Below are 57671 nucleotides of genomic sequence, written 5' to 3' on the forward strand. Positions count from 1 at the left end.
ATATAGATTATTATAATACGAAACGGATTAAGGCAAAATTAAAAATGAGCCCGGTACAATACCGGACTCACTTTTATCAAGCTGCCTAATGAAATAACCGTGTCTAACTTTTAGGGGTCACTTCAAAGCTGCTCTTTTTTATTTTTGTTACATAAACCTAGAATTTTGGCCCATACTATACTCAACCATGTAATTTTGTACTCCTAAATTCATGGGTGTAATTTCTCATTGCAGTTAGCTTTTGCTAACTGCTCTTTTGTATTAAGTTAAAAATAAGTTTTAGGTCTTATTTCTTTTCTACGCCATATAATTTTAACCTAAACATCCAGCTCAAAGTGTTACCTCCTATCTTAAAGAGCACTTATGCATGGTGCTCTTTTTTATTTTATTTTCTTTCATTTCTGAATAACATTTTTAACTCTGTTCATTCTATTTTTGTAACTTAAAGTTACAAACTATTTCTGTAAGCGCAGCGTTTCTTTTGTACAACAAGCAGTTAGTTTTGTTAACTAGCTGCTTTGTTGTGTAAAACAAAGATTTTATTTTAAAACTGAACCTATCTAAAAAACATACATATAATATCTTGGGTATCCTTTTTCAATATTAGTTTTAGTCAGAGAGCACTATCAAAAGTGCTCTTTTAATGTATTGCAATGTATCACGTTTTACTTACAATAAACATAGATTGCAATCACAAGGAATTCTACAGGTTTCCCTAGGCCAGTTACCTTGTATTCCTTGCACACCTTAAGGGAAGAATCCGTTTATAACAAACGGGTTCTTTTATTTTGGGTTATAAAATAACTATTTTGATCATATTCTTTTGGGACATACATATACTAAGGTATACGATATGCGAAAATATTCGCGTGGCCCTCTTGCAGGGCTCTTTTATTTTTATTTGGTACAAAATAACGCTTTTGTTTAATAAAAATTAATTAACTATAATTTGAAAAATCGGAAACATTTACTCCATGTTTTTTCTGAATACTCATGCTATTATTTATGTGCTGATGTTCACCATCCCAAGAACTCAGTAATTTCATCCACAATCTCCACTCTCATCCTTTTGAGAGTGGAGCCTTTATTTATAAGGGTTATCCTCAATATTTATTAATAGGGGTACCGTCACATGCCCATCAAGCTAACCAAGTAAATTACTAGGTGCGAAATGATCCTTGTTTCAAAACTAGCAAGCGATAGAAAAGCAAGCATGCCAAAGAAGCCCATTAAAACGTGGTTTTTTCGCTAGGCAGCTTGTCTATGTTTCACTGTCGTTTCATACACAATCCCTAGAATATCAAAGACGGTCATCTTCTTATATCTATGACATTTACGACCGTTCTTTTTGAGCAGTTGATAAAGGCGATGCAAAATTTTTAAAAGTTCTTCTGTTCCAACAGCCATCGCTTGAAAGAGTAATGGAAAGTAATCTTTAATCATATAAATTGCTTTGTATTCACTCAGCTCCTGCTTTTTCTTTTCAAGCAGAAACTGACGCATTTGAAACATCGTAGAAGAACAGAGGAGGATGCCGATGAGTTGACCATATAAATGGCACTCTAGGCGTTCTCTTTTTATATTTTTACATTCATCAATTTCAAAGAATGACTTCCACGTTTTAAACAAAATTTCAATCTGCCAACGAAGTGAATATAATGAATGTACGTAGCTCGTCGGTACACCTTCTAGCGATGTGTTCGTGATATATACATTCATGCCCATTAATCGTTTACTTTTATCCTTCATGACAATGCCTTTCTTCTTTTCGCGTATTGCTTGGTTTTTCAAACGTGTTTGCGTTTGATCATCGGTTAAACGATGAATAATGACACGTGCTGAAAGCTTTTGGTTTTGGCCAATGTATGCCTTGGGGATTTGTATCGTTTCGCCAGGGATTAGATCAGACATTATTTGTGTCATGTCAAGCTGGATGTATTCTGTTTGTTTTTTTAACGTACCATTGTTGAAGTATTCTGGTTCAGGGTTCTTGATATAAATTCGTGTATTCAACTTCAACCGCGAGATATAGTAAGCCTCTTTATCATGAATGGTTTGTAAGTCTCCTAAATCGAAGTAACCAAGATCACGTAAACACAAATCGCCCGCCTCTACGGTTTCAAGGCAGATGGTACCGTATGTTTTATCATTATTCTTTCCTGCTCCAAGCTGCACGTTAAGAAATTGACCACTAAGTAAATCATATTCCAATTGGATTTTCACGCCTGCCTTATTACTACTCCCACCTGAACCTTGATAATCAGTGGCAAAATGGTCAGGCAGTTGAAACACTGTTGCATCTAAAATTCTGATATGATTGAAAGTAGAGATTAAGTGTGCAGAAAGTGAGTGATTTGAACAGAGTTTTTTTGTGAGAAGAGAAGTAAAGACTTTTCGAAGAAATGCGACAGTTGCTGGATTAAAGCGTTGATTCAGTCCTTCTGGACTCATGAGTGTAGCTGTATTTGCATAAAGCTGACTACATAATCGAGTGAGAGAATCACTTGCTATATGTTGACTGATCCAAATACATAAAGCAGCTAAATCTCGTGCGCCATACTTACTTTTACGTTTTACAAATCCTGTCTCCTGTGCGAGTTGTTGAAGAACATGTGGAGATAGGTGTTGCTGTAGTTCTTCAGCGAATAAATAAAACTCATTTTGAATCGATAGATTCATACAAAACGCCATCCTTTCTGTATATTTCTACAAAAAGAATAGCGTTTTTTTCGTTTTATGGATACAATTTTTTAGCTTGATGGCCATGGGATATTACTGCCCTTTAATGTGGCATAAAGTTAACGTACGCCTTGTAGAACAAATAGAATACAATTGAATAGCTTAAGATATAAAAGAGACTTCTTTTCCCCCTTAATATCCATTTTAATTTTCTATCCTGTAGCGACAGCTTTATTTTACTTCCTTTTGGCACGTTACATACCACTTCAAACAATTCACGATACTCCTCATCGATCCCTAAAAGTACGTACTCTTTATCGTTTGTATATTTTATATATAAAAATTCACTGCCGCTTTTACGATCTAATACTGTTTTCATAGAGACAATTTCATCTAACTGATATATTTTCAAATCAACGTCGTTATAATATTGATCTACAAAGAACACATACAGTTTTTTATTTGTAACAACGAGGACGTTATTAATACCAAAATTCATAGAAAGAAAACCGATTCCTAATGTTATAGCCGTCCCTGTTTGCCAACCCTTTACACGCGGATTGGACGCAGCCATGCTATATAAAATCTCTTCACCCTGCTGTAAATTACCTTGCACCTGATGATAACAACGCCGCATCAAAATACTTTTTGTTACTACCATTTTTGCACGTCCTATTTTCTTTTCATCTACTTTTGTTTCAACATTATATTCTGCTACATCTTCATCACTATATTGTAAATTATTTAAACCCTGCAACAGTTCCTCTTTGCGCATCAGTTTCCCCTCCTATTATCTTTTTTATTTTTTTCGTCCTCTTGAAAGCCTGCTATACACAGTATCTGTTGCCAGCCCTAATTCAGAAGCAATCTCTTGCACACTATATTCATCCAGATACCTTTTTATAAAAATTTTTTTATCTTCATTGTTTAGCGACCTAATTAAAAGATAAAAGTTTTCTTCCTCCTCTTCTTTTGTTTGATTTGTGCCTGTTCTCTCTTCATATATATCCTGCTGAAATTCTTGTAATCTATATACTTGATTACTCTTTCTCTTAAAATCGATCGCTTTAAACTTCGCGATAGATATAAGCCAATTTCTAAATTTTCCGCGTTTCTCATCATAACTATCAATGTTGTACCAAATGATTAACAAAATATCATCAACACACTCATCCACTAACACTTTACTATGGGATGTATCTAATACACCGTGAACAACTTTATAAATTAAATCTCCATACTGATCAATTGCTGCATGTAATGCTTTCATATCTTTCTTTCGCAACCCTTCTACTATTTCTACTTCTCGCATTCCTATCACCACTCTTTGCTCCATTCTCTATTCACTTAATATACGAATTATAATGATGGTTTTCTGACATTATGATAAAAAGATCTCAATTTTATGCTTCTATATTGTAGCACTAGTAAAAGTAGGGGTAGCACCACATCGCCATCAAATTAAGAAAACAAGTCACCCCAAAACGAAATTTTGTGCTAACTTGTGACAAAAAAGCTCATTTTTTCGTTTTGGGTTTATTTTAAAATCTTAGCTTGACGGGCATGGGGTACCGTCAGCATTTCGGAAAAAAGCCACGCTAAGCAAAAAATAAAATAAGCTGCCCATATGGACAGCTTATTTACATAATTATCGTTAACAGTAGTCAATGTATCTATAAGTCTACAGTTATTCGTTTCTGAAATCGTATGTATCCTCAGGAACATTTAACGTATGTCCGTTAATGATTACTATATCATTGTCTTTCCATACAATCTTTGCCGTATCTTCTCGGTAATTCCAATACACATTCTTTGTCTTGAAATATTCACGATGATTAAATACTAACTCTCCCCTAACAGCAAAACTTGTTGTTGCTCCGCCATTTGTTACATAAGCTTTAAATGTATATGTTCCGTCAGGAGATTGTTTTTCAGCAATCTTTTCACCTGTAGGTAGTCGATCCATACTGAAGAATGCCCAATACACTCCGTATACGAACAAACCAGTTATACAAAATAATATAATTAACACTTTTTGTTTGGTTTTCTTAATTTCTTTCTCTGCAAAATTCATGTTTTAGCTCCTATTAATGATTTTTATAGCAAACCATTCTTGTTTGGAGGGAAGATCAATCTTTGTTTTGTTTTTCTAACAGTTGAATAACTTTATCTAACTTTTGCTCAATTGGATCTTGTTTTTTGTGATTATTGTTACGCAGAATTATACGTATAATCCCTCCAAATAGTGCACCAATAATTATTGCAATAATGATGCAAGAAATAGTGGTTTCTAAAGGCATTATTTAGCCCTCCCTTTTTTTCCTTATTGTACCATTTAGAAGAACTAATATGTTTTGTGATTTGATTTGTATATTGTATACAAGTTAAGTTAACATAACGTCCTATTATTGATAGCAAAGAAAAAGGAGGAACCCTACTCTCATAAAAGAAACTCCTTCTGTGTTCTATCTACCTATACAATTTTTTATACATCCCTATTTTAGTGCGATTTTAGGTTTCTTGTTTGTTACTGAATTAGTCAAAAAACTGTATAAAATCGTGCATAATTTTAACGGGGAGGATTTTCAAAATACTGGTGGTATTCTTTGGATCATAAAACAAAATTATCAATTAAAATATATATCTTAATATATGTAAAGTTACATATATTAAGATTAAAATCAGTGTTATACTAAGATTAACCAAGAAGCATCCAAGATTCTTTGATTAATCACTACATTTTCCTTAAAGCAATATCAACAAGAAAAGACACTGTATAGTGTCTCTTTTTTATGTTTTGTGCCTTTACCAGTAATAAGAGGATATATATCTATGCCCTCTTATTACTGATTGGTGTTAGAATTTCTACCCCCACAAGCAGAATATCTGAAAGACACTCATATAAGAGTGTCTTTTCTTTATGCAAAAATTATTTTTAAACAAAAACTCTTTATAAAAGAACGCAAGTTCGTATATAATAAGAACAAATGTTCTTTTGATTTAGGGAGGAATAACAGTGTATGACTATTCTATCTTACCGAATAGAATCATCTTATGTGTTGATTTACGTAGCTTTTACGCTTCAGTAAGTTGCATCAAAATGGGGTTAGATCCTATGTATACAAAATTGGCAGTAGTCGGTGATGTAAATAGAAACGGTTCAATCGTTCTAGCTGCCACTCCACCATTACAAGCATTGGGTGTAAAGAAGATGGCCAGATTATACGAGATTCCTTGCAGAAAAGACATTCTTGTTGTAAATCCGATTATGGGAACATACATTAAATGCTCTAATTACATAACAAAATTAGCTTTACAGTACGTTCCTATTGAGGATTTTCACCAATATTCCATCGATGAGTTCTTCATGGATATTACCGATAGTATTCATTTATTTGCTAACGATCCCTATGAATTTGCGTTGAAATTTAAACGTGAAATCTATACGAAAACACGGATTGAATGCACAATAGGAATTGGCCCTAACCCTTTAATGAGCAAAGTGGCTTTAGATGTGGAAGCGAAGAAAACTAAAGATTGTATAGCATACTGGAAGTACGAAGATGTACCCATAAAATTATGGCCAATACGACCACTTAGTAAGTTTTGGGGGATTTCAGGTAAGACAGAAGCGAAGTTAAACCGAAAGAGAATTCATTCAATTGGAGATTTAGCACAATATCCACTTAAATACTTAAAACAAAGCTTTGGCGTTATTGGCGAAGAATTACACTTACATAGCAACGGCATTGATTTTAGCCGTATATCAGAAAAATACGTTCCAACAACAACTTCTATTGGTAAAAGCCAAATACTTATGCGTGATTACACTATAGAAGAGTTTCCAATTATTCTACTGGAGCATGTAGAAGAAGTTTGTTATCGAATGCGAAGGCAAAACAAACTAGCTCAAACTGTCCATTTTTCCATTGGTTATAGCAAAAATTACGCTGGCGGCTTCAGAAAAACTCACACTATGAACCGACCGACCAATTTAACAATGGATATATATAAGATTTGTACATATTTTTTACACGAGTTTTACACTGGAGAACCCATTAGATCCATAAATGTTTCTTTAACTAACTTAATCAATGCAGGCGAAGAACAAATCTCACTATTCGATAATGTAATACAACGAGAAAAAGAAATGAAACTAACTAAAGTAATGGACGAAATACGTACTAAATTTGGTAAGAACAGCATATTAAGAGGAATTTCGTATACAAATAGCGCCACAGCTAGATACAGAAATACACTAATAGGAGGACACAAATCTTGAACAACGCTAATATGCCAAAAGGGCGCGGAATGGTGAAATGGGCTCCATTCGCAGCATTAACACCCCAATTTGATGGGATACGTGAAATCATTAGGGAACACACAAAGTCATTCGTCCGATTTTAACAACTGACGAAAAAGAACGAATTGAAAATATGCTATTATGTTCCTTATTATCTGAAGAAGAAATATTAATTTCATATTATGAAGACGATTATTTACTATCAGGCTATATGACTGTTGTTGATATTGATCCGCTAAATAGCGCTGTTATATGTACTGATGCTTTTGATAACAAGATGAAACTAAAATTTTCTAATATAATAGATGGGGTACCACCAACAAAACGCGAATTTCGCACGTTAAGAAAAATTTGAATGTACTAAAAACTTCCCGTAAGATGCATCCCTACAACTTCATTTAGAAACTTGAAAAATAATGGGATTTTATATACGAATAGGATGAAAAGAGTTTGTATACAAAATTGTGTTTTTGCCAAAGGGATAAGTTCCTAGTAAATTAAGGATACTATAATAAAGAGAAAGCTTTGCATATTATGCAAAGCTTTCTCTTTATTTACTCACAAAATATCCAATTGTATAGATAATCCATAAATGAACTGGATAGAAAATATAAAACATATATTTTGTGAATGCATTATTTAAACCACGCTCCCTGTTATATAAGAAGAAGAATGGTAACGAAAATATCATCATCCATTGGTTATTAAAACCAAATAAACCCATTTCTGTAAAAATTTCTCCAGACATAAATGATGTTGGTACCTCTATTAATGAAAGTAATACATATGTGATAATTAACCACATTTTCTTCTCTCTAAAGAAATAGAAGATTAATGTCATGATGACGCCAATATCATTTGCTTCTGTAAACATTCCTAATATAGCCGCAATAATGGTAGCTGGAATTCCTAGTAAATAGTTTTTTGTACGTTTCGTATAATCAATCGTGCAAAGTAAAACAATACTCATTCCAATTGACAAGAAAATATTATTGTGAAGTCCGCCTTCCCTTGGGAACAAGTACTGAATTAGCGCTGAACCTGCAAACATAATAGCTGCCCACATAAATAAACGTGTAGCATACTTTGTACGATTTCGTGTATAGAAGAATCCTTCCACTACAAAATAGAAGAAAATTGGCGCTACAATACGTCCTGGATGATGCATCCACATTGGCATACCCGGAATGTAAGTATACACGTGGTCAATGACCATAAGAATCATTGCAAAAATTTTTAATTGAAAAGCATTTAACCTCATAAAATATAAAACCTCCACTTTACATGTTACTCAGATACTATTAATCTTTTGAAAACAAAGTTTTGTTTTCTTACATACACAATATACTTTCATAAAAAAGTATTATTTTTTTGTCCAAGAGGTTCTTTTATAAAAAATAGAACCTCTCGAATAGTAAAACTTTAGGAAAACTTGCTATATTATTTTTAGATGAAGTATCTAAAACATTAAATACATGTATTGTTAATTCATTAGTTTTTTCAAATAGTTTCGTCGTATGATGAAAAAGCTTATAATAAATAGCAATAAAAAGATTCCTACACCTATTGCTGTGACTCCATAAATTCCTGATGGAAACTGGTTACGCAGTCCAAACATAGTTCCACATAGAAGGATAGATGCAAGGACAAACGGTGTAAAAATTAAAGTTGCTAACTCTTTGGTCACAACAGAAGTTAATTCTTTTACAGAAAATCCAATTTTTCGGATTCCAGCATATTTTTCTTTTTCTCCTTCAAATTCCATTTGCAGGTAAAAATAAAGTATGCTCATTGCTGCGCTCAAAAAGATAAGGCTCATCATAAAACCGATAAAGAATAAAAGGTTCACCGTGAACTTCTCTGTATTGTATAAAGCAATTTTTGAATGAATTTGGCGTTCATACTGTTTTGGGGTAATTTTAGAGAAAATGGTTTCAGCCAATTCGAGTTTTTCAGTCCAATTCTCAACCTCATAAGAAAATACTTTAAATATAGGATAATCAATGGTTTCATAAACTGCGTCCGGGACGATATAGTATACCTTTTGAATGCCTGACATTAAAATATTTCGTTTCTCAATGCCTGCGTATTTAAGTTCTCCAAACGGATAGTCATGAATTAATTCCGTACTTGGAAGAATATTTTGATATCCTGCCGCAGCATAGTACTCATCATCCTTTAATGAAATCGTTTTATGAAAGCCAAGTGCATTATAATTCGAAACTGACATAAAGCCGATATTATGATTTTTATCTGTTTTAAATGCAGAATAATATGCATCGTATTTACCTTGGCTTGCTAATGCATCTTCAATAAATGCAACATCTTCCTTCTCAACTTCCGGTCTATCTCCCGGAAGTGAGAGATATTGAAAGCTGTACGGTTCTATTGATTCTACTCTCTTATCTATATTGTAATAAGAACTGAACAGTACGTTTGTACATACAAATACTCCTAACAACAAAACTGTTAATAAGTAGATAAGGTGCGCATGTGAGCGTCCTTTGGCTTTTAGGTTCGAGACGTAAAGCATATTTGTCTTTTGGTAGTACGACGGTCTATTTTGTAATACACGAATCGAAAACAACATTCCCTGTGTGATAATAAAATAGATGGCTAATAGGGAACTGACAAATAGTAAAATGTAATAGACCATTCCAAGTGATTCAACCCAATTCATTTCTAATATAAGTGATAGTGCTAAAAATCCACTCGTTATTACAGATAGTAACAACTTCCATGGTGCAGGTGCTATTAACTTTTCCTGTGTTACATCTGCTTTTAACAGACGAACAGCTTCTTCTTTGTTAATAAAACGTGTTATAAATTTAGAAACGATACAGAATAAAATTGTAAATAGAACAGTTGTTAATACGATAGCTTGTACTGGTATATACATACCAAAGCTACTCGCTTGTAACACCCTTTTAGTAATCATTAAAAACAAAGGGGCAATTACAAGCCCAAGCACAATCGCTGTTAGAATTGCTACACAAGCAATAAGCATATTTTCTCTGAACAACATCTTACGAACTTGCTGCATAGATGCTCCAGTAATCATAAAAATTCCAAGATTTTTCGTTTTCTTTTTCAAAAACGAAAACATCGAATAAATGATGAACACGAATGAAAAAATATACACAATAAAGCTCGTAAGCATCATTACAAGGCTAAGTGTACTTCCTATTTGAATGGTCATCACCATTGGATGAAATGCTATAATCGAAAATAAGAAAAATATTAAAATGGAAAATACACTGCTGAAAAAATAGGAAATATAAGTCCATTTATCGCGCAAAATGTTTTGAAGGACTATATGATTAAAGCTCACGCTGACCACCACCTAAAAATGTAAGTGTATCCATGATTTCCTGATAAAACTCCTTTTTATTATTACCTTGATACACTTCGTTATAAAGGATGCCGTCTTTTATAAAGATTACACGATGTGCAAAGCTTGCAACATAGGCATCATGAGTCACCATTAAAATAGCTGTATTAAAGGTTTTATTAATTGATTCAAATAACGACATAACATCATTTACTGCTTTAGAATCTAGATTTCCAGTCGGTTCATCGGCTAATAATAATCCAGGTTCATGAATAACAGCTCGCGCAATTGCCACACGTTGTTTTTGTCCTCCTGAAATTTCAAATGTACGCTTCTTTAAAATTCCTTTAATCCCTAGGAAAGTTGTAACTTTCTCTAAACGTTTACTCATTTCAGTAGCCGGTATAGAGTCGAGTGTCAACGGTAATAAAATATTTTCCTCTACTGTTAAAGTATGAACAAGGTTAAAATCTTGAAAGACAAACCCTAATTCTGTACGACGAAACTTTGCTAATTCAGTATCATTTAATTCATAAGGATTTTTTGAATTAATTGTAACTAATCCCTTAGTTGGAGGATCGATTGTGGAAATACAGTTAAGGAATGTTGTTTTACCACTACCGGAAGGACCCATTACGGCAACAAACTCATTCTTTTCTAAATGAAAATCAATCCCTTTTAATGCTTTATAAATAATTTCCCCTGTATAGTCCTTTTGAAGATTCTTTACATTTAATATTGTGTTTGACATTAGTATTTCACTCCTTCGTATCTTTCAGTATTTTAGTATAAATATGCTTGTTACTTCTTAACATCTCTCAATGTGACAGCAAGATGACAAAATTGTCACATTCAAAACGGCTACCTTATTTGGTAGCCGTTTCTATACTTCTTGAGAAGTCTATTGTAAATGTTGTTTCATTATCTTTAGAATGTAGGTGGTATGGATGATTTAATGTAGTAAGGATCCTATTTACTAAATAAAGACCGATACCAGTTGCTTCCCCTTTTGTACGTCCTTTCGTTCCTGTGTAAAATAATTCAAAAACACGTTTTATTTCACTTTCAGGTATCGTTTCTCCTTTATTTTGAATGAATAAATTTCCATTTTCATAATGAATCATAATAGAAGAGTGTTTTTCGCCATATTTAACAGCGTTACTTAATAACTGGTAAACCACAACTTTTAGCCATTTACGATCTGAATAAAGCAATATATGCTCCGGTATGGTGCTTTTAGGAAATATTTCTTCCTCAATAAAATAATCTCTTAAATCGTTAATAACTTCCTGTACGACATGCTTTAACAGAATTGGTTCTATTTTTAAATCTGCTAATAATTTAGTAGAGCGACTATACGTTAGTAACTGATTTAAAGAGAAGTTCAGTTTATCACATTCAACTTTTACTTTTTGCCATTCTGCAAGGGAATTTGGTTCCTTAAACTGATTGGATTGTATAAGCAGTTGAATGACAGAAAGTGGCGTTTTCATTTGATGAACTGCATAAGAAATCATTAATTGCTGATTATGTAAAGAACTCTTATACTCCTCTTCTTTTGATAAAAATAAGGATTGAAAATATTGCAATTGAGTTGCGTATGCTTTCTCGTATGGAGCAATTGGCTGATAAATCATGAAACTGTCCGTATGGATGTTCTTGTTCCCAATATGTGCATACATTTTTTTACGACGTAAATAACGACCAAAAAGTAATACGATTAATAGAGAACAGGCTAGAAATATAAAATAGGTATAATGATTTTCAAAACCATCTAATCGATTAATAACGATTGGTAAGCTAATAAATGTAATAATATAAAGAATAATAAAGCTCAAATGGTCTTTTAAAAATAACTTCATGTGAGTTTCTCCGTTAATTGATAGCCAATTCCTCGAATAGTTCTAATTTCTAAAGTAGAATGGATGGCTTCTAATTTCTTTCGTAATCTCGCAATATTTACTGTTAATGTATTTTCCTCTACAAATTCTTCCTCATCCCAAATGGCTGTAAGGAGTTGCTGTCTTGTTACAACATTAGGATATGCTTCAAAGAACATTGTACATAGCTGGAATTCTTTTATCGTTAATAGCTCCTCCTGTTTAGGTGTGCATAATCGTACAGTATCTAAGTTTAAAATTGTATTTCCTATTTTGAAAATTTTTTCCTGTACATTTCTGGCATATTCACCATATATACGACGAATTTGTCCATTAATTTTTGCAAGAACTACTCCTAATAAAAAAGGTTTGGTAATGAAATCATCAGCTCCATTTTCAATGCCATACACTTGATCCGTCTCACTCATACGAGCAGAGAGAATCACAATGGGACAATTCGATATTTGTCTTATTTTACGGGACCAATAATAACCATCAAAGGCAGGAAGGGTAACATCCATTATGACGAGATGGGGTTGGAAATCTTGAAAAATTTCTAATACCTTTTGAAAATCTTCTACAATGAGGCAATGATATCCATATTTTTCGAGGTGTTCTTTTAGTGTATCCGCTATATGTATTTCATCTTCAACAATCAATAATTTATACATTTCATCCTCCGATTTATTTATTAACTTTATCTCATACCTTAATTTTAAATCATTATTACTTATGGTCAAAATGAGACACATTCTTATACTATATAAGAATAATCTTTATCTCAAAGTTATATGATCTTTGCATCAGAACTAAAGAGGGGTATCTTCTCTAAAAGAATCGTTTTCATCTCGTTCAGAGTAAATATACTTTTTTTGAATATTCATAAAAAACTAATGCTAAGTAATTTTTAACAATTGAGAGATAAAATCGAAAAATCAAGATATTTTTCAATTTGAAAGGGAATGCCAATAACATTAAATAAATTTTCAACACCCTTAAGAAAGACTTTCTTTGATTATAGCTGCCATTTTGGCAGCTATTTTTATCTCACAAAAAGGGGCTGATTAGTAGAAGGGGAAATTTTCTATATTTCTTTTTTTATTGGGAACATCTCATATATTTTTTCAGTTAAAGATTGAGGAGACTCTCTTGACGATCTTTTGATCCAATCAATGAAGACATTAAAGAATCCACCAATAAAAAATAATGCTTGAGCTTTGCTCATGTTATTACTGATCGGATTGTCTGTTTCAAATATAGATTTTATTGCGGAATTAACATAATCAAGAAGAAGACCAGACATATTGGAATCTATTATGTTTTTCATTAGGATACGCTCATTGGCCATAAAACTTATTAAACCTTCTATAAAAAGTTGAAGACTATCATGAGAATCTAAATAAGTAATTTCTTCTAAAAATTTGTCGATACCTTTTTGCATAGAGGCATTAAGCACATCGTAAATGGTACGATAGTATTTGTAAAATGTAACTCTTGCAACTCCAGCTTTTTTGCAAAGTTCCGTAACTGTTATATCCTCCAAATTTTTTTCTTGCAGCAGCAGACCCAAAGCTTCTGTAATGTATTCTTTGGAATATACACCATCCTGACGTGAGTTTCTCAGCGCTAACACATCCTTTCATTTTGTTAGTTTTAGCTTCTATTTATCTAAAAGTGCTTGAAAAACCACCCCTCTCTTTTATACTTACATGTGTAAGTGCTAATGTTAATACAAATGTTTCAATGATGACTATGCTTATTCTATAAAAGGAATTTGATTACTGTCAATGTATACAAAAAGGTCATTTGAAACCTTGTACTTACTATTGTAAATAACGAAGTTGGAGGAGATTAAAATAGCAAAGTATCTTTACAAATTAGGTGGTTGGGCAGCAAAACATGGAAAGAGTATTGTTTTTAGTACCTTAGGAATTTTATTCATCTTGGGGGTACTAGCTGGAAGTTTAGGTCCCTCTTTCAATGATGAGTTAACGATTCCAGGCACACCAGCTGAGAAGGCAAGCAAGTTGTTAGAAAAAGAATTCCCCGAATCTCAAAGTGCTGGTGCCCAAATTAAAATAGTTTTTAAAGCTCCAAAAGATCAGACATTAGATTCGGAACAGGTAAACAAAGTGATTACGGATACTTTGTCTGATATTAAAAAAGATGATTCAAATGTTGAATCAATTGCAACCCCTATGCAACTTAAAAATTTAACCAAAGATAATACCATGGGGTATGCTGTTGTCAATTATAAAAATGATGCTGAAGATATAAAGGAATCGTCTAAGAAGAATGTATTAAACAAAATTGAACAAACTCGTGAGGAGGGAATCCAAACGGAGTTAACCGGTGATGTGAAATTTACTGTAGTCGAATCAAATGGTGAATCGGAGGCTATTGGAATAGTTATTGCCTTTATAATTTTGGCGATTACATTCACATCTTTCCTAGCAGCTGGGATGCCTATTATCACTGCTATTATAGGATTAGGAACTGGAATGCTCGTAGTTATGATAGGCTCTAATTTTATTGAATTGCAGGATCTTTCGCTTTCAGTGGCTATCATGTTGGGAATAGCCGTTGGAATTGATTATGCTTTATTTATTATGACCCGATTTAGACAACAACTTGGCGAAGGACATTCCGTTAAGGAATCTATTGCTATAGCAACTGGTACTGCAGGGAGTGCCGTTGTTTTTGCTGGAATCACTGTAATAATTGGACTTCTTGGATTATCTGTCATGAAGATTCCTTTTTTAACCAAGATGGGAGTAGTATCATCTATTAGTATATTATGTGCTGTATTGGTTTCCATCATCGTACTTCCAGCTTTACTAGGAATAGTAGGGCATAGATTTCATCCCTCTATAGGAAATAAATTCTTTAAAAAAATTACAGGTGCAAAAGAAGGCAAAGTACCTTCGAATAAATGGGGAAAGCTTGTCACAAAACATCCGTTAGTTATGTCTTTCCTGGCTATTGCATTACTTGCTGTCATTAGTATTCCCTTTTTCCATATGAACCTAGGACTGCCCGATGATGGGGATACAATGTCAAAAGATACAACGGAAAGAAAAGCATATGATCTCATGACAGAAGCGTACGGAGAAGGTGTTCACTCTTCTCTAGTTATGGCAGCAAAAATAGATAGTAAAAAACAAGACCCACAAAAGACACAAAAAGCAATGGCGGAGATTACAGAAGAAATTGGTGAACTAAAGAATGTTAAGAGTGTAACGCCAGCTTTCCCTAATTCTTCTGGTGACGTTTTTATTATCACTGTGACCCCAAAAACGGGACCAAATGATATAGAAACAAAGAATCTTGTGAAGCATATTCGCGAAAAATCGAATACAACAAAAAAAGAAAATGACATTGAGTTATTAGTTACTGGTACAACGGCGGTCAATATAGATATAACAGAAAAGCTAAATACAGCATTACCTATATTCGCAGTGCTTGTAGTAGGACTGGCATACGTTCTTTTAGTGTTAGTATTTAGATCCCTATTACTTCCTTTAAAAGCAGTAGTAGGCTTCCTCCTTTCATTGGCTGCAACACTAGGATTTGCTGTGTTTGTTATTCAAGATGGAAATCTTCTTGATTTATTTGGTTTCCCTTCTTCTAGCGCAATTCTTGCCTTCTTGCCAATCCTTACAATTGGTATCCTTTTTGGATTAGCAATGGACTATGAAGTGTTTCTTGCAAGTCGTATGCGGGAAGTTTACACGCATACAGGCAATCCAAAGGAAGCTATACTTGCAGGGATGAGAGACAGCGGAAAAGTTGTAGCTGCAGCAGGATTAATCATGATAGCTGTATTTTTTGGCTTTATGCTTATGCCAGATCCAATGGTAAAGGCTATAGGGATGAGTTTAGCATTTGGAGTTCTATTTGATGCTTTTGTGGTTAGGCTGACGATTGTTCCTGCCGCTATGACATTGATGGGAAAAGCAGCTTGGTATATGCCGAAATGGCTAGATAAGATTCTTCCAAATATAGATGTTGAAGGTGAATCTATCTTGCATAAATCAGAAAGTAAAGATAAAAAGTGGGATAAGTGTAGCTATGAGTTAAAGTTTGATAGAAAAGATCGTTTGAACCAACATGGGGTTCAGCCGAGATACCCAGAGCAAAAGAACCAGCAGAAGTTCGAGTAATTTTCTTTGGAAAACATGGTGAATTACGAGAACGAGCGCTACAAGATTAGCTTCAAAGAAGTAGCGCACTAAACTTTTTAATTAATACGATTAGTGTATGGAATACGGTTTATTTAAGTGAAGCAATAAAAGTTTTGAAGAAAAAATTTGATGAAGAGCTATTAAAACATATTTCTCCATTAGGGTGGGAACATATTAATTTCCTAGGAGAATACCGATTTAATAAGAAAGAAATTGCACCTTTGGAATCTCTTCGACCACTACAAACAAATTAACAGTAAAAAGCCGATTATCCCTTAGCGTACTGGAAATCGGCTTTTTCTATGTGGAAATCCGCTTAGCGTACGAAATTCGCGTTTTGTTGGTGGGACTCCTAGATGTAAAATAAAAAGCATGTAAGTGAACATGTTGGATTCTTATAAAAGAGTGTATAAAATGCAAGGGAATCAGATAAGAAAGTAAAAATGAACCGCATCAAAAAGAGAGCAAGTGCCCTCTTTTTTGCTTTTCAACATATTTAATATTTTACTACTGAATTTTAAAACTATGAGAATACGCATTTCCATACTGTGCAACGATTCCATCAGATAACCAAATACGTAAACGGTATGTACCAGTTGAACTAAAATTATTACTAACTTTAATGGATTTAGTAGGTGTTTGCTGTGTAAATACTCCTTCAAGGCCATTCACTTGTTTTTGATATTCCCATTTTCCGTTAACATTTTTCTTTATAATTACAATATAAGAAAGATTTTTTCCGCATTCATTAGCTGGTTTCTTCGCATAAAAACTGATCGTTCCAGATTTACTGTACGTACTTGAATCTACGTTAACTACAACTCCACAATCTCCAGTAGAACCGTTTGCTGCTAGTGCTGGATTAACCATATTAAAAAATAAACTGAAAAATAATAAAGGTACCAATAAAAAGAACTTTTTCATAATGTAACCCCTTCCCTACTTGGTTTGACTATTTAATTTTCAGAAAAAATAGTACACTAAAAACATATATTTTTTTACAAATATTGTTAACCTTTTAAACTCGATAAAGTAATATGATAATATTATGTAATCAGAAATTAATATTATAAAAATAGCAGTATTGATTTTTGAGAATTCCTCAGCATATAAGGGATACCGCCAACATTTTGAAAAAAACAACGCTTAGCAAAAACATACAATAAGCCCCCATCATATGAAGTGATCCCCGAACAGTTGGAGGGAATACAAAGAATCCCTTATTGTGGTGTTTATTAAGTTTTTAATATGTAATCCAGTACATGAAATTATACAGACTAAGGTATTTCTTTGGTTTCTTTTTAAAATTCATATAGCATTCTATATGAATTTTATGGTATTGTATAGATAGAAAATTTGTTTCCATTGTTTATACTCTATTGTACGTAGCGTGAAGGACAAACCTTACGCCCTGTTAACTCGGGCGAGGTTTGTCCTTTTTTTATTTTAAGGAGGAATTTACTATGAAAAAAGTCTACAAAATTGGAGCAGTTATTACAACTTTATGCGTTGCATGTATCGCGATCTTTACTTTAACTAAAAATGAATCAGTCAAAACAGAAACTATAACACCAGAAAAAACAATTGTATCTGCTGCAGATACAAAATTATCACCTGAGAATATAAAAGATATTTCAAAAGAAGAATTAAATCAAAAAATACAATCCCATGAAGAGTTCATTGCGTATTACTATCAACCAACCTGTCATTTTTGTAAAAAAGCTGCACCGGATATCAATCGTATGTCGAAAAAGCATGAGAGAACCATCTATCGTATTGATATCTCTACACCAGAAAATCAAAGTGCCTTTCAAGAGTTCGACATTCCAGGTACTCCAGTTGTTGTAGCTTATAACAGAGGTGAAGAAGTTGAACGTTTAGAAGGAGCTGTTTCAGCTGCTACATATGATGGATTCTTTGCAAGACGTAATTCGAGCGCTAGCTAGTATAGTGCTCGTTTTTCTTTGTAAGAAAGGAGAATTAACATGCAACAAAACGTCCGTATTCATTCGTTAGATATAATAAGAGGTATCGCCATACTATGTATCCTATTTGCGAATCTGCCCACTATGACGGGACTAGATCCCTTTAATCAGGCAGGTTACACCGGTACAGATAAAACGATTCGTTTTTTAGTAGATTTGTTTATACAAGCAAAGTTCTACACTATTTTCGCATTCTTATTTGGAGTAGGATTTTATATCTTTATGAAAAATACAGAAGCAAAAGGATATCCTATGTATAAGCTATTTACCCGGAGACTATGTATTTTACTAGTCTTCGGTTTACTCCACTTCACCTTTCTATGGTATGGAGATATTCTACATGCGTATGCTATAGCTGGATTTATTCTATTATTCTTTTATAAGCGATCTACTAAGCTTATTTTTATAGCTGGTTGTAGTTTCCTACTAGTTAGTTATGTATTACATATTATTGTATTTTTGCGAGTAAGTTCTTCTATTACTCAAGTACCAAATTACTATCAATATATGTTTACAGGCAACACTACCAATCACACCGTAAATCTATTTATACATTATTCTCATCAAGTAAAAGCACGTCTTTTCTTTCTAATGACCCAGGAATTCCAGCAACTACTAATAGGAATTCCGGAATATATAGGCTTATTTTTAATAGGGTTATGGGCTGGTAAGAAAAATATTTTTAAAAGGGTACCGGAATTAATAAAGAAAATTAGATTTTTACAGTGGAGTTCGTTATGTATCTCATGTCTTCTCTCTTGTCCTATTATCTACTACTTTATAAAAACAGATGTCTATTACTCTCAAGATGTACAACTATGGATTCTATTTGGAGGGAAAACGCTAGCTATATTCTATATTTGTACTCTACTGAGAGTTTGTGAGAATAAAAAATATATAGAATGTCTGCACCCATTTATGAACGTCGGCCAGTATGCTTTAACGAATTACATCACTCAAAGCATACTTACGCTTGTCATTCTTTCGTGGTGCTTTAAAGATGTCTCACACGTATATTACTGGCAACTATGTATCTTCGGGCTTTTAATTATTTTTGTACAAATTATATTCAGCAAGATTTGGAGTAAATATTTCCGTTATGGTCCTATTGAGTGGGTATGGAGAAAAGGAGTTTACAAGAAATAGGGCACTATATCATTCTGATCCTATTAAACATTAAATAAAAAAGTGCAAAATCTATCAACAGATTTCGCACCAAAAACAGATAAAAAATACAATCACTAGAAACATAGGAGAGTGTTTCACCACCTATCATAAACCATATATTTACATTTTTGTGTTGTAATTTAAAAATATGTAAAGTTTCATCATTTTGTTTTTGAATTTTCTTTTTATTTAAGCTATACTAAACTATAAAGAAACAAGTCTCCTTTAGGCCGTCAATAATTATGCTAACAACACACACCAAAAAACCAACTCCCGTGTAATGGAATTGGTTTTTTTGGTGCAATTCAGTCAATACAGCAACTTGAACCCACATTTTCAAATGTAATCTTATTAATCTTACCATAATTTTAAAATTCATAAACATAAAAAAACTAAATCACTAGTAAGATGCGCGAATCCGCTGCTTTTCATCAAGAAATCTGGAGTATAACAACAATTAAGTTCATACTAGCATGAACAACAAATGATACTAGTAACCTATTAGTACGCACATATACTACAGCAAGTACATGCCCAATTAGAAAATATCCAAATATAAATGGAAAGTCAAAATGCATAATAGAAAAGAACAATGAGCTTATTAGTATACTCCAGGTTTGTTTAAACTTTCCAGTTAAAATATTTATGGCCGCATAACGAAAAACAAACTCTTCTACTAAAGGTGCAAGAAGAACAATTGAAACTAGTGCTACAGGAGATATTGCTGCAGCAGCGACTGTACTAGACGTATTTGCTGATTGCGTAGTTAACTGAAATATACTCTTATCTAATACACTACCAATCATCTGCGCAAGAAATACGAATATGATCCCAACTAAAATCCATATAAATGATTTTCTTGATAATTTAATCGATAACTTTGGATCGTTTATTAATTCTTTACTATATATAAGAAAAATGATTATCAGCATAAGTGAAAACCCAATTAGTTCCCAATGCACAAGAAGTTTTTGGATTGCTTGCTGTTGGTTTCCCTGAATATCATACCAGCCGGTCTTCGCTAGCAATTGTACACCTATAATTCCAACAAATTGAGTCATTATAAAATATATAAGTATGATATAACCTGATTTATGTATATTACTATTATTCATGTTTATGTATTTACCCTCCACTTTTTTTATTTAATTAACGATTTTGTTAAATTTTGCTCCATCCATTTTTTCTACTTCTTTCCGCTAAACACATTTGTCCAGAAAACCTCATATTGTTGAACAGGGTTATCGAATCTCAACTTGAAAATTTTCACTTTTAATGATGTAACCACCTATAATGGAAATATACTTTTTCCAAAGGAGGAATCTAATGCATATATCAAACAGGGTTGGCTTATTTAGCTGGATTGCAACTTGCCTATATTTTTTAATTGAACCTTTCTTTATTTTCACTTCTACAGCATCTTATAACTATTTACGTCACGCAATGAGTGATCTAGGTGTAACAACCTGTGGAGAATTCACCTACGAAATAGCTCCTTATGAAATATGCTCCCCTAATCATTTTGGGATGAATTTACTCTTTATTATTAATGGAATAACATTTTGTATTGGAGTACTATATATTTCACAACATCTAGAAAAAACCAGAATTAATAAAATAGCTACATTTTTTATACTTATAATAGGAGTCTCCACTATAGTTTCAGGATTAATTCCTGCAGATGTAAACCTAATTGGACATTCAATTCTAGTTTGGATAGGTATGCTTACTGTATTTCCAGGACTATTTATTTTTGCTAAGAATCTTAAAAAAGCTAGAAAATGGACATATTCCTGTTTACTAAGCTTAATAGTAATAACAATCCTTATCTCACTTGTTTTTCTTTTCCCCTTACCTGCAGGTCTACTACAAAGACTTTTCTACTTGGTTCTTTTCGTTTGGGGAACTGTATCAACCTACAAATTAATAAAATCAAAAAATTGTTCACTTTTTTGATACATTTATGAAACATTCATATGTTATCTTCAATACGTTCTTTTCTCTTTATAATACCGTGTGAGATATACTCAGACCTGAAGCCCTAGACCCCTTAACTCTAGGGCTTCTCTATTTAAATAAGGATTTTGTTTAGTTTTATAAAATCTCATTTGTGTAATATCTCAATTTTTTAACAACAGAACATTTAATAATGTTAAAATATAGAAGTAATTCATTTTATTACTAGGAGGAATCTCTATGTCTATGGGAACCTGGGCCGCAATTTTTATTGCTATATTTTGTGGAGTTATTTCTTCTAATAGCAAGTTGAAAAACTCCCATAATGAAAATGGATAAACACCCCACTGAAATGCTAGATATCTAGCATTTCAGCTACTAATCTCTCCCAAATAACTAATTTTCTTAGTTTTCTAACAACTAATTTGTTGTAAAAACTTAACTGCAAAGTACCCTCTAAACTCTTCTAGAAAAACCACTTGCGTGCCACCACCTTTTTTAATGTTATATATTAATTTAAGGATAATCATTCCATTCATATGTATCAAACCTCATGCAGCCTGCAAATGCTTTAATCCTATTTCAAGCGCACCAGTTCCCCCAAACCCTTGATTAAATAAAAAGGGGACATCATACTTCTTTGCTTACTCTTTTGCTACATCAATAGATACATGGCCACATGCACCTTTTTGAATGACAATAACATCATATTTTTTTTATAACACTTCGAAAGGTTTTCTTTACGCCTCCGTGATTTTTCCCATCATGGAAAATAACATGGCAGTCTCTTTTTTTGGCCTACTTCTCTAACGTTCTTCCATTTGATCCACCTAAAACTAGAATTGTACTCATCCCCATTCCCTCTCCTTATCTTTCTTCTTTATCATTTTAGCCAAGAAGACTCCTTCCTCAAGGAACGCAAAGTGAGTAGGTGGGAGATGAATTGGCTTCGAACAGGAGATGGCAAGAAGCCATCTTAATTGTTCGACATACATAAAGTGTTACTTCACTATCCATCGAATGTACGTTTGGTGTATAATAGTCAGATACCGAAATGGAGGTGAATCAAATGATAATTAATAAAGCCTATAAGGCTCGTATCTATCCAAATCAAGCACAAGCAATTCTAATTAACAAAACGATAGGTTGTTCTCGCTTTGTATTCAATCATTTCCTATCCCTATGGGATCACGCATATAAAGAAACTGGGAAAGGTTTAACATATGGTACATGTTCTGCCAAACTTCCTGCCATGAAGAAAGAGTTTGTTTGGCTAAAAGAAGTGGATAGTATTGCGATTCAGTAGTCTGTTCGCAACCTTGCGGATGCGTATACACGCTTTTTCAAAAAACAAAACAGCGCACCGCGCTTTAAATCTAAGAAGAACAACGTACAATCTTATACCACAAAACAAACAAATGAAAACATTGCCGTTGTAGGGAACAAAATAAAGTTGCCGAAACTAGGCCTTGTTCGATTTGCCAAAAGTCGCGAAGTAGAGGGGCGTATTGTAAATGCTACAGTTAGACGGAACCCTTCTGGTAGATATTTTGTGTCACTATTAGTTGAAGCAGAAGTACAAGAACTTCCGAAAACACATTCTTACATTGGAATAGATGTAGGACTAAAAGATTTCGCTATTTTGTCAGATGGAACACACTACGAAAATCCGAAGTTTTTCCGATCATTAGAAGAGAAATTGGCGAAGGCACAGCGTGTTCTTTCTAGAAGAATGAAAGGATCTTCTCGCTGGAATAATCAACGAGTAAAGGTAGCTAGAATTCATGAATACATATCAAATGCTAGAAAAGATTACTTGGACAAAATTTCAACTAAAATCATCAAAAACCACGATGTTATCGGTATAGAGGATTTGCAAGTATCGAATATGTTAAAGAATCATAAGTTAGCAAAAGCAATTAGTGAGGTATCTTGGTCGCAATTTCGATCCATGTTGGAATACAAAGCAAAATGGTATGGCAAACAAGTCATTGTCGTATCGAAAACATTTGCTTCCAGCCAATTATGTTCGTGTTGTGGATATCAAAATAAAGACGTTAAAAATCTAAACCTACGTGAATGGGACTGTCCTTCTTGTCGTACACACCATGATAGGGATATTAACGCAAGTATCAATCTAAAGAATGAAGCGATAAGGCTCCTAACCGCAAGGACTGCGGGGTTAGCCTAATCAATTAGAGTTCGATAGAACTCTTTACTTAGGAATCCCTCACTTCTAAACGAAGTGAAAGTGGGGGGAGTTCAAGTATGTACTTGGTGATGTTAATAACACAAGTGTACAAGCTAAAATATTCATCAACACGAAACAAATTACTAATAATATAACGAAAATCGGTGACAACAAGATGAGAATAAAGCCACTTACTACCAAGCAGATAAAAATAAAGCCATTGCTCATGTCTTCGTAACCATCTAGTCCTTGTACAATATTCAAACTATGCATCCATACTGTGATACTATCCCAATTTTCTATTAACAGATAGCCACCACCCAACAGAAAAGCCCAGCCAAGCAACGTTCCTAATAATCCAGAATTTCGTCCTATATAATACCCAGAAACATAATTCGCAGTTGTTCCAATTAACATTCTTATTTGTATTTCTCCATATCCACATTGTTTTAGCGTTATATACAAATTTCATTTAACTATGGTTTTATCATATCAGAAAATTGCGAATATTAAATAAAAAAATTAGGTACTCTTTATTTTTTTATAAAAGGGTTGTGTTTTTTCTTCCACAACCCTCATTTCCTTCTTAATCCACAGGTACTTCTTCTTGTCCATGTGGAATTTTTGCAATTGGTGTTACAATTTGTGCATATTTGTTTACCTGCACTTTAAATTGTCGTGGTTCTAAAAAGTTTACCTGTTGAATTAAAACTTCAATATGAAACGTATCTACTTTTTTCCCACGTTCAATTTTGGTAATTCGTGCATTGTAAAACTTATCCCCATTTAGGAAATATCGTTGAACAGCTTCTGTAGCAAGCATACGTTCATTACTTGTCATTTTCATTGGTTCAATACCAAATCCATCCTTTGTAAACAAATATGGGACATCATAACTACTATTAGAAATTTTTCGTAGTAAATCCTCTACAGTTTTTGTCTTTGCGATATATTCCTCTTCTTTTGTATCAAATCCCTTTGGCTTATCTCCAAGCATCTCAATTTCATCTTGATTTACTTGCTCTTCCTCTTGTACTTGAGATTTCATCATGTAACGATGAATAGTATTATAGGTAGCAACACCTACCACTAGTACAATCATTCCTAATATGACCAAGTACTTACGAGGCATATTGGATAAAATGTTGATTATTTTTTTCATCTACTCTCATCCCTTATCAGTCTATAACATTACGGATTTGCGTCATATGTTGTCCTCTTGCCGTATAGTTTAGACCTGTAATTTGTACACCCTTATTATCACCAATATGAATCATTTTCTGATCTCCTAAATAAATAGATACATGGTTAGGATTTTCATAGAAAATTAAATCTCCTGGTTGTGCACGACCGATATCTGGCACCTGTTTTCCTTGTCCAATTTGAGCACCTGTCCAATCTCCTAACTGGACACCTATACTGGTTTTAAACACATATTGTGTAAATCCAGAACAATCTGCACTACCTGCAGCTGGATTTCTAGCACCGGATACATAGCTCACTTTCCCTTGCCCAAGCCATTTTTTTGCTTCTTCTAATACCTTTTGTCGTTTAGCATTTGTCATTGTAGGAGCACCACCTGATGATAACCCTGGATCATCATTTTTCTTAAAGAATTTCATTGGATCCGTTGGCTGGTCATTAATACGAATTTGGAAATCTAAATGGACAGCGTATCCAAACATATTAAGAACACCACCAACATAGTTAGAACCCCCCATTTCCCCAATAATCTGTCCTTTTGTTACCATAGTTCCTGGTGCAACTAAGATTTTACTTAAATGTAAGTAACGGGATACAACACCATTTCCATGGTCAACATAGACTCCTAAACCACCGTTGTTTACATTTCCTGTTTTATCCGTAACCATACCAGCTTCCATCGACCATACGGGGTCTCCTGGTTTTCCGGCGGTCATGGCCCCAATATCTACAGCATTATGCGGTTTGCTAGCATGAATTTCATCAAATGTACCTGTAATACGCCCTGATTTCGTTGGCCATTTCCAACCTTTATCAGAAATCCATTCTCCAGATACATCCGCCACGCACCCTAAATCTTTGTAATATTTCAAAACTTTAGAAACGTACGTGTAATCCCCATAGCACGCTCCGACTTTGGTTCGGAAGTTATTTGGATCAGAACAGCCAGCTCTATTTTCATCAGCATGCTCCCTAGAAAACGCAATAGCTGTTTCTTCTGAATATCCACCTCTTGCTAATGCATAGCTAATGAATCCAGGACCGTAATTGTAACTCTGTAAAGCAAGTGCTATATCTCCATTTGCCTTTCCTAAAACATCTTTAAATTCTTGTACGCCTGCTTCAATGGAGATATTTGGATCTTTAATACACCCTATACGGGCACTTCCTTTTAGACCTACACAATATGAACTTAAGTTTCCATGACTCCCTTCTGCTGCTTGCATCGGGTCATTTCCCGCTCCAGCTGACTCCTGCATCATTTGGGCTGCGAGAATACCAACATATTGAGCAACCCCATGTTTTTCCGCCATCTCTTTAATTTTAGGAAGGTAACCTGTTACCTTTTCATTGATATTGACAGGTTCTCCACCTGGACTCACAGCACCTACACACATACCACCAATATATCCACCAGTAGTAGGAGCAAGATGTCCATACATTCCTTCTAACATCCCGGCTTCTAATATCTCACGAGCCCGCTCTTTTTGACTTTTACTAAACTTTGCGAGTTCCATGGCTTTCTCTAGCCCATGAGAAGATGTTGTCACTTTTTTACTTCCACTCGCATTAATCTCATCTATTTTTTTCTTAAAATCTGTATCTCCTAATATCTTTTTTACATCTGGTCCAGAATAACTTTCAGACTTGGTTTTTTGCATCTCCTTTTTCTTTTTTTCGCAAGGACCATTCGGTCCTTCCTCGCATACCCCTTTTTCCGTATATTCTTCATATTGGATATCCAAGAAATATGATATAGCATCATGCGGATCTTTACCAGTTAAATCATTATCATATCGTGCCATGTCAAAGGCGACAACCTCTTTCCAATCCACATTCAGAGCCATTGAGACTTCCATATATTTTTTTACTTGTTCCTCTGTCTTACCTTCATCATCGGTAAAAGGTACAAAAGAGACTAAAATCACACACACAGCAATAATTACTCCCATAATTAAAGCGGCAGGTACTCCAACCGCTGCTATAACGGCACCCACAATTTTTAGTATACCTGCTTTTAGCATTTTGGCAGCAGCTTTCGCTGCTTCCTTTCCTGCTTTCCCTGCCAATTTTGCCATCTTCCCGCGCGCTTGCATCCCTTTTTTCTTAATAAAGTGGGAAGCTACATCTTTTAAAGGGTTATTTTTTTTCTGTTCATTTGGATCGTTAGGATTTTGACTCATAGACTTATCACACCATATTTTCCATTTTGAGAATTTCTTCCTCTTCGCTGTGCTAAGCGAGGGTTTGGCGCAAATGGAATCAGATTTTGTGGGTCATGTTCTGATAAATTCAGGTGCGTCTCTGTACGAACAACCTTGTCCTGTGTATGTGTTACTAGGATTTCTTCTCTTGGCTTAATACTACTGTCCTTCACTTCACAAGCTCTTTCAATCCTTTGGTTTGCTTGTAAGCGCGTATCTCCTTTTCCGAATGGCGAAATACGTGACCGTGTACCGTCTGTTGTTGTCGCAACCATATAACTACGATCTCTTTCTACGACCATTTGTACATTCTTATAACCACCTTGGTCTAAATCAGACATATAGAAGTGACCATTGTCCACCTTGTGATTGACCGTAAGTGGCGGTTCATTAAATACTGATTTCTGGTGTAACGACCTTTGATTTTGGTTTCCTACTAATTGATTTGGGTTAACGTTGATAGAACGATTGATACTAATTTTCCCACCACTAGAATCTTGAACATACGCTGGTGTAGCTTTCATACCATTACGGTACTGCGTTAATTGTCCCTCCGAAATATTTAAATCTTGATATACGACTTGTCCCGAACGAATACTACTATCACCACTAGCGTAACGAGATACAACTTGCGTCACACCACTAGAATCTTTTGCTTCAATCCAGGATTTATTATTTGTCGTAACAAGACGTACTGCACCTTGAACAACCGATTGTTTTCCAGTAGCATCCGTTGTTGTTGGTACCATTCTCTGAATCTCTTGAATTTCTTTTGCCTCTGTTTGAACAGCATTGTTATAAGGATTATGTTTACTTACCATACGTGCAGTCGCTTGATAAGCACCTGCACCACCAATCACACCTGCAGCGTAACTTAAGCCTTTTGTCACATTATAGTGACGCTCTGCTGCATTCCCTCCTAATGATGTATTAACAGCAGCATTAGTCCCACTTATCACTCTTTGTACTGCATTCCCTCCAGATTGTTGTACAGCACTCGCAGCACTATAGTATGCTTTTGATACCGTATCAATGCTATCCGCAAGCATAAGGTGTTTCGCACCTTCCATTACACTCATGCCAAGTTTTGTACTCTGCTGTGTCATACGTCCCACTGCAGATGTTGGGATAGACATTTTACCAGCACTTTGTGCAATATTTGCTACACTTGTTGATGCATCTGCATAAGAGCGTTCAATTTCCGCAACGGAAAGATCTCCTGCACGTGCTATACTCGCTTGCGTTTGTGTCGCCGCATATACAGCTTTATTGATTGCGCCACCTGTTGCAACACCATGTGAACGAACACCTTGAATCGCACTAGTAATTCCAGAACCTACTTGTTGGCTCACCGTTCCAAGACTTGCATGGCTTTGTAAACCTTTCGTTAAATGCGAAGCAAAGGCATCTTTATTAATATACGATTGATTATGTAGACTCTTACCACTTGTATCTTTTGCTTGTACGGGCATCGCTCCCGCTTGTACTGCCGCTTGTTGTGCGACTGCTTTAAATTCATTTCCTTTTTCATTCAGGTGAGACTGCCAAGCTTGCTCTTTTTGTGGTTGAGACATAGTTGGAGACAACTTTTTCATAAAGCTTGCCTGTTGTTCTGCTGCATAGCCCTGTTTAAAGGATTCTGTAGAAGCTTGTACCAGGTTCCCAACATTACTTACTTGTTTTGCTTGCTGGCTTCCTGTTCCACTTGTCAAACCGTGCGTTTTCACACCATTAACTGCCTTCTGAATGCCTGCTGTACTAGATACACCCATAGCATTTAAGCCAGGATTTTTTTGTAACTGTTGTGATAAATGAGAAGCGAAAGCTTCTTTATTCGCATAGTTTGTACCGTCTTTTTGCTGTACAATACCAGCTGATTCTGCCGCTTTTTGCGCATGATTTTGAAATCCTTGTACTTTTTGATCCAAATGCTTATTCCATGCTGCTTCTTTTTCTTGTTGTGGCATATCTGCAGGCAATTGTTTCATAAATCCAGCCTTATGGTCTGCGCTATACGCTTTCTTAAAAGCAGCAGTAGAAGCACCGACAAGAGCACCGACTTGTCCCATATTTTGATGGCCACTTTCTAACGTTTCTCCTTTTACATCCTCAACTGCTTTTCCGACTTTTCCTAATGCAAGTCGAGAAGCAAACGCATCTTTATTCACATAGGACTTATCAAACAGGTTATTTCCTTGCTTATCCTTCGCGTCAACTGGCATAGCCCCCGCTTTTGTTGCCGCCTGTTCTGCGTGATTTCTAAATCCTTGTACTTTTGTGTTCAGATGATCGTTCCAATGTTTCTCTTTCTCTTCTGCTGACATATTTTCTGGTAACTGACTCATAAACGTATCTTTATGGTCTGCCTCATAACCCTTTTGGAATGCATTCGTTGCAGCGTTTACTAAATCTCTAGCATTTCCATATGGTGTAGCGGCTTTCTTCATATTTTGTAAATCTTGTTTCCGCTGATTTGAGAAACGAGACATTTGATCATTGTTTGTTTTCGCTACTTTTTTAGCAATCTCTGCATCAGATGCACTAGGGAATGCTTGTTTTAAGCGACTTGCAACTGCAGAATCGGGATTATCTGCTTTCCAATTTTCAAAGTCTTTTGTAGCTAAATCCTGTGCGATATCTTCATCGGTTAGTTCCGGATAAGATTCGCCATTTAGATTTGAATACGTGTCCGCACCCTTTTTTACACTGGAACCAATATGTTTTCCTAATGCTACAGCTCCTTCGCCAACTGCAGCAGCAGATCTTCCAGTAACTGCACCAGTAAATCCGCCCGCTTTACTGCCAGCAAATGTCCCTATTGCCATTCCTTCTGGTCCAAGACCAGCTCCTGCTGTCATACCTGCAAGTCCACCAGCCGCTTTACCAATTGAACTTCCAATTTGACCAGCTTTTAACATACGAGCTGCACGAGATGTTGTACCAACATCTGCCCCTAAATTCGCTCCTAATGCATCTTTCGGGTTATCAGCATCTTCTTTTGTCTTTTCTTTATCCCCTTTATCATCAGGTTTTGCTTTTGAATTACGGTAGTCATCACGAACACCTTTAACGAGTCCAGCCACACTTGCTAAAGCACCCATACCCATCATCGTACCTGCTCTATGAATACCACCTGATGCATTGGTACTAAGGCCAATAAAACTTTTCACAATCTCACCTATTGGGATAAACATAGCAAGTAAAATTAATTTTATTAACGGACTATTTGCTGCTCCAATTAAAGAAATAATGAGCCATAAGGTAATTGCATGAATTGCTTGTATGAACACCGCTCCTATAAATTCACGTATCCAATATAATGTCTGTTGTTTCTTTTGTGGAAATAGCCACATACCTACCATTAACGGACCAATTAACATTAAAACGTATAGTGACACCGCTCGCATTAAATAGTAAAAGTTTGCCCAGACGATGAGACCAGCTTCTATAAACAAACCAAATATAATAAACATATAGTCATTTTCATGACCTTTCAAACCCAGCTCAGTAATGGTAAGTCCAGCCCCACCAAATCCAGGTTGTAGAAATTTAGTACCCTTATCTGGATCAAAATCCCCCCCACTTGCTACATTAACAGCGTCTCTAAACTCTATTATTATCCAAGAATTGATTTCAAATATGAGTGTATAGAAGTAATCGAGGTGCCAAAGAAAAATTGAAATGATCATCAAATCCTTCGCATACTCTATTAATGCTGTTCTATTATTTGGATTAATAGCTGTTGCCGAATATTTTGCCGCCGTAATAACTACACTGACAAGGACACAAAAAGCAACAAGCTTGAACATGACAGGCATGCCTGTGTCTAATACTTTGGTTAGAGAATTACCTGAAAATAAGAAATCTAAGTTTGTCCCCTTTCCTTCTGTTCCCTCTCCTCCAAACACTAAAACTGGCAGCGGATCCAAAGTTGCATACACCGGACTAAGAAAAGCCTTTACTATAGCAATAATTAAGCCTCCGACCCACTCTACTATTTTCTCAAGCATAATTTCACCTTCCTTTTTAAGAGTACGCCATTATCCTGCGTACCCTTGTACTTTCTTCATATTGTTTAAAAGCTCTTGTAGTACCGCTTCATTTGATTCAATGAACATCATTTCTTTGTCAGATGGATCAGTTTGAATCCAAACCGAACTATCTCCGACACGGAAAATCCCTTCTCCTTTTCCAGGGTTGTTGAGAATAATATCAAGCTCCCCAGCAGTTAAGTTAAAGTTCTCCTGGATCTTTTTCTTATCAATTTTATTTTGTTCTAAGAAGAAATAAGAGAAAGTAGATTGCAAGATACCACGAGCTTTTACATTTTCTAAAATACGAACAAAGTCCTGACTTGCCCAACACATACCGGCATTTCTTTTACGTGAACGACGTGCTACTTTTTCCAAGAAGTTAACCGTTTGTTCATAGTCGATAAACTGCCACATCTCATCAACATATAATACTTTTCGCTTGATAGCGTGTTCTGGACTCTTAATCCAATGCTCCCAAATATAGTTCAAGATAACGTGGAAAGCGATTGGTTTTAAAAACCCTTCCTCTAAATGACTAATGTTGAAATTAACAACGCGTGATTCATTTAACTGTGTTTCCACACCACGACCAAAATGACTTTGTCCATCAAATAATGGTTTTGAACCATCGCGTAAGAATGGTCGAATCGCAGCAATTAATTCTTCTGCTTTTACATCGTCTCCATGATGTTCTACTATGACATCATAGATTTCTTTTAACTCTGGCTCTGGCTTTCTCACTTGAGACTGAATTAACTGTCCATCCACTTTCTTCACTTCATCTGTATATAAAGAGGAAGGATGTGAAGTAATACCATGTTTATCAAACACTTCACGGATTGCATCTTCTAGCATAGTACGTTGGAATACATTTAATCCTGGTTGATCAAAGTCTTGCCCGCGAATAATAATGTCAAAGAAACCTAGTATTTCATTGATTTTCTCTAAAATTGGTACAAATCTCACATACTTCATGCCATCACGCTCTACAAGTTCTTTCTTATCATATTGTTCAAGTGCTTCTAGCTCTTCATCTTTATCCGTAATCTGAAGTTCTGTTACAGCAATTGCACAAGGATTGATAATGATATTACTTTCAGGTGAAATATTTAAATTAATACCACCTAGACGTTTTGTAATTTTTACGAATTCTCCTTCTGGATCGATAATCATTGCATGCGTATCTGCAAGTGACGTTTCACGAGCTAACTTCATTTTTAAAAGTAAACTTTTTCCGGAACCTGAGATCCCTGTTACACCAATGTTATAGTTTGGCGGGCGATAATCTGCATTACCAAATGAATTTAAAAATTCTACTTGCCCAGTAATTTTATTCTTTCCTATTGGTATGCCACCATTAAATCTCCCGGATCCTGATACAAATGGTGCAAACGTACATAACGCACGTCTATCGATATTTCGATAGGTATCTTGCAGCGTATTTGGTGCACCTAATGGCATAGTAGCTTTCAAACCACTTTTCACACGGTTCCAAGTACTTGCAATCTTAAAATGAGATGCTTGCATTTCATCTTCAATATACTCACATAAAACGTCCAATTCTTTCTTTGATTCGGCATACGCAACACCCATGGTACTCACCATATAGGAGTCGTTTTCATTAAACTGGATTTCATCCATTAAATTGTTTGTATCTTGAATTTTTGCATCTAAGTCTTTTTCTTGGTCAATGTTTCCTCGTGTACGTTGGAAAGAAAGATTCGAACGTAACATCGTCAACTGCATATCTAATGATCGCATCGCTTTAGCTTTTGGTTCTTTATGAATATCGATCATGACATCCACTTCCCCAGCCGAAGTTAACATGTTGAGCCAATTGGTTTGCATCATACGCGGGTACCCATCACGTGGAATATAAAACGGACGGAAGAACGTATTACTTCCTAAAGATTGTTTAATGACCCCATAATCTTCTGCATCAATTTTCATTCCTTCTGGAGCAATAACATCAAACACTGTTGTTTGATTATCTAATTGCGTCGGTATTTCCTCTTCTGCCAACTCTTCCTCCTCTAGCTCCAATTCGTCCCTCTCTTCTGCTTCTATTTTTTTCTTTTCCTTTTTCTTTTTTCCGAACAACTTCATGTTTACGCCACCCCGTTATTTGATTTTTCTGCCTTTTCTTCCGCTAGCACTTTCTTCATTAACTCTAGTTTTCTTTCATTCGTTTCCCCTGTTGAATAGAGGGAGAAATTCTCGTTTTCAATTAAGTCCTGGAAACGAGCTTTTATAGCTTTACGACGGTTAAATGCTACATATAAAAGTTCTATTAATTTATCTTTCGTTAACATTTCTACATTAATTTTTGCTTTCGATAGTAGATTTCGAGATGCATTATAACGACGATATAGTTCGTTAAATGCCTTATCTACAATCTTTTCTTCTAACTCGTCCTCTGTATCAGCCGTAATCGTACTAATATCAACCTTGTATGGATAAATTAAATAACGTTTTTGTTCATATCGAGGTTGCGAACGTTGCCAGTACTCTAAGTTATCAATAACTTCTTGCCCATATAGAACCGTCTCTGGTGTAAGATCCTTCGCGCCTTTCATCGTTTCTGTCATTTTTCGTACAGGATCTGTTAAATCTACAAACTTACTTTGAATATATACTTTCGTATTAAACTCTAATGTGGTTAACCATGATTCAATTTTGATATCAATCGCTTCTTGTTCCATATTGGAAAGTAAATAATAGTTAACTGGATGTGCTTCCGCAATCAGGACAAATGTGTCATCATGATACCGAATCATATGATTATCAATTTCCTTAATGTCTTCTACAAAAGTACGAAAGAAGTCAACATTATCCTCATCAATTTCCGATTCAGCAGACTTATTTTTTTTATTTTTCTTTCCAGCTTTTTCAGTAGTGTGTTTCTCTACTTCACCTTGCTTTTTCCCCTTTTTCTTAGAACCAAACAGCGGTTTTCCATTCATTTTCCGATAAAAGAAAAATCCCACAATGGCTATCGCCGCAAAATATATCATTTCTAACATTTACAGATTCTCCTTTGCCCATATAGTTGGCTCGTACCCTTTTCTCCACTTACCTTTTTCGGAGCGGCTACGCATTTTAATAAGTAAATACTTATCTAGATACATATGTTGTTTTTCTTTATATATAAACGCAAACGCTATAACACCTATTACCGTTGGTAGTGCTAAAATTAAGCAAATAAAAAACGCTACTACTGCATCAATAGGTGCAAATAGTCGCCATAAAAATGGTACATATAAATAAAGGGATGCTCCGCCACCCAATAGATAAATCAATTGGCGCTTGCTCAGCACACCTAGTAGTGTTTTTTGTTCCGAAGTCATATCAACAGGAACGGTTACTTTTCTCATTCTTTTTCCTCCCTTGTATAAGAGAAGCTCTCCCCAAATCGAGGAAAGCTTGTACAAACTCTTATGTTAGATTGTCGTAACCCAAGCAGCGATATCGTACGCTTTAATCATGACAAAGCCTCCAATTGCTGCGCAGGCTAAACCAATCATAGCTTGTGTACGGTTTTCAGGATTCTTCCCTTGTGCACCAGATAGTTTAATAGCTGCAAATACAACGCAAGCTGCCACCCAAATTCCCCCAAAACCAATTAAGGTTTTCACCAAAGTGTTCATGCTTTTTTGGACGGTTTCAGCATTAGCACCACTGCCACTACCACCAAGACCCTTCGTAAAGCTACTTTTTGCCAGTAAGAAATCCCCTACTGATGTTGTCATAAGTTTTGCAGACAACCAATTCAACATAATTCCTGCACCTCCGGGTGTTTTTGCTCGCAAAAACGCAAAAAGACCTCAATACACGCACACGTCCCCTAAGGACATGGCGCATATTGAGGTCTTCTCTTATATGCGAACTGATTAATTTTATATTTTATTGTAAAATCCAATTACTTTTATATTATAGCAATGCGATTTTAAAAAAACAAGTCCTTGTTTACACCTTTATTTCTTTGTATCCTCTTGGTTAGGATCGTACCATACTCTTTGAATTTTAAAAATATCACTGTCTTTAAGACCTAAAACTCGTATTTCTTCTTTCAGTGAGCACCCTGATTCTATTTTATCCATTTTGTAATTTTATCCCTAAGGGTATATACGTTTACATAATGCGCTCCTTTTTTCTTATTCATTTTAAATCTCTCCATCAATTTATTATGCTCCTTGATAAGAGTATACTACCTATTAAAAAGTGGGTAAGCATTGTGTTTATCAAACTATTTATTAGAAACAAAAAAAGGTAATTGTGCGTTTATCACAATTACCTTTTTTTCACTACTTCTATCTACTCTTTATTTTTTAAAATTTCATTAACCTCTTCCACACTTAATTCAGTGGCTTCCGCTACTTTCTCTATATTTACACCGACATTAATTAAATTGTGAAGCATCTCTATCTTCGTTGCTATTCTAGCTTCTTTTGCTGCTTTTTCTTCTGCCATATTCTATCTTTTATTGCCTTCTCTCTCGCCTCATATAAGCCTAAAAAGTCCTTATCACTACGTGAACTACCCGCCATTTAACGCCCTAACGGACCGTTTGAAGTGGGGGCTTCTCGGTTAATCATTACTTTGGGTAGCTAACGAATTTGTCCTTAGACAGCCGAGCTAACTCCCTTGTTCCAAAGGTTTTGTTATTACAATTTATCCTAACGCTAATAGGCTTATTGCTTCATTTTTGATATTAATAGCTGCGTTATAATCTCTATCGAGATTTACACCGCATATACAAGAATAAATTCGTTCAGACAAAGTCATATTTTTTATATTTCCACAATTGCTACATGTTTTAGTGGAAGGAAACCATTTGTCTATTTTCAAAAGTTGTTTTCCTTGTTCGTTTAGTTTATAAGCTAAGAAAGAAGTGAACATACCCCATCCATTATCAGTGACACTTTTTCCAAAATGAAGTGCTTGCGACATTCCTTTCATGTTTAGATCTTCAATAGCTACGACATCAAAATGAGTAGCTAACTTTTTAGACTCATGATGAAGGAAATTCTTACGTTGGTTAGCTACTTTCTCATGTAACTTAGCTACACGAATACGTTGTTTATGCCAACACTCAGAACCTTTATTACGCCTTGATAATACTCGTTGTGCCTTTGCTAATCGGTCTAACATGTTACGATAGTACTTAGGATAATTGGCTTTCTCATCCTCAGAACTAACGTATAATCCATTCATCGCAAAGTCTAACCCTACAACTGTTTCTACTTCTTTTTGTACCATTTCTTTTTCATATTCAGTCAAGATGGACACATAGTATTTACCCGTAGGAGTCATAGAAATCGTACATGACTTGATTCTATAATCCTGTGGTATCTCTCTATGTTGTTTGATACGTACCATTTTCAGTTTTGGCAATTTGATATGGCCATTTAACAACATAATATTTCCGTTTACTACATTCATTGTATAAGACTTTCTGTCTTTTTTACTTTTGAATGTTGGAAAGTCATTCTGACCACTAAAGAAATTCTTATAGGCTGTTTGCAAGTTTAGTTGAGCATTTGCTAAAGCTAATGAATCCACTTCTTTTAACCACTCAAATTCTGCTTTATATTTCGCGGGAGTTGGAGACTTTTGTTTCTTGAGTTGTTCCTTATCATTTTTGTATTTTTCGTACGTTTCTTTTCGTTCAGCTAACATTCTATTGTACACGAAACGTACACAACCGAAGGTTTTACGCATAAGATATGCTTGTTCTTCTGTTGGATACAAACGGAATTTATATGCTTTATTGTGCTTTGTCATATCATTTCACCTCACTTTTCACCTTGACTTTCAATATATTTCTTTACTACGTCTATTGGAGAACCGCCAGTAGTTAATAAGCAAAAACTTCTTGACCAAAAATATCATTTACCCATGATAATCTTTCATTTATTTAAATAAGCCTTTTGTTAAGAAAGGAATAAAACTCAATATTTCCCTAATACTAATCACAGTACAATCTGCTTCTTACCCAGATAGTACTTCACAACATAGAGCAGTTATTATAAATAGCTGCTCTTTTTTTATCTTTGTTACATAAACTTGGAGTTTTTGCCCATACTATACATAACTCACGAAAAATTTATACTCCTTAAATTCGTGGATGTAATTTTCTCAATGCGGTTAGCTTTTGCTAGCTGCTTTTTTATTTATAGAACAATTACATAAAATCTGTGTTTGGAAAATAGAATTATAAGTAGATTGTTATTGAGGGGAGAATCTTAATTATGAAAAACAATATACATGTTTGTGTAGGAGTGATTTCATCTATAAGTATATTTTTACTTTCGCTATTATTTTTATATTTTAATCCGTATAGTAGTCAAATATCTAATAAAGAATTTTTCATTACTGTTCTTTTCATGTTATTACTCCCCTCTTTCTGGGCGATCATTTCATTAGTTAAAAGAGAAAAAATTTTCGTTTTAATTTGTAGCATCTGGTTATTACCTGGCGGAATCTATTTAGGAATATCTACAATTCCAAGTGTTTGGAATTTATATATTTTTTTCTATTTGTTTATTTTTTATCTATTTTTCGAATGAAAGCTAAAAAAAGTTAATTCAAAATAAATATTCCCCTGTTTAAATAATACATAAACATTTACTATAGCTTGTACTTAAAATTTTGCTTCATGAGTTACTCGATAATAACTTTTTTCATCAAGTATCTCCACATATTATAAGAACGTCTATTTCTATTTAAAAAGTAATTCCCTGAAGCTTTCATAAATATAGGTTCACACAGCGTTAGTATAACCTCTTTAATTTTTTAGAGTGAAGCTATGTTTTTAGCATTTAATCAATTTGTTAACAGTGGAAATTACCATTTAGTCTTAACTATTTGATTCTATATCTAAAATATAGTTTTCCTCTAAAGATAATTTCCATATCTCCATTTTAATATTGCATTTGTATTGCCTTTTGTACATTCTCCACATCATTTTTTAATAGTTGCTTTAAGTCATAAGCTGGATAATAACCACGTTCATACATAAAGTTAAAAACCTGTGCGTGTAATTGTATAGCACCATTTAATTGACGGGTTAAAACTTCTCTAAGTCGCGGTGTTGCAGTTTCAGTAATCGCTATTGCATAATTTCGAACTGATGTCTTTGCTAACCCAAGCAAATCTCCAGCGTAAAATCCAGTTTCATCACGATGCTGTGATTGAAATCCAGGAGCATAAGGATAAAATTGTACTAACTCTTGTAGATTATTTTGGATGGCATTTATAGCTTTAATATATAACGATTGTAGTGCTTGATCCGGTACATTCCTAACTGATTTTTTTAATTTGATTAAACCGTTTGCTTGAAAAGCAACTAATTCATGTAAATCCAACGTTTCATGCCAAGCTAACTGATTAGGATAAGACATAAATGTTCCCCCCTTAAAATCCATTCATGCTACATTATGCAAAAAAATACAAAAAGGACCTATACTACATGAATTTATTTCAACCTAATTTATCATTAATTTCCATTTTCTATGTTAATTACATTAAAATAATCTTAATTCCTCTCCCTACTTTTTTATATCTTTAACTTTAATTTTCAAAATGACTTCTTCGCCTTTACAATCTATAAATTTAATTTTTTCTTCCTTAAAAATCCCCACCATTATACATCCTTTCTTATTTCGTTATAAACTTATACTAGTTAGAAAATATAAATGTGAACATTGTACCTAGATATTCCTTATATATTTTTTCAAATTTTATAGTTACTTAGATTTATAAATTATTAGATATTTACTATTAAGATAACTACATTGCAGAGATTATTCACTAAAGCACTTAATTCGAATAAACAGAAATATAGTCACCTTAACTATGTTAGTCACCTATTCCTAAATAATTAATAGGCTATATATTATGACTTAGGAGGGATAAAAAGATGGCTATACTTTACGATAAAGACTCTTTACAAAAAAATATTATTAACCTTCCACATTGGCAGCAAGAAGCTTTTCGTTCTTTCAAATTGAAAATGACAGATAAACATAAACCTTTCCCTTGTATACCAGCCCAACACGGCTTTACAGCCAATCACCTCAGGTTCGGATTCATTGGTGATCCTAGAAATATGAATACTAGCGCGGATTTTGCTGTATTACTTAAAGAGTATACTGAATGTTCTAGAGAAACAGGTCAATACGCCTCACTTATTGTTTTTATTCATACACCAATAGATTTAGAGCGAGAAACTACAGTTGAAGATTTTGAACATATTTATTGGTCTCTCCTTAATACAACTAGCCGTTTGGACGAGATGGAATGGCCTACACACATTCCAAATAACCCTATGGAGAATACTTGGGAATTTTGCTTTCATAATGAATCATATTTCGTTTACTGTGCTACACCTGCTCATGTCAATAGACGAAGTAGACATTTTTCATGCATGATGCTAGCTTTAACCCCTAGATGGGTTTTACAGGGAATTATGAGCTCTGAGAAACGTAGTAAAAAACTAAAAAACTTAATACGTCAACGTCTAGCTGCTTATGACAAAGCTCCTATTCATCCTTCTCTTAAAGATTATGGTGAAAAAGATAATTATGAATGGCAGCAATATTTTTTACGTGATGATGAAACCATTCCATCAAAGTGTCCATTTTCTCGAATAATAAAATACTTGCATAAAAATAAGTAATCCCCTCTGCTTTTTATTATTTAGTTGTACAAACTTTAACCACTGAATAGATTTAATATAGATCAAATTTAGTGGGAGGAGCATATCATACGTGGGCATATTTTTAAGCTATGTTTTTTTAGGTTTATCATTATCTGCTCCGATGGGGCCTATAAATGCTGCACAACTAGAAAAAGGTATTAGGAGTGGTTTTTTTCACGCTTGGATCCTCGGTATAGGAGCCTTAATTGCAGATGTTATCTACATGGCACTTATTTATTTAGGTGTAATTCATTTCCTTGAAAAAGATATTATAAAACTTTTCTTATGGTCTTTCGGAGCTTTTGTTTTAATCTATACAGGCATCGAAAGTTTAAAAAACGCAAATCAAATTAGCATTAGTAATACTAGAAATGATGATTCAATTATTAAAAGCTTCTTTTCTGGTTTCTTTATGTCTTTATCTAATCCATTAACAATTCTATTTTGGCTTGGAATTTTTGGCTCTATATTAGCAAAAGCCGCTTCTTCCTATAATAAAGAGCAGCTTTTGTTATATAGCTTGGGGATTATTTTAGGTATTTTTATATGGGATATTACGATGGCAAGTACATCTAGTATATTTCGTAAAATTTTGAATGCTCGTATATTGTCTCTTATAACGGTAGTATCTGGTATATCACTTATTATTTATGGTTTATATTTTGGTTTTCAAACTTACCAAATTATTTTTCAATAACTTCTATTATTTAGTTCTGACATACTATTCCTATTGTGAACAGAAAGATACTTCATATAGCTGTATTTCTTTTTCTTGAGACAAAATGAACAATTATAGTAATAATAATAACTATCCCTAAAAACAACAAGCTCACTAGAAAACCAAAACGAGTTGTTTTTTGCAAGAGTGTTCCACTAACAGCTAGTGCAATCATAATAAGACCAATGATACTTTTTACCTGCATCCATCCTTTTGGATTCATTAGTCTCCAAAAGGAAAGAAGAATTAAACTCCATGTATATAACAACATTAATCCAGCTGCAGTTGTTACATACTCATATATATTTTTTGGTAGTAATAAAGCGCTAAGAATAGAAGCACCAAGCCCCATTACGATAAGAATTATAGCTGGAAAAGAGATGTTTTTTTTATTTTTTTTAGCAAACATCGCAGGCGCATCCCCCTCTTCAGCTAAGTTCATTAATACACTTGTCACTGCAAATAATGAACCAACTAACGTTGAGAAGCCCGCTAAAATTAATACTACATTTAGAATAAATGGAACATACGGCAAATTATAGTCTTGTAACGCTATTACAAAAGGGCTTTCTTTCGTATTAAACTGGTTTAATGGAACCATCATAATTGCCAACCCTAAAGAGACTACGTAAATAATCGTTAAAATCATTAACATTACTCTCCCTGATTTTTGTGCATCTTTAGGGTCTTTAAGTCTTATTGTCATTAACCCCATAATTTCAATTCCTCCAAATGCATAAAATGCATAAATTAGAGAGGACCAAGTGCCTTTTAATCCATTCGGAAACCAATCTTTAAAATTCCGAGGAATTTGTGCTTTATATAAACCACCCTTTATAAATCCTAAAATAATCAAAATAGCGATTACAATAAAACCTATAATAGCAACGATTTTTATAATAGCCATCCATTTTTCTAAACGTTCGAATATCTTTACCCCTATAAAAATAATTAATATAGCCGCTACTCCATATATAGCAGCAAATATCCATAATGGTATTTTAGGAAACCAGTAGCGTGAAAAGATTCCTAACGCACTTAACTGGCTACCCATAATAAGCAGTTCAGAACACCAATATGTCCAGCCATGACTAAAACCCGCCCAATTTCCAAAAGCTTTTCTTGAATAAATGCGAAAAGATCCTTTTTGTGGATCTTCTACGGCCATTTTTGCCAATGCCTCAAATACAATATAAGTAGTGAACCCAGTTAAAATAAGAATAAGAATAATTGAAGAACCACCTATTTTAATTCCTATACTGGATCCTAAAAAAAAGCCCGTCCCTATCGTACAACCAATCCCAATAAGTGAGAGTTGCCACCATTTTAAATCTTTTTTTTCTTTCGTTTCGTTATTAACATCATGACAGGTCATATCACTATTCTCCTTTATTCATTTTGAGAATATCCCTCATGATCACTTAAATACTTCTCAGCAAGCTTTTCAACAACATCAATAACATCATGGGCCTTTATTTTATGGTTTGCTACTCTTTCGCTTCCTACAGAAATCTCAACTGTAAACAACGCTTCATATTTCATTTTTTCTGCTCCTTTCGTATCAAATACAACCTCGCATCTTTTATCCTTTTATTTCGCAAAAATTAATTATGTATTTAAAACCTCGTGAGTCTAAAAGTTAAACAAATAAATTCGAGTTATAGTTGTAAATCTAAAAAAATTCTAACGCTACTAAGCTTATTTACTAAAAAAATGTATGAGAAAGGAGAGACAGCATGCCTCTCCTCTATATCCATTTCGTATATAAAATTAACGAGTAACGCCACCGCCAAGTTGTTGCTCAGCTAATGATACAAGACGTTTTGTAATTTCACCACCAACAGATCCGTTTGCACGAGCTGTTGCATCTGCACCAAGTTGCACTCCAAATTCTTGAGCAATTTCATATTTCATTTGGTCAAGAGCTTGTTCAGCGCCACGTACTAATAATTGGTTGCTGCTTCCACTGTTATTGTTTGACATGTTCATTCACCTCCTTCTTTCTTTAATATGTTAAATTACATGATAAAATATATAGTTAATTAATTGGTAATTACGACCACGAATTCAAAGGTATAATTGATGCTCTTTAAGCCCAAAATAATAGTGTATAGGAGAACGAAATATAACATACGTGCCATGGGATATCATAAATAGGCCTCCATTACAATATAAAACGGGTTACGCTATATAAAAGCATAACCCGTTTTTAATGGAATGTTTTATTCAATATACTTTTAAATAGTGGAGGAAAAAGATGAAACATTTTGTTGCTTTATTAATTAAATATACAGCCGTAACTGCGGTATTATTAATCATACTCGGTATTTTCCAAGGTATTTCAATTCCTAGAGTATTATTAATTTCTCTTTTCCTTACGGGAACTGCCTATTTAATCGGAGATCTCTTCATTTTACCTAAATACGGAAATGCGATTGCTACAATGGCAGATTTCGGTTTAAGCTTCTTCGGAATTTGGTTATTAACATCTTTATTTACCAATTTAGATTCCACTCGTAATATTGGATTTTCTTCATTTTTAGCTGCTTTCATTATTGGTGGAATAGAAGTTTTCTTCCATATTTATATGAAGAAGGTAGTACTACATGAAGAGGATACATCAAGAGAACATAATCAAATTCACCATGATAACTATGCTATGGAAATGTCAGATGAATATATGGATTCTTCCACAATAAATAAATCTAAAGTTGAGGATAACCCTAAAAAATAGAAAAGTAGCCAACACCACTTTTTCATTTTTGTTTATTATGCTTGATCTGAACTTCTTACGTGTAATGGAGGTGGAACTACCCATCCTTTTTTCTTACTCAATCGTAGCAGAGTTACACCTGCTTGCGCTTTTTTCATATGAAATTGCCCGAATAGCATGCCTACATCTTCTCGAAGGCATTTTCCCATTACTTGACTACATGTTACAAGTCCAGCTGCTAGCCCTGCAGAAACAGCAGCAGCAATTTCAGCATCATTAATACGTGCTCCAGGAGGAATGTCTTCGATAGATGCAACTGGTCGTTCTGGAGGAGCAGACGGTAAAGCTACGCCATTCACCTTTAAAAGAGTTTTTAACTCTTCTATTTCTGAATTCATATCATTTTCAATTAAGCCTTCTAAAAACTTCTTCAAATCTTCATCACCTGTATGATTCATAAATACTTGATGGCTTGCAATTGCCCCCTGTGCAGCAAGAAGATAACTCCAAATGTCAAATACTTCTCCGTAATGTAAAGGTTCATTTTGAGGATTTCCACTTAATATACCCATTTTTAAATTCCTACCTTTCAAAAATATCATAATAAATATTGATTTCAATATTGAAATCAAATTTTTAAGTATACTTTTTCCTGCAAAATATTTTCTACTACGCATGGAAAACACCTTTCCAACACTGCGTGTTTATTGTTTAGGAAAGTCGTTTACAAATTAAATACTCAAAAATTATGAAAGAGGATTATCAATAATCTTTGAGTGAGAATCTGTTTAATATAAGGGTTTTTATTTTTATACTTACACAAAAGAAATTGATTTACATATTTGCTATATTTTACACTAATTCTCTTAGCGGTTAGCTCTACCACCAAGTTGTTGTTCTGCCATTGCTACTAAACGTTTTGTAATTTCACCACCAACAGAACCGTTTGAACGAGCTGTTGCGTCTGCACCAAGTTTTACACCAAACTCTTGTGCAATTTCATATTTCATTTGATCAAGAGCTTGTTCAGCGCCTCGAACTAATAATTCATTACGACTTCCACTATTATTGTTTGCCATATTGCTTCACCTCCATTGTTGTAATATGCTACAAATTATGAAATAATAATTATCCTTTTTATGGTAATTATATTGTGAGTAAACATTGATTTTTTTCTTAAAGTAGGGCAAAACATATAAGAAAGAATATCTGAATATAACATACTTTCATAACAATACTATGTATACTTCCTAATTCTCTTCAGTAAATAAAAGACAGATTTCTATTTCACTAAGAGATTAAATAGAAAGTATGTTTTGAGACATAATCTAAAAAGAGATTTGAGATGAAAGCTGTAACCTATCAAGGACCAAACCAAGTACAGGTTAAACAAGTGGATGATGCAAAATTAGAAAAAAAGATGATATTATTGTAAGAATTACTTCAACTGCTATTTGCGGTTCCGATTTACATTTATATCAAGGGAACATGCCTTTACCACAAGGGTATATTATCGGCCATGAACCAATGGGAATCGTTGAGGAAGTCGGGCCAGATGTCACTAAAGTGAAAAAAGGCGATCGTGTTGTCATCCCCTTCAACGTTTCTTGTGGACATTGTTTCTATTGCCAACATGAAATGGAAAGCCAATGTGATAACTCCAATCCTCATTATGATTCTGGTGGATACTTTGGTTATACAGAGAAATTTGGTAACCATCCAGGCGGACAAGCAGAATATTTAAAAGTTCCTTTTGGAAATTTCACTCCATTTGTTATACCAGAATCATGCGAACTTGAAGATGAATCTTTACTGTTTTTATCCGATGTTTTGCCAACAGCCTATTGGAGTGTAATAAACGCAGGTGTTAAGCCAGGTGATACTGTTATCGTCCTAGGTTGTGGACCTGTTGGATTAATGCCACAAAAATTTGCTTGGATGCAAGGTGCTAAGCGCGTAATCGCAGTCGATTACTTAGATTATCGTATAAATTATGCAAAAAAAGATTAACAATGTTGAGGTATTTGAGTTTACAAAATTCCCCGATATGGGAGAACATTTAAAGGAAATCACACATGGCGGTGCCGATGTAGTCATTGATTGCGTGGGCATGGATGGAAAAAAATCGCCACTAGAATTTCTAGAACAAAAGTTAAAATTACAAGGTGGAACTCTCGGTCCTATTCAAATCGCTACGAAAGCCGTAAGAAAATATGGAACGGTTCAAATGACTGGCGTTTATGGTGGCAATTATAATGCATTTCCACTCGGAGCATTTTGGGTTAGAAATATTAATCTTAAAATGGGACAAGCACCTGTTATTCATTTTATGCCGGAACTATTTGAAAAAATAACAAATAAAGAATTTGATCCAAAAGAGATTATTACACACAAAATCCCTCTTGAAGAAGCGAGCTACGGTTATCAAATTTTTAATAATCGAGAAGATGATTGTATAAAAGTCATTTTGAAACCTTGAAGGTACAATTTATTATTCTTCATGAAAAGATAAGATTACACTCCGTAATCTTATCTTTTTTATTAAATTGTAAGTAGCTATTCCCCCACTTTCATCTCACATCGAAAATAGTTATTTCAAAAAGGCTTTGCATTTTAAGGTAACGGTTTATTGGTAAAAAAATGAATTTAAGTATTAAGTAACCAACTAGCGGACACGATAACAATTTTAACTAACTTAAAAAGAGGTGTACTTCAATGTTTTATTATAAAGAGGAAATAATTAATATGATTAAACCGGATAAACCAGATCCAGCTGCTGCAAAAGTTTTACAAGAAATATTAGGCGGGCATTATGGTGAAATGCGTACAATGATGCAATATTTCTTCCAAAGCTCAAATTTTAGAGGTAAAGAGAAGCAATATCGTGATTTACTTCGAGGTGTTTTTTTAGAGGAAATAAGCCATGTAGAACTTGTACAACATACAATTAATCAGCTATTAACTGGATCTGGTGAACCTACGCCAGGAAATGCTGGTATTGACAAAGCACCGCTTGATGAAGCGGTTAAACATGCAAATCCTCACCACTTTATTGTAGGTGCTCAAAGTTCATTGCCTGTTGATGCAGCTGGCAACCCATGGAATGGATCTTGGGTATATAGTCATGGGAATTTGATTAGCGATTTATTAGATAACGTAGTACTTGAATCTACAGGTGTACTTCAAAAAACTAGAATTTATGAAATGAATTCTAATCAAACATTTAGAGAAACTCTTGCATTTTTAATTGTACGTGATAATGCACATCAAAATGCTTTTGCAAAAGCTTTAGAGACATTAGGGGTTGAATGGGGAAAACTCTTCCCTGTGCCAAACTATGATATCAATAAATACCCAGAGTGTAGAAAATATGTAGATATGGGATTCCATAATGCACAATTTAATTTTAGGTTAGATCCAACAAGAATGGGAGAAATATTCCAAGGTGAATCACCAAGTAGAAACAAAGGAACATTAACAGTAACGGAACCGCCAAAAGGTTTTCCTGTACCAGAACTTCCTGAAATGCCAAATGAGCATAGTCCTGGATTAAAAGATATGGATCTTTGAGCTAATTGTAACCAACTATTTATTAATAGTTGGTTACAAACCTTTACATAGATTCAAGTAAATTTATTTTTAAGAGGAGGATATTTATTTGAGTACAATAAATGATAAACTATCTATTTTTGCTTTAGGTGGCGTTAATGAAATTGGTAAAAATATGTATGTCATACAATATTCAGATGACATTGTAATCATTGTTTGTGGTTCTAAGTTTCCCGATGAGAGTTTATTAGGCATAGATTTAATAATACCTGATGTTACATATTTACAAGAAAATAAAGATAAAATTCGAGGTTTAATTGTTACGCATGGACACGAAGATCACATTGGAGGTATTCCTTATTTTTTAAAACAATTGAATGTGCCGATTTACGCAACAAAATTAACCTTAGGCTTAATCAGCATTGAATTAAAAGAACATAAACTTCAAGATTCGACACAGTTAATTGTTATTGACTCTGAGTCTTTAATTGAGTTTGGAAAGATAAACCTATCTTTTTTCAAAACAAATCATAGTATTCCCGATTGCCTCGGGATTGCTTTTCATACACCAGAAGGTACAGTAGTCCATACAGGTGATTTTAAATTTGATTTGACTCCCATAAACAAGCAATATCCAGACATTCACAAAATGGCTAATATCGGAAGTAACGGGATTTTAGCTCTCCTCTCAGAAAGTACGAATGCCGAACGTTCTGGATTTACTCCATCAGAACGGTTAGTAGGTGAAAAAATTGAAGAAGCCTTTGTAAAGGCGCACAGAAAAGTTATTATATCTACCTTTGCTTCTAATGTGAATCGTGTACAGCAAATAGTAGATGCCGCTTTAAAAACAAATAGAAAGCTTGCCCTCCTCGGAAGAAGTATGGTGAACGTAGTTTCTGTCGCCTTAGAACAAGGTTATTTAAATATACCTGAAGGAATGTTAATCGAAGCAAATGAGATTAATCAAATGGAACCCGAAAAAGTCGCTATACTTTGCACTGGTAGTCAAGGTGAACCTATGGCTGCTCTGTCCCGATTATCTAGTGGCAACTATCGACAAGTTGATATTTTACCAGGTGACACAGTCATTTTGTCTGCCTCCCCCATACCAGGAAATGAACGTAATGTTTCACGTATTATAGATAACTTATTTCTATTAGGAGCAACTGTTATTTATGGATCTGGAAGTTCAACAGGAATGCACGTTTCTGGACATGCATATCAAGAGGAATTAAAATTGATGCTTACTTTAATGAAGCCTAAATATTTCATTCCAATACATGGTGAGTTTAGAATGTTACATCATCACCGTCAATTGGCAGAATCTGTTGGTGTCAAGAAAGATAATATTTATGTTATCAGCAATGGAGATGTTGTTGATATTAAAAATCAAACTGCTATACAAACGAGACGTATAACTGCGGGTAATATATATGTAGATGGATTAGGTATTGGAGATGTTGGAAACACTTTATTGCGCGATCGCAAACAACTTTCTGAAGATGGTATGCTTGTAATAGTTATAACCTTGAGTAAAACAGAAGAGAAAATAATTTCTGGCCCTGATACAATTTCTCGTGGATTTGTATATGTTCGGGACTCAGAAGATTTCTTAAATAAAACTAATCAATTAGTTGTAGAAACTGTCAACAGATTACAAAAAGCACATATTAATCAGTGGAATGTTCTAAAAAGAGAAATAAGAGAAACACTTGGCCATTTTATATACTCACATACAAAAAGAAAGCCAATGATACTTCCTATCATAATTGAAGTTTAAATTGCTTATTTTCTTTATTTAATAATTATTTCCTTAATCATGTCGCAATTATTTAAAGCGTTTTTTTTAAATAAGCATGGTACTTATAACAGCTGGCATTCATAATCTCAAGACCTCTGGTAACTTCATCTACAAAAGTGCACTTAGATTTATCTAAGTGCACTTTTGTAAAAACATTATTTCCCATTAGCTTATGAACCACTTAATGATAACAACCATGTTTTGCTATTTGCCTAGCATGATCTACTTCAATTCCCATTACCTCTGTAATACCTACAACAATTGTATTTTGGAGAACATTCACTACTCATCCTGTTAAATGTTTAACGTAATAATAAAAATGATTCTGTCACAATAGAACTCCAGGCTTTACTAATTTTCCAAAATCCCCTTAAATTCCTTTTTGGAAATTTCAAAAAAGCATGACAAGTATATATCATGCTTCTGATAATGTATTATTTTCTTTTAAGTTCACATTTATGAATTTCACAATCTCTGAAATACAGGTTTAAATCCCGCTTGCATTGCATCATCTAGCCCCTTACCTTGTGCCGGGTTCCATGCAGCAATAATTACGTTATAGCCCTCTGTCTTTAACTTTGTCGCAAAGTCTATAAGAGCTTTTCTTACTTTTTGATTCTCTACTAAATCAGCGTCAAAAGCTAAATAGACATTTTCTACACCCATATCTTTTAATACAGGCACAACAATTCGCCAAGCATTCACACCAGGGATTGCAAGAACCGTCTTCCCTACTTCAGAAAGTTCCATTTTATTAAATCTCACTGCAATCAAATCAGCAACCAGATCTGCTTTCATAGCTCCCTCTGTAATCATTACTGAGTTGGTTTGATGTAAGGTACCAGAATTCCAATGTTTCAAATGAGAACTTGGTACAGCTACCTGTACAGGAAGTGGATTTTCACTACCTCCTGCACCAGTTCCTTGATTTTTGTTTGCTGATGAGACCCACAGATATTTTTGGCCTTTATGAATCTTTACAACAATTTGTCCCTCTTGAAATGGAATCTCTACCTTTTTGCTCACTTCTAGTTCGCCTTCAAAGATACAATCACCATTTTTAGTTATCTTCACAACATTAGGCTGTCCGATTAATTCTGCTTGAACTCCAGTAGGTGCAGATTTCACATGAACGAAGTTTTTCACTTCATCCACACGAACCTGCCATCCAACAATTTGATTATACTGATTCCGAAAAGGAATCAATATACCAGGAGAGCCTGACATCAAACTAAGAGAAAGTTGACCTTTCTTCATCTCATAGAATCCTGGGATTCCCTGCCAGCATTTTTCATTCCCCATCTGTTTGAATAGCTGCTCCCAAACGGTCGTATACGTATTATCCTCTTCTAACAAAATTTGTTGTTTTAAGAAAGAACGATATTGACGTACTTGTATTTGTTCCTCGCTCATTTTTCTATCTCTTAATAAATGTGCATGATGATGCTCCTGTAATGGTATGAAATCCATTAACTTCCGATTAAAAACATCTAATTCTTCATTGCTTTTCTTATCATGAATCTGAACTTCATCCACCTCGGGCAATTGATACTTATCTTTACCATTTATGTAATGAATGTAGCTTGGATTCCCCGTGTTTTTCCCATAAATCCATTTACTTTCTACACGTGTACATGCTACCTTCTCTTGCGAAATATGCAGCATGCAATTACCTGTATCATGACAAATTGGACACGTAACACGATAAAATTCCCACCAGCTACCTCTTGGATAAGCACTTGTTAAACGAAATTGACCTTTTTGAATGTTAAAATTCATTTTTCCCCACTCCTCGTATACTGTTTATTATATATGGGACTTTTAATTCTGTTAAACTATCTATATTTACATTAGGATATTGAGTATGTTTTACCTAATAGATATACATAAGAATACGTATTACAAACTAAATGATCATTTTTATGTTCTTGATTTAGTAAATTCGGTTCTACGTATGATTCAAATACTTTTGTGTTCTCTTCTTATCTAACTTAATTGCTGTATCAAAGTACATAGACACTTGCGCTTCATAAGATATTCCATCAAATTTTCCGCCTGTTTTTTATAATAAGCCAACATTTGTTTAGCTCTCTTGAATTCTTTGTCACTCTTACGTTCCATATGTGCCTTTGTTGCTCCTGATAAAATAAAAGACAGAAATTCATAGTAGTTTTTCACTACGGATTTCTGTCTTTTCCTCTGTCTGCATACTTCCACTTCCATATGGTTCTGTAAATCATTCATTATGATACACTGACACCTGTTAAAGGGAATACATCCTCTTTTATCGGTTTAAGTGCTTGTAATGCACGTAAACTTTGAATAGGGTCTTCTGGATGTGTAGAATAAAATATTGATAATTCATAACCGATTCTCATTATTAAATCCCCCTAAATAAAATTTTTGTCCAATGTAATAATGGGTTCTCCAATCAAACAGACTTGGAAACAACACAAAAAGGGCTTCTTCAAGTCGATTAAAAAAGTATATAGCAAAATAAACTATATATACACTAATCGGCTCAAAGAAGCCCTTTCAGAATTGAAACAAGACGAAACTTGCTTCTACAGCTCAACCACAACTTATAAAGTGTGAGAGTAAACAGAATCACATAAACAATAAATACAATTACATATTAATGAATTCACACAAAAATTTCAACAACTTTATATTTCCTTAAGATTTTTCGCTCTATTCTCCTTTTCAATGAATATTTTTGTACAACCATGTGTTTCTACCATGTTAAATTGTAATTCTAGATCTTCCTCTCTTATACTAGCTCTTGGATATCCCATCATTATCCCCTGATACTATTTAAGAGTTATCATTGTTTTACATATTATATTTCAGACTAACCCTTAGATAGATTTAAGGTGTGATTTCAATAATTTTCCACATTATTTTCCCGCATTGTCTAAAAGCATCAACTTTTAGACTGGTACACAGGACATTTATTTTCGTTCTTTGTGTTGGTTTGTTTTGTAAAACAGGACAAATCTATCAATTCGATTAAATCGATTAATTCAACTATTACATATAAAGATTTTATTCATATACTGTAGTAGATTACTAGAAAGGAGGCGTAAGCATGGACAGTTGTGTTTTATTCGTTAATGGACAACCTTTTTTAGTGGTCTCAGTTGCCGGAATCGAAATTGCTAGATTAGAGCTTTCTCTTCAAGTAGCATTGACTTTAATAGCATTAGGGATTCCAATTTGTGCATAAACCTTAGGTTTTGTTTAAAAAGAGGGCATTAGCTCTCTTTTTTTGATTTATACCTTATCTTTTCTTAACAACAACAAAACGCTACCTAGATCACGGCAGCGCCTATGATAATTGATATTGTTTTAATTATTAACAAGTATATTTGGCCCTTTCTTCAACATGTACAAGAAACCCGAAATGAATACGACACTAAATATAATAATAGAAGACCACATATTAAAATGATATTCTTTACCTGCAACTAAATTATATATGTTATGTACCAAGAAATTAGCACCTATGATAATTCCACCTAAAAATGAACTAATTAATATGCACATTACATAAAATTTGAGCCTCTGAAACATTTTCCATCTACCCCCTTTTCTAAAATAAACTTTATTTGGGATTATTTAGGTCATTATAACATTAATTTTATACTTTTTATAAAAACTGTTTTTTAATTACAGTTATTTTAAGGAAGGCATTATCCATTCAAATGTCCATTTTGTTCAATAAAAAATGAGGACCTGCGCCAGTAGATCCTCTTAATGTGATAAGGGTTTTCAATGAGCATTAAAATAAGGATAGATACAAGCCAGTAAGCCTGCCCTACACTTCAATATATGCTTGTCCTCATCAAAAGGTGAAAACAAGAGAAAGCACTCCCCAATAAGTGCTCTCTCTTGAAAAATATAAGGGTAAATGTAGGAAACCGTTCAGTATTATTATATGGATTCACCAACTATAACTAATACATCTATTAAAACTGGTTAATGTGTAATTTCTATATAACAAAGAAAAAAGCACTCGTTATGGATTCACTTTTCTTTATTATCTATTCTTCATCTTCTTCATCATCATGAACATAGAAAAAGATCATAATGTATTTCTCAGTTTCACCACTTGGACCTAATTACGGAACAACTGAATGCAGTGTATATCCATCTTTTACTTCTTCATTAATGGCGAGTTCGAACATTCCATTACTACCAGCATCTTTTACTATGTCTACTATATTTCCACACTTTCTCCATCGAGTATTTCTATAAAAAATTTCACACCTTCTAAGCTCACTCTCATTTTCCTAACCTCACTTTATTTTAAAAGGATGATTTTGTTCAGTTTTCTAAACTTACAACCACACACAGCGTATCTTCAGACCAAATTGTTTATTTCTTTCTCCTTATAAATCTCTTCTAAGGTTTTATAGCTCGGAAATCCAATACATTTCCATTCAATTTTTTCAGTTGGATCCATTTCCTCAACTAACAGCACCTTCCCTGAATAAAACTCAATATTCCGTTAATACTGTAGATACCCCATTTCGAACTATATTCCATTACCTGAGCAGTTAACTTTTGTTAGCTGCTCTTTATATGTACAAGGTACTCAATTAACTGGTTCACATATAATATCTTGAGTTCCTTTCTTTATAAAATAGTCGTTATAAAATGAGTCTCGTCACGAGAGCACTTTATTAAGTGCTCTTTTTATATTCCAACTTAATACAAAATGAAATTTTTATTAAGTTGCACCCACATAACATGTGGAGTCTTGTGCATACTATAACTGTAACTTAAAGTTACATATCCGAACTTGTAGGGCCTAATTTCTTTTGTACAACAAATAGTTAGCTAATTAGAGATGGCTGCTTTGTTGTGCAAAATAAGATTTTTATTTCTCAACAACCATTATTGGAATTAAAATCCTAATAATGGTGTATAGTGACTAGCTAGTCACTATACACATTCAAAGCGTTCATAAAGACACACTTATATGTTGGCTTTATTTTTTATTACAATTAAACTTTCAAACTACAACATTCTAAAACAGTATGCATATAATGCTTTGATTCCTCTTTCAAAATATATCTTGTTTTAGAGCGCCTTAAAAAGCGCTCTTTATATTTGTCAATAAACATTTTGCTCAAATATACTCACGACATGCATATTTACTAGGATAAACATTATACTAGTGCAAGAAATATTTTATCCATATTTATAAGGAGAGTTTTTTCATTAATACAACTTTAATTTCCCATTTTTACAATGAAGAGTATCTACTCCCATGGTGGCTAATGCACCACACAAGACTATTTGATCACGGTATTCTTATTAATCGAGGATCTACTGATCGCTCAGTAGAAATATGTAGATTATTTGCACCTCATTGGGAAATCCGCCATTCAAAAGTAGTAGAGTTTGATGCCATATTAGTTGATCAAGAAGTAATGAACATAGAAAAAGAAATTACAGGGTGGAAAATGGTATTAAATACCACTGAATTTCTTTGCTGTTTTGATAAGGAAGCCTTTTTCTCATCTCTTGTCACTTTAGGGCAAAACATGTATGCTATTAGGACTATTCTGATGGTAGATGACCCTACTCATGGTTATTCCAATCCGAGATACGGAATTCCCCTTGTCAAACAGCGTTATCACGGGAGAATAATCCATCCTACTCCACCTGCCCCATACTACGGAGGTAGACTAATCCACAATTATTCGCATGGTAACTATATAGCCGGAAGGCATTGGTCAAATCATTCCTTTATCGTTTACATGTACCCTGCTTTCGTTTTAAAATTCTTTTACAGTCCATGGAACATAGCTATGAAAAATCGAAAATTACAAATTGGTCCAACCCTTTCTAAACATAGCATACAGAAGGGCTTAGGTACGCATCACCTAGTTACACTAGCTGAATTAGAAACAAAATATAAATCCTTTGCAAGTACAACTGTTGACCTTCGATTAATCCCAGAATATCAAGTTTTATTTCCAGATTTATGTTTCCCTAACTATTAATACATCTAAAAAGAACATTTTGGGACTTCCTATACAACCCTTGCTTTCGAGTGAGAACCAACTCTTATTAAAATAGCGTTTTGGTTCAAATTCACTTTCTTACTCTATAACCACATACATTTGGAACTTTATAGAAATAAATCCTTTATTTTTAAATTAATTATATTAATATATTAAATGAAGGGTGTGATAAATTAATGGAACAACTTGAATTTAGTGCTTTAGAACAACCACTATTTCTGTTAGCACTTCAATTAATTGCATTTGTATTAGCCATTTGTATCGTATATGGAATCTTATACAACACTATATTAAAGTTAAATATGCCTAAATGGACTGCCCATGCCGTAGCAACGGTATTTTCCCTCGGTATGGCCTATCAAACTTTTATGAATTTCATTTAAAAACCTTTTTTATTATTTTTCTCTTTTGTAGGGAAATCTATCATTTACCATGCAAGAACATAGCAGGCAACTTGATTGCCTGACATTGTTGTGGTTATTTATTTTCAAATAACAATTTTGTTAAAAGTTGAATAAAATTCAATATTCCGTTAATGTTAATCACAATACAATCTGCTTCTTACCCATGTTGTATCGAATCGAGTAGTTTCCCCCATTAACTGCTCGATTTTTATTTTTGTTACATAAACTTGATATTTTGGTCCATACTATAAATGCACTTGAGTTCTGAACTTCCTTCTTAATGCTTTTCTGGAGAGCAGTTAGCTTTTGCTAGCTGGTCTTTTTTATTTTCTTTTATTTCCGAATAACATTTTCAAATCTGCTCATACTATTTCTGTAACTTAAAGTTACAAACTATTTCTGTAAGTGCGGCTTTTCCTTTGTACAACAGGCAGTTAGTTTTATGAACTAGCTGCTTTGTTGTGCAAAATAAGAATTTGGTTAAAAACTGCACATTTATTAAGAACATACATAAAATATCATGTGGTATTCTTTGTCAATATTAGTTTTGGTCATGGAGCGCCTTAAAAAGCGCTCTTTTGATTTGTTAATAAATAACCATTTTCTTCAAACACCCTCACGATTTTTATAAGCCAATCATATATTTACATAGACAAGACATAGATTTTTATTATACATGCGCAATTTTTGTGCATGTTTTTTCTTTAATAAAATAACTATTTTGTTCACTTTTTTGATACATTTATGAAACATTCATGTGTTATCTTCAGTAAGTTCTTTTCATAAACCGTGTGGGTTATACCAACACAAGAAGCTCTAGATCCCTAAATCTAGAGCTCCTTCGTTTAAATATTTCATTCAATCATGTATAGACAACTATATATTTAGGTGTTAAAATATTATTGTGATTCCCATATGGTTTCACATACGACTTTTTTCTTCGATTATGGGGTTCTTACGTAATGTAAGGACCATTTTTTATTCAAATAAAGAAATACTCTGTATATTGGGGAGCTGATGATAAAGTACTAAGAAAGGGTGTAGGTATGTTTGTTAGTGGCTTAACTACTACACCATCTGGAAATGGTCATACAGTTTTAAGTGGACATAGAGATACTGTTTTTACCGATCTTGGTCAACTAAAGGAAAATGACCAACTTATCGTGGAATATGAAAATAAAACATATACATATAAAATTAACAAGCATTGGTTAACAGATTCAGAAGATCGAACAGTTATTGTAGAAAAAATTGAGCCAACATTAACAACTTGTTATCCTTTTGACTATATAGGAGACGCTCCAGATCGGTACATAATTGAATCATCTCTACTTTCCATTCGGTAAGAATGAGAGCCCAAAAATTAAAGTGGTTTAAGTAGGAAGAAGGCACCTTTAGGTGTCTTTTTTTATGAATAAGAAGTACAGCCAAGATGCGAGGAAAAATAGGTTATAAGACGGAATTTTAGCCTGAAAATTCTAAACTATCTTTTTTATTTCCTTTCGACATAATATGACAATATCTTTATATATAGTTTGTTATTATTAGCTTGGCAATCTTATATTTTACATAATTGGAGGAACAAACGTGGGAAAAATATTCAAATTTGGATGCCTAGGCATTATAGCTTTATTTGTAATCGGAATAATTGCTATGGTCGCTGGTGGTGGAGACTCAACTGAAAAAACTTCAACAGACACTAAAGCAGTATCAAAAGAAGGTGTATCTTCTGATGTAAAAATCGCTGTAGGATCTATGGAAACAGTAGATTCTGTGGGTAATGAATATACAAAAGAACAAGCACAAGGTGTCTTTAAAATTTTAGAAGTTACACTTACTAATAATCAAAAAGACGCTATCACTGTTGATGCTAATAGTTTTAAATTAGTAGATAGCAAAGGTCGTGAATTCACATATTCAACACAAGGTCAAACATCTTTTGACTTAGCTAATGGTGGGAAAACTGACTTCTTCTTAAAACAATTGAATCCTGGTCTAACACAGACAGGTAAAATTGTATTTGATATACCAAAAGATGCTGAAGGTCTTTTCTTAAAAGCAAGTGGCGGTATGACAGGTAAAGAAATTAATTTAAAAGTTGAATAGTTGAAGGCACTCGAAAGAGTGCTTTTATTCTTTCTCAATAACCAACATTATTTAACGTGGGAAAATAATGCTCGGATTGGTATCCAATGCCATATTACGACGGTTCAAATCGTAAGAAGACACTTTTGAGTGTCTTTTCTTTTGTACATTATATCTATTACGTGCTCATTAATTTTTTATGTCAAATGTACATAAAAAAGAAGAGATGCGCTAACATCACTTCTAGTAATTGCTACCGTCAGGATGGTAGTTATATCATTTATTTTTACGAAACCTACCCTTTTGCTTCCGATGGCAACGGGGATTGTTTTTTGTTATCTTTTTTCTAAAGTTTGTTTCCTAAAAACATACGCAGAAACTTCACTTACAATTGCTTTCACAAATTCTTTTAGAAGCTCAAACAAAAAATCTATAGATATATTCTCTCCCCCTTTTCTTTCAAATAGAAAGAAGGAATAAATAATCACCCTCACAATATACAGTTAATTCTACTTTATCATACTAGTACAATCTCACCTATATAA

Annotated in this window: 45 protein-coding genes and 11 pseudogenes; 20 read left to right on the plus strand and 36 right to left on the minus strand. The window is 34.0% G+C overall.

What is annotated here, in order from left to right:
* A partial coding sequence (locus EBQ15_RS26180) for an IS3 family transposase (RefSeq protein WP_139358419.1) occupies positions 1-89 on the plus strand: 89 nt, incomplete at its 5' end.
* Positions 90-1248: 1159 nt separating this feature from the next.
* Here EBQ15_RS26180 and EBQ15_RS26185 read toward each other — a convergent pair.
* The 5 genes and pseudogenes from EBQ15_RS26185 to EBQ15_RS26205 all read right to left on the minus strand — a co-directional run bounded on the left by EBQ15_RS26185 (position 1249) and on the right by EBQ15_RS26205 (position 4979).
* Positions 1249-2679: an IS4 family transposase gene (locus EBQ15_RS26185; protein ID WP_001054001.1), complete on the minus strand. Its 1431-nt coding sequence runs from the start codon at positions 2677-2679 to the stop codon at positions 1249-1251.
* A gap of 103 nt (positions 2680-2782) precedes the next feature.
* Positions 2783-3454, minus strand: a complete 672-nt coding sequence (locus tag EBQ15_RS26190; RefSeq protein ID WP_001224325.1) for a hypothetical protein — start codon at positions 3452-3454, stop codon at positions 2783-2785.
* Positions 3420-3991: pseudogene (locus EBQ15_RS26195) on the minus strand (sigma-70 family RNA polymerase sigma factor). The gene EBQ15_RS26190 and the pseudogene EBQ15_RS26195 overlap by 35 nt, the downstream one beginning before the upstream one ends.
* 375 nt (positions 3992-4366) lie before the next feature.
* Positions 4367-4753: a DUF5412 domain-containing protein gene (locus EBQ15_RS26200; RefSeq protein WP_001008258.1), complete on the minus strand. Its 387-nt coding sequence runs from the start codon at positions 4751-4753 to the stop codon at positions 4367-4369.
* A gap of 55 nt (positions 4754-4808) precedes the next feature.
* Positions 4809-4979 (minus strand): DUF4083 family protein, encoded by a 171-nt coding sequence (locus EBQ15_RS26205; RefSeq protein ID WP_001127870.1) that lies wholly within the window; start codon positions 4977-4979, stop codon positions 4809-4811.
* Between the two features lie 716 nt (positions 4980-5695).
* Here EBQ15_RS26205 and EBQ15_RS26215 point away from each other — a divergent pair.
* On the plus strand, positions 5696-6961 hold the full coding sequence (locus tag EBQ15_RS26215) for a Y-family DNA polymerase (protein ID WP_000272583.1): 1266 nt from the start codon (positions 5696-5698) through the stop codon (positions 6959-6961).
* A pseudogene (locus EBQ15_RS26220) lies at positions 6958-7337 on the plus strand (YolD-like family protein). The gene EBQ15_RS26215 and the pseudogene EBQ15_RS26220 overlap by 4 nt, the downstream one beginning before the upstream one ends.
* Before the next feature lie 195 nt (positions 7338-7532).
* Here EBQ15_RS26220 and EBQ15_RS26225 read toward each other — a convergent pair.
* The 6 genes from EBQ15_RS26225 to EBQ15_RS26250 all read right to left on the minus strand — a co-directional run bounded on the left by EBQ15_RS26225 (position 7533) and on the right by EBQ15_RS26250 (position 13826).
* Positions 7533-8243: a TraX family protein gene (locus EBQ15_RS26225; RefSeq protein WP_001238741.1), complete on the minus strand. Its 711-nt coding sequence runs from the start codon at positions 8241-8243 to the stop codon at positions 7533-7535.
* Between the two features lie 222 nt (positions 8244-8465).
* A complete protein-coding gene (locus EBQ15_RS26230; RefSeq protein WP_000009433.1) occupies positions 8466-10313 on the minus strand; it encodes an FtsX-like permease family protein in 1848 nt (615 codons plus the stop codon).
* The gene (locus EBQ15_RS26235) at positions 10303-11064 is read right to left on the minus strand and encodes an ABC transporter ATP-binding protein (protein ID WP_000072384.1); all 762 of its coding nucleotides are present in this window, start codon (positions 11062-11064) and stop codon (positions 10303-10305) included. The genes EBQ15_RS26230 and EBQ15_RS26235 overlap by 11 nt, the downstream gene beginning before the upstream one ends.
* A gap of 115 nt (positions 11065-11179) precedes the next feature.
* On the minus strand, positions 11180-12175 hold the full coding sequence (locus EBQ15_RS26240) for a sensor histidine kinase (protein WP_000765293.1): 996 nt from the start codon (positions 12173-12175) through the stop codon (positions 11180-11182).
* Positions 12172-12864 carry a response regulator transcription factor gene (locus tag EBQ15_RS26245; protein WP_000277458.1) on the minus strand — a complete coding sequence of 231 codons (693 nt, stop codon included), beginning with the start codon at positions 12862-12864 and terminating at the stop codon, positions 12172-12174. The genes EBQ15_RS26240 and EBQ15_RS26245 overlap by 4 nt, the downstream gene beginning before the upstream one ends.
* A 413-nt stretch (positions 12865-13277) precedes the next feature.
* Positions 13278-13826, minus strand: a complete 549-nt coding sequence (locus EBQ15_RS26250; RefSeq protein ID WP_000880564.1) for a TetR/AcrR family transcriptional regulator — start codon at positions 13824-13826, stop codon at positions 13278-13280.
* A 223-nt stretch (positions 13827-14049) separates the two neighbouring features.
* Here EBQ15_RS26250 and EBQ15_RS26255 point away from each other — a divergent pair, with 223 nt between their 5' ends.
* Both EBQ15_RS26255 and EBQ15_RS26260 read left to right on the plus strand, forming a co-directional pair.
* Entirely contained in the window at positions 14050-16356 is a 2307-nt protein-coding gene (locus EBQ15_RS26255; RefSeq protein WP_157405787.1) for an MMPL family transporter, read from the plus strand.
* Positions 16341-16631 (plus strand): annotated as a pseudogene (locus EBQ15_RS26260) (Tn3 family transposase); the annotation flags it as partial. The gene EBQ15_RS26255 and the pseudogene EBQ15_RS26260, both read left to right, overlap by 16 nt.
* A 253-nt stretch (positions 16632-16884) precedes the next feature.
* On the opposite strand, the gene EBQ15_RS26265 reads toward EBQ15_RS26260, so the two are convergent.
* On the minus strand, positions 16885-17301 hold the full coding sequence (locus EBQ15_RS26265) for a hypothetical protein (RefSeq protein WP_000713112.1): 417 nt from the start codon (positions 17299-17301) through the stop codon (positions 16885-16887).
* Positions 17302-17840: 539 nt separating this feature from the next.
* Between EBQ15_RS26265 and EBQ15_RS26270 the strand changes: the two genes are divergently transcribed.
* Entirely contained in the window at positions 17841-18323 is a 483-nt protein-coding gene (locus EBQ15_RS26270; RefSeq protein ID WP_000758631.1) for a thioredoxin family protein, read from the plus strand.
* A 39-nt stretch (positions 18324-18362) separates the two neighbouring features.
* Positions 18363-19508 (plus strand): DUF418 domain-containing protein, encoded by a 1146-nt coding sequence (locus EBQ15_RS26275; RefSeq protein WP_001186984.1) that lies wholly within the window; start codon positions 18363-18365, stop codon positions 19506-19508.
* A gap of 452 nt (positions 19509-19960) precedes the next feature.
* On the opposite strand, the gene EBQ15_RS26280 is transcribed toward EBQ15_RS26275, so the two are convergent.
* The gene (locus EBQ15_RS26280; RefSeq protein ID WP_001065847.1) at positions 19961-20644 is read right to left on the minus strand and encodes a CPBP family intramembrane glutamic endopeptidase; all 684 of its coding nucleotides are present in this window, start codon (positions 20642-20644) and stop codon (positions 19961-19963) included.
* Between the two features lie 211 nt (positions 20645-20855).
* On the opposite strand from EBQ15_RS26280, the gene EBQ15_RS26285 reads away from it, so the two are divergent.
* Complete coding sequence (locus tag EBQ15_RS26285) at positions 20856-21485, plus strand: DUF998 domain-containing protein (protein WP_000548228.1); 630 nt, start codon at positions 20856-20858, stop codon at positions 21483-21485.
* Positions 21486-22036: 551 nt separating this feature from the next.
* Here the strand turns inward: EBQ15_RS26285 and EBQ15_RS26290 are convergent.
* Positions 22037-22259 (minus strand): annotated as a pseudogene (locus EBQ15_RS26290) (DUF2325 domain-containing protein).
* Positions 22260-22554: 295 nt separating this feature from the next.
* Here EBQ15_RS26290 and tnpB point away from each other — a divergent pair.
* A pseudogene (tnpB, locus tag EBQ15_RS26300) lies at positions 22555-23676 on the plus strand (IS200/IS605 family element RNA-guided endonuclease TnpB).
* 45 nt (positions 23677-23721) lie between these two features.
* Here the strand turns inward: tnpB and EBQ15_RS26305 are convergent.
* The 13 genes and pseudogenes from EBQ15_RS26305 to cotF all read right to left on the minus strand — a co-directional run bounded on the left by EBQ15_RS26305 (position 23722) and on the right by cotF (position 38520).
* Positions 23722-24099 carry a membrane protein gene (locus EBQ15_RS26305; RefSeq protein ID WP_033683994.1) on the minus strand — a complete coding sequence of 126 codons (378 nt, stop codon included), beginning with the start codon at positions 24097-24099 and terminating at the stop codon, positions 23722-23724.
* A gap of 163 nt (positions 24100-24262) precedes the next feature.
* On the minus strand, positions 24263-24838 hold the full coding sequence (locus EBQ15_RS26310; RefSeq protein WP_000720700.1) for a hypothetical protein: 576 nt from the start codon (positions 24836-24838) through the stop codon (positions 24263-24265).
* A gap of 16 nt (positions 24839-24854) precedes the next feature.
* Positions 24855-27062: a lysozyme family protein gene (locus EBQ15_RS26315; protein ID WP_033693027.1), complete on the minus strand. Its 2208-nt coding sequence runs from the start codon at positions 27060-27062 to the stop codon at positions 24855-24857.
* Positions 27059-31093 (minus strand): TrbL/VirB6 family protein, encoded by a 4035-nt coding sequence (locus EBQ15_RS26320; protein WP_000890361.1) that lies wholly within the window; start codon positions 31091-31093, stop codon positions 27059-27061. Before EBQ15_RS26320 ends, EBQ15_RS26315 begins: the two co-directional genes overlap by 4 nt.
* Before the next feature lie 30 nt (positions 31094-31123).
* Positions 31124-33223 (minus strand): VirB4 family type IV secretion system protein, encoded by a 2100-nt coding sequence (locus tag EBQ15_RS26325; RefSeq protein ID WP_000765109.1) that lies wholly within the window; start codon positions 33221-33223, stop codon positions 31124-31126.
* Between the two features lie 2 nt (positions 33224-33225).
* The gene (locus EBQ15_RS26330) at positions 33226-34140 is read right to left on the minus strand and encodes a hypothetical protein (protein ID WP_000891998.1); all 915 of its coding nucleotides are present in this window, start codon (positions 34138-34140) and stop codon (positions 33226-33228) included.
* Positions 34141-34491: a PrgI family protein gene (locus EBQ15_RS26335; RefSeq protein WP_001233529.1), complete on the minus strand. Its 351-nt coding sequence runs from the start codon at positions 34489-34491 to the stop codon at positions 34141-34143. It abuts the gene before it with no gap.
* Between the two features lie 66 nt (positions 34492-34557).
* Positions 34558-34926, minus strand: a complete 369-nt coding sequence (locus tag EBQ15_RS26340) for a hypothetical protein (protein ID WP_003308572.1) — start codon at positions 34924-34926, stop codon at positions 34558-34560.
* A gap of 165 nt (positions 34927-35091) precedes the next feature.
* Positions 35092-35279: pseudogene (locus EBQ15_RS31705) on the minus strand (hypothetical protein).
* Between the two features lie 152 nt (positions 35280-35431).
* Positions 35432-35646 (minus strand): annotated as a pseudogene (locus EBQ15_RS26350) (Rpn family recombination-promoting nuclease/putative transposase); the annotation flags it as partial.
* A gap of 142 nt (positions 35647-35788) precedes the next feature.
* Positions 35789-36901 carry an RNA-guided endonuclease TnpB family protein gene (locus EBQ15_RS26355; protein WP_000160674.1) on the minus strand — a complete coding sequence of 371 codons (1113 nt, stop codon included), beginning with the start codon at positions 36899-36901 and terminating at the stop codon, positions 35789-35791.
* Positions 36902-36912: 11 nt separating this feature from the next.
* Positions 36913-37002: pseudogene (locus tag EBQ15_RS26360) on the minus strand (transposase); the annotation flags it as partial.
* A 1038-nt stretch (positions 37003-38040) separates the two neighbouring features.
* The gene (gene cotF / locus EBQ15_RS26370) at positions 38041-38520 is read right to left on the minus strand and encodes a spore coat protein CotF (RefSeq protein ID WP_000121378.1); all 480 of its coding nucleotides are present in this window, start codon (positions 38518-38520) and stop codon (positions 38041-38043) included.
* A gap of 518 nt (positions 38521-39038) precedes the next feature.
* Here cotF and EBQ15_RS26375 point away from each other — a divergent pair.
* Complete coding sequence (locus tag EBQ15_RS26375) at positions 39039-39797, plus strand: YqcI/YcgG family protein (protein ID WP_000996581.1); 759 nt, start codon at positions 39039-39041, stop codon at positions 39795-39797.
* A gap of 91 nt (positions 39798-39888) precedes the next feature.
* Positions 39889-40515, plus strand: coding sequence for a LysE family transporter (locus EBQ15_RS26380; protein WP_000510843.1), 627 nt, complete (start codon positions 39889-39891; stop codon positions 40513-40515).
* A gap of 52 nt (positions 40516-40567) precedes the next feature.
* On the opposite strand, the gene EBQ15_RS26385 is transcribed toward EBQ15_RS26380, so the two are convergent.
* From EBQ15_RS26385 to EBQ15_RS26390, 3 genes are all read right to left on the minus strand, one after another.
* Positions 40568-41911 carry an amino acid permease gene (locus tag EBQ15_RS26385; RefSeq protein WP_000128227.1) on the minus strand — a complete coding sequence of 448 codons (1344 nt, stop codon included), beginning with the start codon at positions 41909-41911 and terminating at the stop codon, positions 40568-40570.
* A gap of 14 nt (positions 41912-41925) precedes the next feature.
* A complete protein-coding gene (locus EBQ15_RS31310) occupies positions 41926-42078 on the minus strand; it encodes a hypothetical protein (protein ID WP_000872952.1) in 153 nt (50 codons plus the stop codon).
* 228 nt (positions 42079-42306) lie between these two features.
* Positions 42307-42519, minus strand: a complete 213-nt coding sequence (locus EBQ15_RS26390; RefSeq protein WP_000069660.1) for an alpha/beta-type small acid-soluble spore protein — start codon at positions 42517-42519, stop codon at positions 42307-42309.
* 274 nt (positions 42520-42793) lie between these two features.
* Here EBQ15_RS26390 and EBQ15_RS26395 point away from each other — a divergent pair, with 274 nt between their 5' ends.
* Positions 42794-43270, plus strand: a complete 477-nt coding sequence (locus EBQ15_RS26395; RefSeq protein WP_000680276.1) for a YndM family protein — start codon at positions 42794-42796, stop codon at positions 43268-43270.
* Between the two features lie 35 nt (positions 43271-43305).
* Here the strand turns inward: EBQ15_RS26395 and EBQ15_RS26400 are convergent, their stop codons facing one another.
* Positions 43306-43821 (minus strand): DUF3231 family protein, encoded by a 516-nt coding sequence (locus EBQ15_RS26400; protein ID WP_002001812.1) that lies wholly within the window; start codon positions 43819-43821, stop codon positions 43306-43308.
* Positions 43822-44115: 294 nt separating this feature from the next.
* A complete protein-coding gene (gene sasP / locus EBQ15_RS26405; protein ID WP_000002838.1) occupies positions 44116-44328 on the minus strand; it encodes a small acid-soluble spore protein, SasP family in 213 nt (70 codons plus the stop codon).
* 266 nt (positions 44329-44594) lie between these two features.
* Here sasP and EBQ15_RS26410 point away from each other — a divergent pair.
* The 3 genes and pseudogenes from EBQ15_RS26410 (at position 44595) to EBQ15_RS26420 (ending at position 48581) form a co-directional block, all read left to right on the plus strand.
* Positions 44595-45728, plus strand: a pseudogene (locus EBQ15_RS26410) (zinc-dependent alcohol dehydrogenase).
* A gap of 236 nt (positions 45729-45964) precedes the next feature.
* Positions 45965-46819, plus strand: a complete 855-nt coding sequence (locus EBQ15_RS26415; protein WP_033693026.1) for a manganese catalase family protein — start codon at positions 45965-45967, stop codon at positions 46817-46819.
* A gap of 88 nt (positions 46820-46907) precedes the next feature.
* Positions 46908-48581 carry a ribonuclease J gene (locus tag EBQ15_RS26420; RefSeq protein ID WP_000104280.1) on the plus strand — a complete coding sequence of 558 codons (1674 nt, stop codon included), beginning with the start codon at positions 46908-46910 and terminating at the stop codon, positions 48579-48581.
* Positions 48582-48783: 202 nt separating this feature from the next.
* Here EBQ15_RS26420 and EBQ15_RS26425 read toward each other — a convergent pair.
* From EBQ15_RS26425 to EBQ15_RS31830, 3 genes and pseudogenes are all read right to left on the minus strand, one after another.
* A pseudogene (locus EBQ15_RS26425) lies at positions 48784-48888 on the minus strand (DUF2187 domain-containing protein); the annotation flags it as partial.
* Between the two features lie 179 nt (positions 48889-49067).
* Positions 49068-50381, minus strand: a complete 1314-nt coding sequence (locus tag EBQ15_RS26430; protein WP_001010381.1) for a DUF3854 domain-containing protein — start codon at positions 50379-50381, stop codon at positions 49068-49070.
* 464 nt (positions 50382-50845) lie between these two features.
* Positions 50846-50980 carry a hypothetical protein gene (locus EBQ15_RS31830; RefSeq protein WP_001219761.1) on the minus strand — a complete coding sequence of 45 codons (135 nt, stop codon included), beginning with the start codon at positions 50978-50980 and terminating at the stop codon, positions 50846-50848.
* A 710-nt stretch (positions 50981-51690) separates the two neighbouring features.
* Here EBQ15_RS31830 and EBQ15_RS26435 point away from each other — a divergent pair.
* A complete protein-coding gene (locus EBQ15_RS26435; protein WP_000376551.1) occupies positions 51691-51828 on the plus strand; it encodes a DUF3956 domain-containing protein in 138 nt (45 codons plus the stop codon).
* Between the two features lie 122 nt (positions 51829-51950).
* On the opposite strand, the gene EBQ15_RS26440 is transcribed toward EBQ15_RS26435, so the two are convergent.
* Entirely contained in the window at positions 51951-52175 is a 225-nt protein-coding gene (locus EBQ15_RS26440) for a hypothetical protein (protein WP_000487740.1), read from the minus strand.
* Positions 52176-53887: 1712 nt separating this feature from the next.
* On the opposite strand from EBQ15_RS26440, the gene EBQ15_RS26450 reads away from it, so the two are divergent.
* The 4 genes and pseudogenes from EBQ15_RS26450 to EBQ15_RS26465 all read left to right on the plus strand — a co-directional run bounded on the left by EBQ15_RS26450 (position 53888) and on the right by EBQ15_RS26465 (position 57147).
* Positions 53888-54616, plus strand: a complete 729-nt coding sequence (locus EBQ15_RS26450) for a glycosyltransferase family protein (protein WP_000546552.1) — start codon at positions 53888-53890, stop codon at positions 54614-54616.
* Between the two features lie 197 nt (positions 54617-54813).
* Complete coding sequence (locus tag EBQ15_RS26455) at positions 54814-55020, plus strand: hypothetical protein (RefSeq protein WP_000436148.1); 207 nt, start codon at positions 54814-54816, stop codon at positions 55018-55020.
* A 1010-nt stretch (positions 55021-56030) separates the two neighbouring features.
* Positions 56031-56387: pseudogene (locus EBQ15_RS26460) on the plus strand (sortase); the annotation flags it as partial.
* A 241-nt stretch (positions 56388-56628) separates the two neighbouring features.
* Positions 56629-57147, plus strand: coding sequence for a DUF4352 domain-containing protein (locus tag EBQ15_RS26465; RefSeq protein WP_000516003.1), 519 nt, complete (start codon positions 56629-56631; stop codon positions 57145-57147).
* Positions 57148-57671 lie beyond the last annotated feature (524 nt).

This window comes from Bacillus sp. 2D03 (assembly GCF_003946765.1).
GTDB lineage: Bacteria > Bacillota > Bacilli > Bacillales > Bacillaceae_G > Bacillus_A > Bacillus_A cereus.

Excerpts from the sequence above, each read along its gene's own strand:
- EBQ15_RS26240 (WP_000765293.1), bottom strand. The coding sequence starts at position 12,175 with ATGAAGTTATTTTTAAAAGACCATTTGAGCTTTATTATTCTTTATATT.
- EBQ15_RS26265 (WP_000713112.1), bottom strand. The coding sequence starts at position 17,301 with ATGAAAAAGTTCTTTTTATTGGTACCTTTATTATTTTTCAGTTTATTT.
- EBQ15_RS26450 (WP_000546552.1), top strand. The coding sequence starts at position 53,888 with ATGCACCACACAAGACTATTTGATCACGGTATTCTTATTAATCGAGGA.
- EBQ15_RS26440 (WP_000487740.1), bottom strand. The coding sequence starts at position 52,175 with ATGTTTCAGAGGCTCAAATTTTATGTAATGTGCATATTAATTAGTTCA.
- EBQ15_RS26415 (WP_033693026.1), top strand. The coding sequence starts at position 45,965 with ATGTTTTATTATAAAGAGGAAATAATTAATATGATTAAACCGGATAAA.
- EBQ15_RS26375 (WP_000996581.1), top strand. The coding sequence starts at position 39,039 with ATGGCTATACTTTACGATAAAGACTCTTTACAAAAAAATATTATTAAC.
- EBQ15_RS26185 (WP_001054001.1), bottom strand. The coding sequence starts at position 2,679 with ATGAATCTATCGATTCAAAATGAGTTTTATTTATTCGCTGAAGAACTA.
- EBQ15_RS31830 (WP_001219761.1), bottom strand. The coding sequence starts at position 50,980 with ATGAGAATCGGTTATGAATTATCAATATTTTATTCTACACATCCAGAA.
- EBQ15_RS26320 (WP_000890361.1), bottom strand. The coding sequence starts at position 31,093 with ATGCTTGAGAAAATAGTAGAGTGGGTCGGAGGCTTAATTATTGCTATA.
- EBQ15_RS26275 (WP_001186984.1), top strand. The coding sequence starts at position 18,363 with ATGCAACAAAACGTCCGTATTCATTCGTTAGATATAATAAGAGGTATC.
- EBQ15_RS26455 (WP_000436148.1), top strand. The coding sequence starts at position 54,814 with ATGGAACAACTTGAATTTAGTGCTTTAGAACAACCACTATTTCTGTTA.
- EBQ15_RS26430 (WP_001010381.1), bottom strand. The coding sequence starts at position 50,381 with ATGAATTTTAACATTCAAAAAGGTCAATTTCGTTTAACAAGTGCTTAT.
- EBQ15_RS26270 (WP_000758631.1), top strand. The coding sequence starts at position 17,841 with ATGAAAAAAGTCTACAAAATTGGAGCAGTTATTACAACTTTATGCGTT.
- EBQ15_RS26190 (WP_001224325.1), bottom strand. The coding sequence starts at position 3,454 with ATGCGCAAAGAGGAACTGTTGCAGGGTTTAAATAATTTACAATATAGT.
- EBQ15_RS26435 (WP_000376551.1), top strand. The coding sequence starts at position 51,691 with ATGGACAGTTGTGTTTTATTCGTTAATGGACAACCTTTTTTAGTGGTC.
- cotF (WP_000121378.1), bottom strand. The coding sequence starts at position 38,520 with ATGTCTTATCCTAATCAGTTAGCTTGGCATGAAACGTTGGATTTACAT.
- EBQ15_RS26280 (WP_001065847.1), bottom strand. The coding sequence starts at position 20,644 with ATGAATAATAGTAATATACATAAATCAGGTTATATCATACTTATATAT.
- EBQ15_RS26400 (WP_002001812.1), bottom strand. The coding sequence starts at position 43,821 with ATGGGTATATTAAGTGGAAATCCTCAAAATGAACCTTTACATTACGGA.
- EBQ15_RS26245 (WP_000277458.1), bottom strand. The coding sequence starts at position 12,864 with ATGTATAAATTATTGATTGTTGAAGATGAAATACATATAGCGGATACA.
- EBQ15_RS26200 (WP_001008258.1), bottom strand. The coding sequence starts at position 4,753 with ATGAATTTTGCAGAGAAAGAAATTAAGAAAACCAAACAAAAAGTGTTA.
- EBQ15_RS26325 (WP_000765109.1), bottom strand. The coding sequence starts at position 33,223 with ATGAAGTTGTTCGGAAAAAAGAAAAAGGAAAAGAAAAAAATAGAAGCA.
- EBQ15_RS31310 (WP_000872952.1), bottom strand. The coding sequence starts at position 42,078 with ATGAAATATGAAGCGTTGTTTACAGTTGAGATTTCTGTAGGAAGCGAA.
- EBQ15_RS26330 (WP_000891998.1), bottom strand. The coding sequence starts at position 34,140 with ATGTTAGAAATGATATATTTTGCGGCGATAGCCATTGTGGGATTTTTC.
- EBQ15_RS26355 (WP_000160674.1), bottom strand. The coding sequence starts at position 36,901 with ATGACAAAGCACAATAAAGCATATAAATTCCGTTTGTATCCAACAGAA.
- EBQ15_RS26385 (WP_000128227.1), bottom strand. The coding sequence starts at position 41,911 with ATGACCTGTCATGATGTTAATAACGAAACGAAAGAAAAAAAAGATTTA.
- EBQ15_RS26335 (WP_001233529.1), bottom strand. The coding sequence starts at position 34,491 with ATGAGAAAAGTAACCGTTCCTGTTGATATGACTTCGGAACAAAAAACA.
- EBQ15_RS26225 (WP_001238741.1), bottom strand. The coding sequence starts at position 8,243 with ATGAGGTTAAATGCTTTTCAATTAAAAATTTTTGCAATGATTCTTATG.
- EBQ15_RS26235 (WP_000072384.1), bottom strand. The coding sequence starts at position 11,064 with ATGTCAAACACAATATTAAATGTAAAGAATCTTCAAAAGGACTATACA.
- EBQ15_RS26285 (WP_000548228.1), top strand. The coding sequence starts at position 20,856 with ATGCATATATCAAACAGGGTTGGCTTATTTAGCTGGATTGCAACTTGC.
- EBQ15_RS26310 (WP_000720700.1), bottom strand. The coding sequence starts at position 24,838 with ATGAAAAAAATAATCAACATTTTATCCAATATGCCTCGTAAGTACTTG.
- sasP (WP_000002838.1), bottom strand. The coding sequence starts at position 44,328 with ATGGCAAACAATAATAGTGGAAGTCGTAATGAATTATTAGTTCGAGGC.
- EBQ15_RS26390 (WP_000069660.1), bottom strand. The coding sequence starts at position 42,519 with ATGTCAAACAATAACAGTGGAAGCAGCAACCAATTATTAGTACGTGGC.
- EBQ15_RS26315 (WP_033693027.1), bottom strand. The coding sequence starts at position 27,062 with ATGAGTCAAAATCCTAACGATCCAAATGAACAGAAAAAAAATAACCCT.
- EBQ15_RS26205 (WP_001127870.1), bottom strand. The coding sequence starts at position 4,979 with ATGCCTTTAGAAACCACTATTTCTTGCATCATTATTGCAATAATTATT.
- EBQ15_RS26395 (WP_000680276.1), top strand. The coding sequence starts at position 42,794 with ATGAAACATTTTGTTGCTTTATTAATTAAATATACAGCCGTAACTGCG.